Source organism: Actinomadura sp. KC345 (genome assembly GCF_004348515.1).
Lineage (GTDB): Bacteria > Actinomycetota > Actinomycetes > Streptosporangiales > Streptosporangiaceae > Spirillospora.
Window position 1 is genome coordinate 1 of record NZ_SMKH01000007.1, and the last position, 55828, is coordinate 55828.

General features: G+C 72.6%; 58 protein-coding genes and 1 riboswitch (1 of these 59 cut by a window edge). Of the genes, 32 read left to right on the forward strand and 26 right to left on the reverse strand.

Translation table 11 applies throughout. The annotated features are described in order from the left end of the window. Nucleotides 1–79 precede the first annotated feature (79 nt). On the forward strand, nt 80–445 hold the full coding sequence (locus tag E1281_RS02125) for an MTH938/NDUFAF3 family protein (RefSeq protein WP_131875396.1): 366 nt from the start codon (nt 80–82) through the stop codon (nt 443–445). A gap of 22 nt (nt 446–467) precedes the next feature. Here E1281_RS02125 and E1281_RS02130 read toward each other — a convergent pair whose 3' ends face one another. The 4 genes from E1281_RS02130 to E1281_RS02145 all read right to left on the reverse strand — a co-directional run bounded on the left by E1281_RS02130 (nt 468) and on the right by E1281_RS02145 (nt 2753). Next, nucleotides 468–857: a YccF domain-containing protein gene (locus tag E1281_RS02130; RefSeq protein ID WP_131875397.1), complete on the reverse strand. Its 390-nt coding sequence runs from the start codon at nt 855–857 to the stop codon at nt 468–470. Between the two features lie 85 nt (nt 858–942). Further along, a complete protein-coding gene (gene trxA, locus E1281_RS02135; protein ID WP_131875398.1) occupies nt 943–1257 on the reverse strand; it encodes a thioredoxin in 315 nt (104 codons plus the stop codon). Then, nucleotides 1139–1633 (reverse strand): MerR family transcriptional regulator, encoded by a 495-nt coding sequence (locus E1281_RS42485; protein ID WP_131875399.1) that lies wholly within the window; start codon nt 1631–1633, stop codon nt 1139–1141. The genes trxA and E1281_RS42485 overlap by 119 nt, the downstream gene beginning before the upstream one ends. A gap of 79 nt (nt 1634–1712) precedes the next feature. After that, the gene (locus tag E1281_RS02145) at nt 1713–2753 is read right to left on the reverse strand and encodes a nitronate monooxygenase (RefSeq protein WP_243716492.1); all 1041 of its coding nucleotides are present in this window, start codon (nt 2751–2753) and stop codon (nt 1713–1715) included. A 63-nt stretch (nt 2754–2816) separates the two neighbouring features. Between E1281_RS02145 and E1281_RS02150 the strand changes: the two genes are divergently transcribed. Beyond that, a complete protein-coding gene (locus tag E1281_RS02150) occupies nt 2817–3725 on the forward strand; it encodes an NAD(P)-dependent oxidoreductase (protein WP_131875400.1) in 909 nt (302 codons plus the stop codon). 11 nt (nt 3726–3736) lie between these two features. Here the strand turns inward: E1281_RS02150 and E1281_RS02155 are convergent, their stop codons facing one another. The 3 genes from E1281_RS02155 to E1281_RS02165 all read right to left on the reverse strand — a co-directional run bounded on the left by E1281_RS02155 (nt 3737) and on the right by E1281_RS02165 (nt 8084). Continuing rightward, nucleotides 3737–4831, reverse strand: coding sequence for an NAD(P)-dependent alcohol dehydrogenase (locus tag E1281_RS02155; protein WP_131875401.1), 1095 nt, complete (start codon nt 4829–4831; stop codon nt 3737–3739). A gap of 52 nt (nt 4832–4883) precedes the next feature. Further along, nucleotides 4884–6155, reverse strand: a complete 1272-nt coding sequence (locus E1281_RS02160; RefSeq protein ID WP_131875402.1) for a cytochrome P450 — start codon at nt 6153–6155, stop codon at nt 4884–4886. A gap of 168 nt (nt 6156–6323) precedes the next feature. Beyond that, nucleotides 6324–8084, reverse strand: a complete 1761-nt coding sequence (locus tag E1281_RS02165) for an acyl-CoA dehydrogenase family protein (protein ID WP_131875403.1) — start codon at nt 8082–8084, stop codon at nt 6324–6326. Nucleotides 8085–8174: 90 nt separating this feature from the next. Between E1281_RS02165 and E1281_RS02170 the strand changes: the two genes are divergently transcribed. Beyond that, a complete protein-coding gene (locus tag E1281_RS02170) occupies nt 8175–8942 on the forward strand; it encodes a PaaX family transcriptional regulator C-terminal domain-containing protein (RefSeq protein WP_131875404.1) in 768 nt (255 codons plus the stop codon). Between the two features lie 71 nt (nt 8943–9013). On the opposite strand, the gene E1281_RS02175 is transcribed toward E1281_RS02170, so the two are convergent. Further along, nucleotides 9014–9682 (reverse strand): lysophospholipid acyltransferase family protein, encoded by a 669-nt coding sequence (locus E1281_RS02175; protein ID WP_131875405.1) that lies wholly within the window; start codon nt 9680–9682, stop codon nt 9014–9016. A gap of 163 nt (nt 9683–9845) precedes the next feature. Between E1281_RS02175 and E1281_RS02180 the strand changes: the two genes are divergently transcribed. The 10 genes from E1281_RS02180 to E1281_RS02220 all read left to right on the forward strand — a co-directional run bounded on the left by E1281_RS02180 (nt 9846) and on the right by E1281_RS02220 (nt 23517). After that, nucleotides 9846–10829: an ABC transporter permease gene (locus E1281_RS02180; RefSeq protein WP_131875406.1), complete on the forward strand. Its 984-nt coding sequence runs from the start codon at nt 9846–9848 to the stop codon at nt 10827–10829. A 109-nt stretch (nt 10830–10938) separates the two neighbouring features. Beyond that, nucleotides 10939–11607, forward strand: a complete 669-nt coding sequence (locus tag E1281_RS42490; protein WP_131875449.1) for a TetR/AcrR family transcriptional regulator — start codon at nt 10939–10941, stop codon at nt 11605–11607. Nucleotides 11608–11627: 20 nt separating this feature from the next. Beyond that, entirely contained in the window at nt 11628–12287 is a 660-nt protein-coding gene (locus tag E1281_RS02190) for a response regulator transcription factor (RefSeq protein WP_131875407.1), read from the forward strand. A gap of 159 nt (nt 12288–12446) precedes the next feature. Further along, complete coding sequence (locus tag E1281_RS02195) at nt 12447–15140, forward strand: LuxR family transcriptional regulator (protein WP_131875408.1); 2694 nt, start codon at nt 12447–12449, stop codon at nt 15138–15140. Nucleotides 15141–15354: 214 nt separating this feature from the next. Then, nucleotides 15355–17280: a histidine kinase gene (locus tag E1281_RS02200; RefSeq protein ID WP_131875409.1), complete on the forward strand. Its 1926-nt coding sequence runs from the start codon at nt 15355–15357 to the stop codon at nt 17278–17280. A gap of 10 nt (nt 17281–17290) precedes the next feature. After that, nucleotides 17291–17419, forward strand: a complete 129-nt coding sequence (locus E1281_RS42495; RefSeq protein WP_279433580.1) for a hypothetical protein — start codon at nt 17291–17293, stop codon at nt 17417–17419. Continuing rightward, nucleotides 17416–19713: an HAD-IB family hydrolase gene (locus E1281_RS02205; protein WP_131875410.1), complete on the forward strand. Its 2298-nt coding sequence runs from the start codon at nt 17416–17418 to the stop codon at nt 19711–19713. Before E1281_RS42495 ends, E1281_RS02205 begins: the two co-directional genes overlap by 4 nt. Continuing rightward, the gene (locus E1281_RS02210) at nt 19710–21023 is read left to right on the forward strand and encodes a zinc-binding dehydrogenase (RefSeq protein ID WP_131875411.1); all 1314 of its coding nucleotides are present in this window, start codon (nt 19710–19712) and stop codon (nt 21021–21023) included. Before E1281_RS02205 ends, E1281_RS02210 begins: the two co-directional genes overlap by 4 nt. Then, on the forward strand, nt 21020–22597 hold the full coding sequence (locus tag E1281_RS02215; RefSeq protein WP_207943050.1) for a lactate racemase domain-containing protein: 1578 nt from the start codon (nt 21020–21022) through the stop codon (nt 22595–22597). The genes E1281_RS02210 and E1281_RS02215 overlap by 4 nt, the downstream gene beginning before the upstream one ends. Beyond that, a complete protein-coding gene (locus E1281_RS02220; RefSeq protein ID WP_207943051.1) occupies nt 22594–23517 on the forward strand; it encodes a lysophospholipid acyltransferase family protein in 924 nt (307 codons plus the stop codon). The genes E1281_RS02215 and E1281_RS02220 overlap by 4 nt, the downstream gene beginning before the upstream one ends. A 126-nt stretch (nt 23518–23643) precedes the next feature. Here E1281_RS02220 and E1281_RS02225 read toward each other — a convergent pair whose 3' ends face one another. The 8 genes from E1281_RS02225 to E1281_RS02260 all read right to left on the reverse strand — a co-directional run bounded on the left by E1281_RS02225 (nt 23644) and on the right by E1281_RS02260 (nt 29074). Beyond that, the gene (locus E1281_RS02225; RefSeq protein WP_131875412.1) at nt 23644–24372 is read right to left on the reverse strand and encodes a LarC family nickel insertion protein; all 729 of its coding nucleotides are present in this window, start codon (nt 24370–24372) and stop codon (nt 23644–23646) included. Then, nucleotides 24369–24986, reverse strand: a complete 618-nt coding sequence (larB, locus tag E1281_RS02230) for a nickel pincer cofactor biosynthesis protein LarB (RefSeq protein ID WP_207943052.1) — start codon at nt 24984–24986, stop codon at nt 24369–24371. Before larB ends, E1281_RS02225 begins: the two co-directional genes overlap by 4 nt. Further along, nucleotides 24983–25672 carry an AIR carboxylase family protein gene (locus E1281_RS02235; protein WP_131875414.1) on the reverse strand — a complete coding sequence of 230 codons (690 nt, stop codon included), beginning with the start codon at nt 25670–25672 and terminating at the stop codon, nt 24983–24985. The genes larB and E1281_RS02235 overlap by 4 nt, the downstream gene beginning before the upstream one ends. Further along, nucleotides 25669–26526 (reverse strand): ATP-dependent sacrificial sulfur transferase LarE, encoded by an 858-nt coding sequence (larE, locus tag E1281_RS02240; protein WP_131875415.1) that lies wholly within the window; start codon nt 26524–26526, stop codon nt 25669–25671. Before larE ends, E1281_RS02235 begins: the two co-directional genes overlap by 4 nt. A 182-nt stretch (nt 26527–26708) precedes the next feature. Further along, a complete protein-coding gene (locus tag E1281_RS02245; protein ID WP_131875416.1) occupies nt 26709–27308 on the reverse strand; it encodes a superoxide dismutase in 600 nt (199 codons plus the stop codon). A gap of 109 nt (nt 27309–27417) precedes the next feature. Then, nucleotides 27418–27711 (reverse strand): hypothetical protein, encoded by a 294-nt coding sequence (locus E1281_RS02250; RefSeq protein WP_131875417.1) that lies wholly within the window; start codon nt 27709–27711, stop codon nt 27418–27420. Nucleotides 27712–27779: 68 nt separating this feature from the next. Then, on the reverse strand, nt 27780–28511 hold the full coding sequence (locus E1281_RS02255) for a hypothetical protein (protein WP_131875418.1): 732 nt from the start codon (nt 28509–28511) through the stop codon (nt 27780–27782). A gap of 197 nt (nt 28512–28708) precedes the next feature. Then, nucleotides 28709–29074 (reverse strand): hypothetical protein, encoded by a 366-nt coding sequence (locus tag E1281_RS02260; protein ID WP_131875419.1) that lies wholly within the window; start codon nt 29072–29074, stop codon nt 28709–28711. Nucleotides 29075–29235: 161 nt separating this feature from the next. On the opposite strand from E1281_RS02260, the gene E1281_RS02265 reads away from it, so the two are divergent. Next, entirely contained in the window at nt 29236–29946 is a 711-nt protein-coding gene (locus E1281_RS02265) for a HEAT repeat domain-containing protein (RefSeq protein ID WP_165958756.1), read from the forward strand. A gap of 106 nt (nt 29947–30052) precedes the next feature. On the opposite strand, the gene E1281_RS39915 is transcribed toward E1281_RS02265, so the two are convergent. The 3 genes from E1281_RS39915 to E1281_RS02275 all read right to left on the reverse strand — a co-directional run bounded on the left by E1281_RS39915 (nt 30053) and on the right by E1281_RS02275 (nt 32459). Beyond that, nucleotides 30053–30208, reverse strand: a complete 156-nt coding sequence (locus E1281_RS39915; protein ID WP_165958757.1) for a hypothetical protein — start codon at nt 30206–30208, stop codon at nt 30053–30055. An 88-nt stretch (nt 30209–30296) separates the two neighbouring features. Beyond that, nucleotides 30297–31487, reverse strand: a complete 1191-nt coding sequence (locus tag E1281_RS02270; RefSeq protein ID WP_131875421.1) for an MFS transporter — start codon at nt 31485–31487, stop codon at nt 30297–30299. A gap of 36 nt (nt 31488–31523) precedes the next feature. Further along, nucleotides 31524–32459: an EamA family transporter gene (locus tag E1281_RS02275; RefSeq protein ID WP_131875422.1), complete on the reverse strand. Its 936-nt coding sequence runs from the start codon at nt 32457–32459 to the stop codon at nt 31524–31526. 106 nt (nt 32460–32565) lie between these two features. Between E1281_RS02275 and E1281_RS02280 the strand changes: the two genes are divergently transcribed. Beyond that, on the forward strand, nt 32566–33066 hold the full coding sequence (locus E1281_RS02280; RefSeq protein WP_131875423.1) for a MarR family transcriptional regulator: 501 nt from the start codon (nt 32566–32568) through the stop codon (nt 33064–33066). Between the two features lie 55 nt (nt 33067–33121). Here E1281_RS02280 and E1281_RS02285 read toward each other — a convergent pair whose 3' ends face one another. Next, entirely contained in the window at nt 33122–34144 is a 1023-nt protein-coding gene (locus E1281_RS02285) for a ribonucleotide-diphosphate reductase subunit beta (RefSeq protein WP_243716494.1), read from the reverse strand. 95 nt (nt 34145–34239) lie between these two features. On the opposite strand from E1281_RS02285, the gene E1281_RS02290 reads away from it, so the two are divergent. Continuing rightward, nucleotides 34240–35433, forward strand: a complete 1194-nt coding sequence (locus tag E1281_RS02290) for an RNA-guided endonuclease TnpB family protein (RefSeq protein WP_131875424.1) — start codon at nt 34240–34242, stop codon at nt 35431–35433. 39 nt (nt 35434–35472) lie between these two features. On the opposite strand, the gene E1281_RS02295 is transcribed toward E1281_RS02290, so the two are convergent. Then, nucleotides 35473–37818: a ribonucleoside-diphosphate reductase subunit alpha gene (locus tag E1281_RS02295; RefSeq protein WP_131875425.1), complete on the reverse strand. Its 2346-nt coding sequence runs from the start codon at nt 37816–37818 to the stop codon at nt 35473–35475. Nucleotides 37819–37921: 103 nt separating this feature from the next. Further along, a riboswitch (cobalamin riboswitch) is annotated at nt 37922–38145 on the reverse strand. A 173-nt stretch (nt 38146–38318) separates the two neighbouring features. Here E1281_RS02295 and E1281_RS02300 point away from each other — a divergent pair. From E1281_RS02300 to E1281_RS02320, 5 genes are all read left to right on the forward strand, one after another. Beyond that, nucleotides 38319–38897: an MFS transporter gene (locus tag E1281_RS02300; protein WP_207943054.1), complete on the forward strand. Its 579-nt coding sequence runs from the start codon at nt 38319–38321 to the stop codon at nt 38895–38897. Between the two features lie 107 nt (nt 38898–39004). Further along, nucleotides 39005–39709, forward strand: coding sequence for a YcnI family protein (locus E1281_RS02305; protein WP_131875427.1), 705 nt, complete (start codon nt 39005–39007; stop codon nt 39707–39709). Beyond that, nucleotides 39706–40317: a copper resistance CopC family protein gene (locus tag E1281_RS02310; RefSeq protein WP_243716496.1), complete on the forward strand. Its 612-nt coding sequence runs from the start codon at nt 39706–39708 to the stop codon at nt 40315–40317. Before E1281_RS02305 ends, E1281_RS02310 begins: the two co-directional genes overlap by 4 nt. 70 nt (nt 40318–40387) lie before the next feature. Continuing rightward, nucleotides 40388–42022, forward strand: coding sequence for an MMPL family transporter (locus E1281_RS02315; protein WP_131875428.1), 1635 nt, complete (start codon nt 40388–40390; stop codon nt 42020–42022). 15 nt (nt 42023–42037) lie between these two features. Further along, a complete protein-coding gene (locus E1281_RS02320; protein ID WP_131875429.1) occupies nt 42038–42619 on the forward strand; it encodes a TetR family transcriptional regulator in 582 nt (193 codons plus the stop codon). Nucleotides 42620–42643: 24 nt separating this feature from the next. Here E1281_RS02320 and E1281_RS02325 read toward each other — a convergent pair whose 3' ends face one another. Next, nucleotides 42644–43237, reverse strand: a complete 594-nt coding sequence (locus E1281_RS02325) for a TetR/AcrR family transcriptional regulator (protein WP_131875430.1) — start codon at nt 43235–43237, stop codon at nt 42644–42646. Nucleotides 43238–43278: 41 nt separating this feature from the next. Here E1281_RS02325 and E1281_RS42500 point away from each other — a divergent pair, with 41 nt between their 5' ends. From E1281_RS42500 to E1281_RS02340, 4 genes are all read left to right on the forward strand, one after another. Next, nucleotides 43279–43725 carry an SDR family NAD(P)-dependent oxidoreductase gene (locus E1281_RS42500; RefSeq protein ID WP_207943055.1) on the forward strand — a complete coding sequence of 149 codons (447 nt, stop codon included), beginning with the start codon at nt 43279–43281 and terminating at the stop codon, nt 43723–43725. Further along, nucleotides 43677–44021, forward strand: a complete 345-nt coding sequence (locus E1281_RS42505; RefSeq protein WP_279433581.1) for a hypothetical protein — start codon at nt 43677–43679, stop codon at nt 44019–44021. The genes E1281_RS42500 and E1281_RS42505 overlap by 49 nt, the downstream gene beginning before the upstream one ends. A gap of 92 nt (nt 44022–44113) precedes the next feature. Next, nucleotides 44114–44491, forward strand: a complete 378-nt coding sequence (locus tag E1281_RS02335) for a YciI family protein (RefSeq protein WP_131875431.1) — start codon at nt 44114–44116, stop codon at nt 44489–44491. After that, a complete protein-coding gene (locus E1281_RS02340; protein WP_131875432.1) occupies nt 44488–45711 on the forward strand; it encodes a DUF6596 domain-containing protein in 1224 nt (407 codons plus the stop codon). The genes E1281_RS02335 and E1281_RS02340 overlap by 4 nt, the downstream gene beginning before the upstream one ends. 7 nt (nt 45712–45718) lie before the next feature. Here E1281_RS02340 and E1281_RS02345 read toward each other — a convergent pair whose 3' ends face one another. Both E1281_RS02345 and E1281_RS02350 read right to left on the reverse strand, forming a co-directional pair. Next, nucleotides 45719–46033 carry a transcriptional regulator gene (locus E1281_RS02345; protein ID WP_131875433.1) on the reverse strand — a complete coding sequence of 105 codons (315 nt, stop codon included), beginning with the start codon at nt 46031–46033 and terminating at the stop codon, nt 45719–45721. Continuing rightward, the gene (locus E1281_RS02350; RefSeq protein ID WP_131875434.1) at nt 46033–46488 is read right to left on the reverse strand and encodes a hypothetical protein; all 456 of its coding nucleotides are present in this window, start codon (nt 46486–46488) and stop codon (nt 46033–46035) included. Before E1281_RS02350 ends, E1281_RS02345 begins: the two co-directional genes overlap by 1 nt. Before the next feature lie 158 nt (nt 46489–46646). Here E1281_RS02350 and E1281_RS02355 point away from each other — a divergent pair, with 158 nt between their 5' ends. Continuing rightward, nucleotides 46647–48446 (forward strand): asparagine synthase-related protein, encoded by a 1800-nt coding sequence (locus E1281_RS02355; protein ID WP_131875435.1) that lies wholly within the window; start codon nt 46647–46649, stop codon nt 48444–48446. Between the two features lie 29 nt (nt 48447–48475). Here the strand turns inward: E1281_RS02355 and E1281_RS39920 are convergent, their stop codons facing one another. Next, nucleotides 48476–48691, reverse strand: a complete 216-nt coding sequence (locus tag E1281_RS39920; protein ID WP_165958758.1) for an EF-hand domain-containing protein — start codon at nt 48689–48691, stop codon at nt 48476–48478. Nucleotides 48692–48875: 184 nt separating this feature from the next. On the opposite strand from E1281_RS39920, the gene E1281_RS41065 reads away from it, so the two are divergent. The 6 genes from E1281_RS41065 to E1281_RS02385 all read left to right on the forward strand — a co-directional run bounded on the left by E1281_RS41065 (nt 48876) and on the right by E1281_RS02385 (nt 54895). Further along, complete coding sequence (locus E1281_RS41065) at nt 48876–49166, forward strand: hypothetical protein (protein ID WP_207943057.1); 291 nt, start codon at nt 48876–48878, stop codon at nt 49164–49166. After that, a complete protein-coding gene (locus tag E1281_RS02365) occupies nt 49163–49474 on the forward strand; it encodes a hypothetical protein (protein WP_207943058.1) in 312 nt (103 codons plus the stop codon). Before E1281_RS41065 ends, E1281_RS02365 begins: the two co-directional genes overlap by 4 nt. Before the next feature lie 221 nt (nt 49475–49695). After that, nucleotides 49696–51378 (forward strand): AMP-binding protein, encoded by a 1683-nt coding sequence (locus E1281_RS02370; protein WP_131875437.1) that lies wholly within the window; start codon nt 49696–49698, stop codon nt 51376–51378. Continuing rightward, nucleotides 51375–53012 (forward strand): AMP-binding protein, encoded by a 1638-nt coding sequence (locus tag E1281_RS02375; RefSeq protein WP_131875438.1) that lies wholly within the window; start codon nt 51375–51377, stop codon nt 53010–53012. The genes E1281_RS02370 and E1281_RS02375 overlap by 4 nt, the downstream gene beginning before the upstream one ends. Nucleotides 53013–53126: 114 nt before the next feature. Beyond that, the gene (locus E1281_RS02380) at nt 53127–53951 is read left to right on the forward strand and encodes a helix-turn-helix transcriptional regulator (RefSeq protein WP_131875439.1); all 825 of its coding nucleotides are present in this window, start codon (nt 53127–53129) and stop codon (nt 53949–53951) included. 314 nt (nt 53952–54265) lie between these two features. Then, entirely contained in the window at nt 54266–54895 is a 630-nt protein-coding gene (locus E1281_RS02385; protein ID WP_131875440.1) for a TetR/AcrR family transcriptional regulator, read from the forward strand. Nucleotide 54896: 1 nt separating this feature from the next. On the opposite strand, the gene E1281_RS02390 is transcribed toward E1281_RS02385, so the two are convergent. After that, a protein-coding gene (locus E1281_RS02390; RefSeq protein WP_243716498.1) for an amino acid deaminase crosses the window boundary here: on the reverse strand, nt 54897–55828 show its 3' portion. It continues 325 nt past the right edge of the window; 932 of the gene's 1257 nt are visible here — the last part of the coding sequence; its start codon lies off the right edge, out of view; its stop codon occupies nt 54897–54899.

Below are 55828 nucleotides of genomic sequence, written 5' to 3' on the forward strand. Positions count from 1 at the left end.
CGTAGACGCCACCCGCGCACGCTACATCGACGTCTACGAACGCCTCACCGGCCGCCCCTGGACCTCCTGAGGAGCCCCCATGGCCGCATCACCCCGGATCACCCACATCTCTTGGGGCCGCATGGAAGTCGAGGGCCTGGCCCCCGGCAAGGATTTCAAGCTCTTCCCCGGCGGCGGCCGCCCCTGGGACTGGTCCGAGCACGGCACCCGGCACTCCCCCGGCATCCAGCCCGCCGACGTCCGGGAACTCCTCGACCACGGCAGCACGGTGATCGTGCTGAGCCGCGGCATGGAACTGCGCCTCCAGACCATGCCCGAGACCCTGGAGCTCTTGGCAGACCACGAAGTCGCCGTGCACGTGGAGGAGACGACCGCAGCCGTAGCCCTCTACAACACCCTCGCCGAGACCACCCCTGTAGGCGGCCTCTTCCACTCGACCTGCTGACCCCCGTCCGAGCAGCGGGACGTCAGAAGGACGAACGGTCTCCGCTCGGCACGATCTCCCGGCCCAGGGGCGCCAGTGACACCGGGATCAGCTTGAAGTTGGCGATGCCGAACGGGATGCCGATGATCGTGATGCAGAGCAGGGTCCCGGTGAACAGATGTCCGAGGGCGAGCCACCACCCGGCGACGATGATCCAGATGACGTTTCCCAGGAGGGAGCCCGCGCCCGCGTCCCTTCTCGGGACGGTCGTCCGGCCGAACGGCCACAGCGCGAATCCCGCGATGCGGAACGAGGCGATGCCGAACGGGATCGTGATGATGAGGATGCAGCACACGATCCCGGCGAGCACGTAGCTCACGGCCAGCCAGAATCCCGCCAGCACCAGCCACAGTAGGTTCAACAGCGTCCGCACGAAGGCCTCCCGCCGCCCAGAATAGATCGTTCGGGCGAGGCGCGTGGGACGCCGGCGGTCGGGTCATGCGGTCCGGCCGACGGTTTCAGAAGTGGCCGTCGAGGTCGGCGAGGAGGAGGCGCTTGGGCTTCGCGCCGACGATCTGCCGGACGACTTCACCGTCCCGGTAGAGGTTGAGCGTGGGGAACCCCATGACGCCGTACCGCGCCACGATCTCCGGGTGGTCGTCGCCGTTGAGCTTCGCGACCGTCAGCCGGTCGCCGTGCTCGGCCTCGATCTGCTCAAGGATCGGCGCGATCATCTTGCAGGGAGGGCACCAGTCCGCCCAGAATTCGACCAGTACCGGCTTGTCGGCGTTGAGGACCTGCTCGTCGAAGTTCTCGGTCGTCAGCGTGATCATTCGTCCCCTCCGGTGACAGCACGCAGCCCGGACAGGCCCGCGCGAGTTGACCGGCCACGTCGGCGCGACGGCGGATCAGGGTGCGTATCTCGGTGTCGATCTCGGCGAGCCTGCGCTGGTAGACCGCGACCGATTCCGGGCATGCGGCGCCGTCCTCGTGTCCCGCGCGCAGGCAGTCGACGAACGGGCGGGCGTCCTCCAGCGTGAACCCGGTCGCCAGCAGGGAACGGATCTCCGCGACGAGCCGCAGGTCGGACTCCTCGTACTGCCGGTAGCCGTTTGCCGCGCGCCGCGCCGGAAGGAGACCCTGCTCCTCGTAGTAGCGCAGCGTGCGGGTACTCACCCCCGCCCGTGCGGCCAGTTCGCCGATCCGCATCCGGCTCCTCCTCGCTCCGCGGCCGCTTGCGACGCTATCCCTTGACACCGGCGTGAAGGTCAAGCCCGCCGCCGGACGGCTACGCGGGCGGTTGCGGGGGCGCGGCACCGAAGGGGCGTCCGGCAAGGTGGGTGACGAGCTGGGCGGCAGGGGTTTCCGTGGCCGACCGGTAGGACTCGCCTGCCCACAGGTTGACGCCCTCCGGGTCGCCCTGGGCCGCCGACGCCTTGCGCAGCGGCGCGGTGACGTAGTGGACGTCGGGGTAAGCGGCCGGGGCGTGCGCAGAGTGCTCGGTGAGGAAGCGGTTGACCAGGCCGCGGGCGGGTCGTCCGCTGAACGCCCTGGTCATCGCGGTCGAGGTGAAGCGGGGGTCGGCCAGCGCCGCCTTGTGGACGGGGCTCGCGCCGCTCTCGGGGCAGCGGACGAACGCCGTACCGATCTGGGCGGCGACGGCGCCCAGATCCAGGATCTCGGCGACGCCGGACGCGGTGGCGAGGCCGCCGGCGGCGATCAGCGGTTGCGCGGTGACGGCGCGGACGTCCCGGAGCAGGCGGCGCAGCGGCACGGGCTCGTCGACCGTGTCGGCGAACGAGCCGCGATGCCCGCCGGCCTCGGACCCCTGCACGCAGAGCGCGTCGGCGGCGGACGCCCGGCGCGCCTCGCCGGCGGTGGTCACGGTGACGATCACGACGGTGCCGCGCTCCTGGAAGGCGCGGATGACGCCGTCGCCGGGGCAGCCGAAGGTGAAGCTCACGAAGGGCGGCGGGTCGGCCAGGAGGTCGGTGATCTTGGCGTCGAAGGCGTCGTCGCGGGCGGACGGGACGCCCACGGGGACGCCGAGGCGTTCGGCTTCGGGGGCCAGGCGGTCGCGGTAGGCGGCGACGGCGGCCGGGTCGATGTCGTCCAGCGACGGCATGAAGAGGTTCATCCCGAACGGGCGCGACGTCAGCCGCCGCGTCGCGGCGATGTCGGCGCGCATGGCCTCGACGGTCTTGTAGCCGGCGGCGAGGAAGCCGAGGCCGCCCGCGTCCGACACGGCGGCGGCCAGCTCCGGCGTGGAGGGCCCGCCCGCCATCGGCGCCTGCACGATCGGGAGTTCAGGCCACATGGCGCTGCTCACCGGGGGTCACCATCGGCTCCGTCATGGTCGGCACGATAATCCAGTGAACGGAAAGGGGACGGCATGCGGGTGTTGCTGCACTACGACATGGACCATGAGGAGGCCGGCCTGGACATCGTGAGCTGTTCGGAGCAGGACGACGAACGGTTCGCGGAGCTGCTCCCGGACACCGAGGTCCTCTGGCATGTGCTGCGTCCCCTCACCGCCGAGGACATGGACCGGGCGCCGAAGCTGCGGCTGGTCCAGAAGCTCGGCACGGGCGTGAACACGATCGATCTGGGCGCCGCCGAGGAGCGCGGGATCGCGGTGGCGAACATGCCCGGCCAGAACGCGCAGGCCGTCGCGGAGACGAGCCTGCTGCTGATGCTGGCGGCGTTGCGGAGGGTCGTCCCGTTCGACGCGCGGACGCGGCGCGGCGAGGGTTGGCCCGCCGACCGCTCGCTGGTCGGCGGGGAGCTGGCGGGACGGACGGTCGGCCTCCTCGGCGGCGGCCGGATCGCGGGGCTGCTGCGCGGGATGCTGGAGGCGGTCGGCGCGACCGTGCGGTACACGTCCCGGACCGCGCGGCCCGGCGACCCCGCCTGGCGGGAGCTGGACGCGCTGCTGCGGGAGAGCGACATCGTGTCGGTGCACGTCCCGCTGACGGACGAGACCCACCACCTGCTCGACGCGGAGCGGCTCGCGCTGCTCCCGGAGGGCGCGATCGTGGTGAACACGGCGCGCGGCGCGGTCATCGACGAGTCGGCGCTGGTGGCGGCGCTGGAGTCGGGGCGCCTGGGCGGCGCGGGGCTGGACGTCTTCGAGGAGGAGCCGGTGGACGCGGGCAACCCGCTGCTCGCCCTCGACAGCGTCGCGGTGATGCCGCACGTGGCGTGGCTGACCGGCGAGACCTGGGACCGGTACTTCGCGGTCGCGGCGGAGAACTGCCGCCGCCTCATGCGCGGCGACGACCTCCTCCACCGCGTCGTCTAAGGGCGCGGCGTCTACGGGATCAGCACCGGTTTGACGACCTTGCCGGACTGGGTGTCCGCCTCCGCCTGGTTGATCTGGTCGAGCGGATAGGACGTGATCAGCCGGTCGAAGGGGAACCGGCCCTGCCGCCACAGCTCGATCATCCTCGGGATGAACGTCTGCGGGACGGCGTCGCCCTCGATGATGCCCTTGACCGTCCGCCCCATGAGCAGGAGGTTCGCGTCGAGCGTGTACTCGGCGGCGCCGACGCCGACGAGCCCGCAGACGCCGGTGGTGCGCAGGGACGCGACGGCCGTCGCGACGACCTCCGGGACGGCGGTGGAGTCGAACGAGTACTGGACCCCCTCGCCGCCGGAGATCGCCCGGATCTGACCGGCGATGTCGTCGTCCGCGCCGTTCAGCACGTGGGTGGCGCCGAGGTCGCGGGCCAGGTCGAGCCGCGACTCGTGCAGGTCGACGGCGACGATCGTGGTCGCGCCCGCGACGCGCGCGGCCATCACGGCGGACAGGCCGACCGCGCCCGCGCCGAAGATCGCGATGCTGTCGCCGGCGCCGACGCCGAGCGAGATCAGCACGGACGCGGCGCCGGTCTGGACGCCGCAGCCGAGCGGTCCGAGCTGCTCGATCGGGACGTCCCGGTCCACCGGGACGACGTTGTGGACGGTGCCGATCGCGTGGCCGGCGAACGACGACTGCCCGAACCAGCGGGTGTGGACGGCCTCGCCGTCGCCGGTCGTGGCGCGCGGCGTCCCGTCGAGCGGCATGGCGAGCATGTTGAGCGCCATCATCTGCGGGCAGGCGCCGGGGACGCCCGCACGGCAGTTCTCGCAGATCCCGCACGAGTCGAACGACATGACCACATGGTCGCCCCCGGTGACGCCGGTGACGCCGGGGCCGACCGCCTCGACCACGCCGGAGCCCTCGTGGCCGAGGACGACCGGCTTGGCGACCAGGTCGCCCGGGACCCGTCCGAGCAGGTCGGTGTGGCACATGCCGGCGCCCGCGACCCGCACCAGGATCTCGCCGGGGCCGGGGTCCGCCAGGTCGAGCGGCTCGATCATGTAGGGCGCGTCTGCGGCGCGCAGCACCGCGGCGTTGGTCTGCACCGGCTTCTCCTCAATCCAGGTGTTCCAGGGCGTCGGCGGGTCCGGGGCCCGGTCAGGTCAGGGAGTAGCGGATCGGCAGGCGCTTGAGGCCGCCGACGAACGTGGTGGCGGTGTTCTCCGGTGTCCCGGCGAGCTCGACCGAGCCGAGCCGGGGCAGCAGTTCCTCGAAGAACGCGCGGACCTCGATGCGCGCCAGCGCCGCGCCCAGGCAGTAGTGGACGCCGAAGCCGAACGCCAGGTGCTTGTTCGGGTCGCGTCCGACGTCGAACCCGAACGGGTCGTCGAAGACGTCCTCGTCGCGGTTGGCCGACGGGTAGGACAGCAGCACCGCGTCGCCCTCGCGGATCGTGACGCCGCGCAGCTCGTAGTCCTCGGTGGCGGTGCGCATGAACTCCTTGACGGGCGTGACCCAGCGGATCATCTCGTCCACGGCGAACGGCATCAGCTCCGGCTTCGCGCGGAGCCGGTCGAGCTGGCCGGGGTGCTCGATGAGGGCGCGCAGGCCGCCGGAGATCGTCGCGCTGGTCGTGTCGTGCCCGGCGGTCGCGATGATGACGTAGTAGGAGGCCGTGTCGAAGTCGTTCAGCGGCTCGCCGACCCCACCCATTACGCCACCCGAACCCACCTTGGCGTTGGCGATCGCGGACGCGAGGTCGTCGGTGGGGTTCTTGCGGCGCGACTCCGTCAGCTCCTGGAAGTAGGCGAAGAAGTCGAGCAGGACCTGGAGCTTCTCCTCGTTGGTCGCGCCGCGCTGGAACTCGTCGTCATCGCCGCCGAACAGCTCCTGGGTGAGCTTCAGCATGCGGTCGAAGTCGCTCTCGGGAAGGCCGAGCAGCGAGAGGATCACGTAGAGGGGGAAGTGGACGGCGACCTCCTGCGCGAAGTCGCATTCGCCGCCGAGATCGACCATCCGGTCGACGTACCGCTTCGCCAGCTCCTTGACGCGCGGTTCGAGGGCCCGCATCGCGCGGGGCCGGAACCAGTCGGCGCCGATCGCCCGGATGACCCGGTGGTCGGGATCGTCCATGTGGATCAGCGTGCGCAGCGCGATGCCCTGCTCGGCCCGCTGCCGGTTCAGCTCGTCGAACTCCGCGGTCCCGAGCAGCGGTCGCGGTGCGTTGAGGAACCTCTCGTGGTTGCGCTCGATCTCCAGGACGTCCTCGTGCTTGGTGATCGCCCAGAAGGGGGTGTAGTCGGGAGCGGCCACAGGGTGCACCGGCGACTCGCGGCGCAGCAGCGCGAGCGACTCGTGCAGGCGGCGGTCGTCGGCGTAGGCCTTCGGGTCGGCGAGGGCAAGGCCCGCCTCGTTCACGGTCAGCGGCATCGCTGGGGCTCCTCCGTCACGCGTCCCCAGGAACCTACGGGACCGAATTTAGTTCGGTCAACGACCCACGAACGTCGACCGGGTCGCCATCTCGTTGACTTGCGGCGTGTCGTTGTTTTCGACGCGCTTATAACAACAACACGCCGCAAGTCAACGCACCCCGGTGGACTAGCTGGCGATGAAGGCGCCGTCCATGAGGTCTTTGAAGCGCTCTAGGTCCGCCGCCGGGGTGTCTATGCCGCGCAGCGGGCCGGTGCCCGCTAGATGGGTCCGGGCGTAGAGGCGCGCGACGAGCGCCTTGCGATCGGCGCCCGAATCCGCACGCTCCCATCCGGCCTGTTCCAGCAGCAGGGCCGCCGCGTAGACGTCGGCCATGTACTGGGCCAGCGGGTAGAGCCTCGCTTCGGCGACGGTCCTGTCCAGGCCGCGCCACGCTTCTATGGCCTGCCGGAGATGCCCGATGCGCTCGCTCACCAGGCCGGCCGTGGCGTCGTCGCCCGCGGGAGCCCGCCGGACGGCCTCGGTGAGCCGGTCGAGGAACGGCTCGTGCGCGTCCTGCCGCTCGATGGCGCGGCGCACGTCCAGGCACAGGACGTTGTCGCCGCCCTCCCAGATGGGGTTGACCTGCGCGTCCCGGAGGATCCGCGCGACCGGCCACTGCTCGATGTAGCCGTTCCCGCCGTGGATCTCGATGGCGTCGCTCGCGGCCGTCACGCCCAGCCGCGCCGCCCTCAGCTTGATCAGTGCCGCGCCGACGCGCAGCCGCGGACGTCCCAGATAGCCGTCGAACACGAGCGCCTGGGCGGCCTCGGTCTCCACGATCAGTTCGGCGAGCTTCCTGCGCATCAGCGGATGCTCGGCCAGCGGGGCGCCGAACGCCTCGCGCGCCGTCGCGTAGCAGAGCGACTCGACCAGCGCCCGCCGCGCGCACCCGAGGCCCATCATCGAGATGCCGAGGCGGGCGCCGTTCGTCAGCTCCATCATCCGGGCGAGGCCCCTGCCGTCGCCGCCCTGTCCGGCGCTCGACGACGGGGCCAGCAGGAACGCCTCCGCGTCGGTGAACTCGATCTCCGCCGACGCCACGGACCGGGTGCCGAGCTTGTCCTTGAGCCGCCGGATCCTGACTCCGTTGCGCGTCCCGTCACGCCGCTCCTTGAGGACGAGGAACGGCGCGATCCCCCGCACCCCGTCGGCGGCGCCCTCCGACTTGGCCAGCACCACGAACGCCGACCCGTTCGCGTTGGACGCGAACCACTTGAACCCGTTGAGCCGCCACGCATCCCCCTCCCTGGACGCGGTCGACTCCAGCGCGCCCAGGTCGGACCCGCCCGAGCGCTCGGTGAGCAGCTGCGCCGCCTCGCCGGACATCTCCCCCGCCGCGAACAGCTCCCGCACCCGCGCCTTCACGTCCTCGGGGGCGAACATCTCCGTCAGGCCCACGACCATGTCGCCGCCGGTGCCGAGCGCGCACGCCATGCCGATGTCGGCCTGGTCCAGCAGGTAGCTCCAGGCCACGCCCATCGCGGCCGGGTCGGCGCCGTTCCGCTTCGCCTCCGCGGCGAAGTCCGGCCGTGTGAAGGACGTCGCCACGATGTCCCTCCTCGCCGCCTCGAACGACGGCGGCATGACGACCTCGCTGATGTCGCGTCCCCACCGGTCGTACTTCTCCAGCCGCGGCGGGTTCCGGTCGGTCTCCTCGGCCCGCTCCGCGACCGGGCCGCCCATCAGCGCGCCCATCTCCCGCAGCCGCGGCTCGGCCCAGCCGAACCCGTCCCCGAGGTGGCGGCGCATCAGGAACCCCAGCGTGGGATCGCAGTCGTACCAGTTGAGGCCCACGGCCCCCTGGTAGCGCTCGGTCGCGTACCGGCGGGCCTTGTCCGCGCCGCCGAACGGGAGCCGGTCGAACGGCTCGGTCAGATAGGACGCCATACCTGGGATATTACGCTTCTATTTCACATGATGGAAGACTGTAATCCCCTCTCGGTGCCCCTCTCGAACCCCGGTAAGGTCACAGCAGACATGGATGCGGCACACACGGACACGGGCGCGGCCGGCACCGGCGATCTGGAGATCCGCCCGCTCACGGCGCGTTCGGTGGTCCTGAGCACGTTGCTGGGCGTCCACCCGCCCCGGCTCCCGGCCCGCTACCTCGTCCGCGTCGGCGACCTGTTCGGCATCGCCGAGGGGACGATCCGGGTCGCGCTCTCCCGCATGGTCGCCGCGGGGGACCTCGTCCAGGCAGGCGGCACGTACGCGCTCACCGAACGCCTCCTCGAACGCCAGGCCCGCCAGGACGAGAGCCGCCTCCCCCCGCCCCTTCCCTGGGACGGCGCCTGGGAGATCGCCGTGATCACCGCGGAACGCCGTCCCGCCGCCGACCGCGCCGCCCTCCGGCACGCGATGTCCGTCCTCCGCCTGGCCGAACTCCGCGAAGGCACCTGGCTGCGTCCCGCCAACCTGACCCGTCGCCGCCCCGACATCGTCGCCCGCCAGTGCACGTTCATCTCCGGGCACCCGGAAGGCGACCCCGCCGCCCTGGCCGCCGTCCTCTGGGACCTCGACGCCTGGACGACCAAGGCGCACGCCCTCCGATCGGCGCTGACCGAGGCCGCCACGATCGCCGAACGCTTCACGCTGGCCGCAGCCGTCCTACGCCACCTGCTGAACGACCCGCTCCTCCCCGCGGCCCTCCTCCCGCCCGACTGGCCGGGCCCGGACCTCCGCACCCTCTACGAGCGTTTCGAATCCGACTTCGCGAAGCTCCTCGCCGCCCACGTTCCCACCTGAGCCGGGGCACCCGGGCCGCGTGAACGCCCCGGCGGGGGGACGTGGTCAGGCCGGGAGCGGGCGGCCGGCGGTCACTCCTCGTCGGCGCGGGGGTTGTAGGCGTCGACCCCTTCGCGGTCCGAGAGTTTGCAGATGGCGTCCATGACCTCGTCGGTGATGACGCGGCGGGCGCGGCCGGGCGGGAGGTCGCGGTAGCGGGTGAAGTCCATCGGCTCGCCGATGCGGATCGTGGGACGGACGCTGAGCCGCGGCCGCCACGTGCCGAGCGGGATGATGTGGTCGGTGTCCCCGATGGCGACGGGGACGACCTTGGCGCCGGAGGCCATGGCCAGCCAGGCGACCCCCGTGCGGCCCCGGTAGATGCGGCCGTCCGGGGAACGGCTCCCCTCCGGGTAGATGGCGACGCCGCCGCCGGCGTGCAGGACTTCCGCGATCTGCTCCAGAGCGCGGACGGCGGCACGGGTGGGGCCGCGCCTGACCGGGACGTTCCCCAGCGCGAAGAGGCCCCACCGGATCAGCCGTCCGAACCGGCCGGGCAGTTCGAAGTACTCCGACCTGGCGAGGTAGACGAGGCGGCGGCGGACGACCGGCGACAGCGCGAAGCTGTCGGCGAACGACAGGTGGTTGCTCGCCAGGATGAACGGACCCTCGGCCGGGATGTTGGCCTTGCCCTCCACCTTGGGGCGCAGCAGAAGCCGTAGCACGGTCCCGGCCGTGAGCGAGAAGACACCGTAGATCACGCAGCCTCCTGCAGTCGGTAGCGCACCCGAATCTAAGGAGCCTCCGGCCGGGCGGAATCCGCCATGTGACGGGCGTCATGGTTCCGGGTCTGGTAATTAATCGAACGAGCGATCATTTTTTGGGTCTGAGAGCTGATGCGCAGGACGAGTCGAGGAGGCAACGATGCAGGAGAAGGCGAAGCCCATCGCCGTGATGGTGGTGGTGGCGCTGCTCGGGCTGGTGTTCGCGGGATCGTTCCTGGGCGCGCTGCACCATGTCGAGCCGCACGGCGTCCCCGTCGCGGTGGTCGGTCCGGAGAACGCGGTGGACCGGCTCGGCACGCAGATGGACAAGCGCGCGGAGGGCGCGTTCGACCTCACCGCGTACGAGAACGAGGAGAAGGCGCAGGAGGCGCTGCTCGACCGGGACGTGGACGCGGTCTTCGTCCCCGGCCCGGGCGGGGCCGACCTGATCGTCGCGGGCGCGACGGGGAAGATCCAGAGCGCGGTGCTGACCCAGGCGTTCCAGGGGGCCGGGCAGGCCACCGGGCAGCCGGTCACGGTCACGGACGTCCGGCCGCTTCCGGCCGACGACGGCAACGGGGTGTCCGCGATGTTCCTCGTGATCACCACGGTGATCCCGGCGGTGATCCTGGCGGTCATGCTCGCGTTCGCCGTGCCGGAGGCCGGCGCCGGGCGGCGGATCGGGCTGCTGGCCGCGGGTTCGGTCGTGCTGGGCGGGGTCAACGCCTGGGTCGCCGCGGGGCTGACCGGCGCGCTCGCCGGGGCGCCCTGGGAGCTGTGGGGGCTCGCCGCCCTGCTGGTGTTCGCGGTGAGCTCGTTCACGGCGGGCGCGCTGCGCGTCGGGGGCCCGCCCGCGGCGGGGCTGACCGTGCTGCTGCTGATCCCGATCGGGGTCCCGGCGAGCGGCGGCCCGATCGGCCCGCGGTTCATCCCAGAGTGGTACGCGGCGTTCGGTGAGTGGCTGCCGGTGTCGGCCGCGATCAGCGCGGTGCGCAACACCGTCTACTTCGACGGCAGCGCGACCGGCGGGCCGCTGCTCGTGCTGACGCTGTGGGTCGTGGCGGGCCTGGCGCTCGTGCTGGTCCCCAAGAAGGCGCGGCAGCGCGGCCACGCGGCCGTCCCCGAGCCGGCCGCCGGTTCGTGAGGAGCGGCCGGGAAGGACGGGTCCGCCGGAGCGTCCGGCGGGCCCGTCCGGCACGCTTCTCCTGTGAGATGGCCACTGGGACGAGCCCACGAGGAGGTAAGAGGTGTCCATGAAGTCGGGGGGCCCGGTCCGGCGGCGTCCCGGACGCCCGCCCAAGGCGGAGGCCGGGGACACCAAGGCCGCGCTCGTCGAGGCGGCGCTGCGGCTCTTCGCGCAGAAGGGGTACACCGGCACCTCGATCCGCGCGATCGCCCGCGAGGTCGGTCTCAGCGAGAGCGTCCTTTACGCGCATTTCACCAGCAAGCAGGACATCTTCGATGCGGCCGTGGCCACGCTGGGGCCGCAGGGCCTGGTCTCCGGGCGGGAGAGCCTGGACCCGGGACTGGTCGACGACGACCCGGCCGCGTACCTGCGCGCGCTGGTCGAGCACGTCCTCGACGCCTGGGATTCGCCGAGCGGGCGGCTGTTCATCAGCCTGATGGTCCGGGACGGCCTGGTCCACAGCGTCGCCATGGGCGACACGATCGCGCGGTCGATGGGCGAGATGGCCCCGCTGTTCCAGCACTGGGTCGACACCGGCCGGATCCCGCCGGATCTCGGCCGTCCCGCCGATCTGGCCTGGGCGCTGTTCGGGCCGATCGGCCAAGCACGGTTACTGTGGTTGCACGCCGATGCCGCGCCCGAAGAACGGCAGGAGGCCAGGGGCAGGGCGCTGCGACACACCGAACTGTTCATCAGGGCTGTCTTCCGCGAGCAGCGGAAGTCCCCGGACGGGTGATCTGGAGGACGTGATCAGCGATGGCGGGCCTGGACGGTGACGCGCCCCCGGGGCCGGTCGAGACCGTGCCCGGGGCGATCCGGATCCTGCTGGCCGAGGACGTCGCGCTGCTGCGCGGCGCGCTGACCGGCCTCCTGGACCTGGAGCCCGACCTGGAGGTCGTGGCGGAGATCGAGAGCGGGGACGCGATCGTCCAGGCGGCGCTGCGGCACCGGCCGGACGTCGCCGTCCTGGACGTCGACCTGCCCGGCGTGGACGGCGTCACCGCCGCAGCCGAACTGCACGAACGCCTTCCGGAGTGCCGGGTGCTCATCCTCACCGGGCTCGCGCGTCCCGGCGATCTTCGGCGGGCGCTCGACGCGCACGCGCACGGCTTCGTCCTCAAGGACGTGCCGCCCGAGGAGCTGGCCGCCGCGATCCGCCGGGTCGCGGCCGGCGAGCAGGTCGTCGACCCGCAGCTCGCGCTGGTGGCGCTGCGCCAGCCGGAGAGCCCCCTCACGCCGCGGGAGGCGCAGGTCCTGCGGCTGGCCGCGGAGGGCGCCGACGTGGACGACATCGCGCTGGCGCTCAACCTGACGGTCGGCACCGTCCGCAACTACCTGGCGAGCTGCATCACCAAGCTCAACGCCCGCAACCGGATCGACGCCGTCCGCATCGCCCGCGACTTCGGCTGGGTGTAGGAACCGACCCGGCACGGGCCGGACGAAGGTGGGGATGTGAGGAAAGCCTGGGTTTAGGGGCGGTATGAGAAACGCATGGCCGCACCCACGGGCGATTCATATCGGGATCGGTGAATACCGCACTGGCCAGGGCTGACGTGCGGTGACACGCTCCGAGGCATGGTGCGGCAGGCGTTGTACGGGCGTGGGGCCGAGGTCGCCGAGATCGACCGGCTCGTGGGACGTGCGCGGGGCGGCGCGGGCGGCGGAGTCCTGATTCTGCGCGGGGAGGCCGGCATCGGCAAGACCGCGCTGCTCGACCACGCGCACGAGGTCGCGGACGGGATGCGCGTTCTGCGCGGGAGCGGGATAGAGGCGGAGGCCGAGGTCCCGTTCGCGGCGCTGCATCTTCTGCTCGGCGACCGTGTGCTCGGCGACCGTGCGGACCGGTTCGAGCGGCTTCCCGCCCCGCAGGCGGCGGCGCTGAGGGCGGCGCTCGGGCTGGCCCGGCCCCGCGCGGAGGACAGGCTTCTCGTCGGGCTGGCGCTGCTGACGCTGCTCGGCGGCCCCGGGGCGGACACGCCGGTCCTGTGCCTGGTGGACGACGCGCAGTGGCTCGACCGGGAGTCCGCGGACGCGCTGCTGTTCGCCGCCCGCCGGGTCGCCGCACGGAACGTCGTCTTCCTGATCGCGGTCCGGGACGACATCGCGCCCCGGGACGACGCCACAGCCTGGTCCAGGGCGGGCCTTCCCGAACGTCGCCTGACCGGCCTCGACGCCGAGGACGCGCGGCTGCTGCTGGACGAGCGCGCACCCCACGTCCCCGCCGGACGGCGTGACCGCGTCGTCGAGCAGGCGCGCGGCAACCCCCTCGCCCTCATCGAGTTCGCCGGCGCGGGGGCCGGACGTCCCGCCCAGGTCCCGGTGGAGTTCGAGCGGGCCGTCCGCGACCTGCCCGAGCCGGCGCGGGTGCTGCTCGCCGTCGTGGCCGCGGACGACACCGGGGAGCCGGGCGTCGCGGTGCGGGCGGCGCGGAGCCTGGGCGTGCCGTTCGACGCGCTGGAGGCGGCCGAGAGCGCCGGTCTGGTGGCCGTCACCCGCGCCGCGATCGGCTTCCGGCATCCGCTGGCGCGGGCCGCCGCGTACCAGGGCGTCCCGGTCACGCGGCGGATCGCCGTCCACCGCGCGCTCGCCGAGGTGCACGCGCACGCGGGCGACGCGGACCTGCGGGTCCGGCACCTGGCCGCCGCGGCCCTCGGGACGGACGAGGCGGTCGCCGCCGAGCTGGAGGCGGCCGCGGGCGACATCCGGGACAAGGACGGCCCCCCGGCCGCGGCCTTCGCCTACGAGCGCGCCGCCCGGCTCGCGGGGGACCCGGAGGTCCGGGCCCGGCGGCTGGCGTCGGCGGCCGAGGGGGAGCTGGCCGGGGGACGTCCCGACCGGGCGCGTGCGCTGGCCGACGAGGCGGTACGGGCGGACTCCGGTCAGGAGACGGCGGCGCGCGCCGATCTGGTGCGGGCCGGTATCGAGCTGGAGCACGGCGTTCCGCAGGCGGCCGGGAGGCTGCTGCTCGACCGGGCCGGAAGCTGCGACGATCCGGCGATTCACACCCGGATGCTCGAAGAGGCCGTCGTCCACGCCTGGTCGTGCGGGGATCGGGAGACGGCCGTCCAGGCGAGGGACCGGCATGAGGGGTGGCGGGAGTCGGCGGTCATGCGCGGGCTGTCGGCGGCGCTCGACGGTGATCTCGCGGACGCCGGGCGCCTTCTCGGCGACATGGGCGGAGAGGCGGACGAGCGGCTGCGGCTGCTGGGCGCCGAGGTCGCGCTGCTGGCAGGCGACGACGCGGCCGCCGGGGAGATGTCCGCGCGACTGGTCGGGCGGTGCCGCGAACGCGGGCTGCTCTCGCTCGTGCCGCGCGGACTCGGGGTCCAGGCGTGGTCGCGGCTGTTCCACGGCGCGCATGACGACGCCCGTGCGCTGACCCGCGAGGCGCTGGAGATCGCCGAGGAGGCGGGGCAGCACCGACAGGCCGCCGCGCTGCGGGCGATCCAGGCGCGGCAGGCGGCGGTCGAGGGGGACGAGGTCCGCTGCCGCGCCCTGTCCGCCGACGGGCGGGCAGGGGACGCCCTCGGGCTGCTCGCTCTCGGTCTGGGACGCCCCGAGGACGCCTTGGAGCATTTGCAGGACACGCACAGGCATGAAGGACACGACGCGCAGCGGGTGGCGGCGTCCGGTCCGCTGGCGATCCTCGCGCTCGCGGACACCGTGGAGGCCGCCGTGGCGTCGGGGCGGCCCGGAGCGGGCGAGGAGCCGATGGCGCGGCTGGCGGCGTTCGCCCGCAACGCGCGGCAGCCGTGGGCGGACGGCGTCGCCTCGCGCTGCCGGGCGCTGCTCACCGGCGACGCGGGCGAGGAGGCGGAGCGGCATTTCGCGCTCGCGCTCGCCTCCCACCGGCTGGGCGGACGGCCGTTCGAGCGTGCCCGCACGGAGCTGCTGTACGGCGAGTGGCTGCGCAGGTCGCGGCGCCGCGCACAGGCGAGGGTCCGGCTCGGCGCCGCACTGGAGATCTTCGAGCGGCTGGGCGCGGTGCCGTGGGCGGAGCGGGCCCGCGGGGAACTGCGCGCCGCCGGGCAGGGGGTGCGGTCCGGCGGGGACGATCCGCCGGGTCGATTGACCGCGCAGGAGATGCAGGTGGTGCGGCTGGCGATGACCGGCGCGACCAACCGGCAGATCGCGGCCCGGCTGCGGCTGAGCCACCGGACGGTCGCGTACCACCTGTACAAGGCGTTCCCGAAGCTCGGTGTCGCCTCACGCGCCGAGCTGCACCGGTGCGTCCCGGCCCTGGAGGCCGGCGCGGACCGTCCCGCCTGACGCGTCCCGCCCGGCCCGTCCGCCCGGCCGGCGAGTCCTGGCGTCCGCGCCACAAAAAACATTCGGTCGATTACTTGTCTTGATCGTATGCCCCCGCCGTTTCATCATCCGAGGAGGCGGCGTTGGGGGGCCGGTGAACATAGCGCGATGGAACGAAGCCGTACGGCGGCGAGAGGAGCCGGCGGGCCGAGGGGGCCTCGCCGGCAGGACGCCGTTGTTCGCCAGGGTCATCACCGGCATGTACCTGGTGCTGATCCTGCAGACCCGGCTGCTGAAGCAGGCGGAGACCGGCCCGTCGCACATGCTGCTGTCGGCGACGATCGTGATCATCGGCATCTTCGGGGTGCAGTGGCTGCTCGTCCTGTACGGGCCGCGCTCGCAGCACCCCCGGCGCTGGGTGATCGTGACACATCTCACCGTGCAGACCGCGCTGGCGCTGCTGCCGCTCGCCGTGTTCGGCACGCACTGGTACCCCGTCGTGGGCGGGTTCCTCGCCGGCGCGATGCTGCTCCTGCTGCGTCCGCCGCTGTCGTGGTTCATGGTGGGGCTCGTCCTGGCCGCTGAGGGTGTGCTGCGGTACTACCAGGGCTGGTCCGCGCAGGACGTGTCGTTCTGCGTGATGGCGACGATGAACGTCGGGCTGTCGATGTACGCGCTGACACGGCTGTCCGGGTTCGTCCGGGAGCTGCACGCCACCCGGGCGCAGTTCGCGGCGGCCGCGGCGGCGCGGGAGCGGCTGGAGGCGGCGGGCAGCCTGCGCGCGGTGCTGGGGGCCGCGCTCACCCGGATCGAGACCGTGAGCCGCCGCGCCCGCGACCGGCTCCCGGTCGACGCCGCCGCGGCGCGCACCGATCTGGACGAGGTCGCGCGGACCTCGCGGCGCGCCGCCACGGACGTCCGGTCGATCGTCGGCGCGCTCCAGGGCCCGTCCCCGCGGGGGCACCGGCCGGGACGCGTGACGCAGTCGCGCCTCGCCTGGACGATCCTCCTCTTCGTCACCGTGGGTTTCGCCTGGCAGCAGGTCATGTACGTCCACAACGGGCCGGACGGGTCCTGGCGGATGACCGCGGCGGCGGCCGTCGTGGCGGCCGCGATCTCGGCGCTGCAGCTGCGGCACTCCTCGACCGTGCTGCGCGGACGGCGGCCGAGGGGCGGGCGGTGGACGCTCTCCGCGCAGGTCCTGTTGATCTTCGTGCCGTACGCGCTGCTCGGCCCGGAGTGGGCGACGATGGCGTGCCTGGCGACCGGATCGGTGCTGCTGGTGTCGCGCGGGCGGTGGGCGTGGATCCTGTTCTCGCTGACGATCACGGCGTGGTGCGTTCCGGCGCTGTGGGCGTGGCAGGGGGCGCTGTTCTACCTCTACACGTCCGCCATCTCGGTGCAGATCGGCGTGGTCGTGTACGCGCTGTTCCGGCTTCCGCAGCTCGCCCGCGAGGTCGATGTCGCGCGCGAGCGGCTGGCGCGGATGGCGGCGCTGCACGAGCGGCTGCGGATCTCCCGCGACGTCCACGACCTGCTCGGGCTCGGGCTGTCGACGATCACCGTCAAGGCGGAGCTGGCGCGGCGGCTCGTCACCGCCGACCCGGCGCGGGCCAGGGCGGAACTGGACGAGCTCGCGGCGCTGGCCCAGCGGTCGAGGGCGGAGGCCAGCACGGTCGCCGAGGAGGACCGGGCGCTGTCGCTGCGGGACGAGGCGGTGTCGGCCCGCGCCGCGCTGGCGGCCGCCGGCGCCGAGGTCCGGCTACACCTGCCCGGCCTCGCCGACCTGCCGCCGTCGTCCCCGGCCGACGGGGCGCTGGCGGCCGTGCTGCGAGAATCCGTCACCAACGTCCTGCGGCACGCGCATCCGGAGCGGTGCGACATCTCGGTCACCGTCCACCGCGGGATCGTGCGGCTCACGGTCGGCAACGACGGCGTCATCCCGCCGTCCTACACCGGGTCCGATCCGGGCACCGGCAAGGGGCTGTCGAACCTGACCGTCCGCACCGGCGCGCTCGGCGGCTCCCTCTCGGCGGGCACGGACGGCCACGGCGGGTTCACGCTCATCGCGGAGATCCCCCTCATCACGGTCGCCCCCGGCGCGGGCGCGGGGGAAGAGCCCCGTCAGATGACGGATTCGCCCCTTCCCTTCGGTGCCTAGCGTTCCGGGCATGACGCAGGATCACCGCATTCCCCCGTCGGTCTCCTTCCAGGCCACCGCCGCGCCCCAGGCGTCCACCGGCGACCTGCCCTCCGTCGAAGCCTGGGGTGCCGCCGGGCACCGGAAGCGTGCCGCATGAGCGGGGGGAGCCTGGGTCTCGCCGGGCGCACCGTCCTGCTGACCGGCGTCACCGGGTTCATCGGGCAGGCCCTCCTTGAGCGCCTTCTGTCCGGGTATCCCGACACCCGGATCGTGGCGATCCTGCGGGGACGGCCGGGCGTGACCGCGGAGCAGCGGCTGGACGAGGTGGTCGGCAAGCCGGTGTTCGCGCCGTGGCGGGAGCGGGTCGGCGAGGACGAGGCCCGCGCGATCGTGCGGGACCGGGTACGGGTCGTCGAGTCCGACATCACCGAGTCCGTGCCCGACCTGCCGGACGACGTGGACGTGGCCATCCACGGCGCGTCCATCGTGTCGTTCGACCCGCCGATCGACGAGGCGTTCGCCACCAACGTCGTCGGCACGACCAACCTGTACGAGGCGGTCCGGCGCGCCGCGGAGGGCTCCGGGAAGTCGCCGCACATCGTGCACGTCTCCACCGCCTACGTCGCGGGCTCGCGGAAGGGGATCGTCCCCGAGACGACCCTGGACCACGCGATCGACTGGCCCACCGAGCTGGAGTACGCGGGCGAGGCGCGCCGGTCCGTCGAGCGCGACTCGCGGCGGCCCGAGGTCCTCGGGCGGCTGCGCGCCGCCGCGCTCAAGGAGCAGGGCAAGGCCGGCCCGACCGCCGTGGCGGCCGACACCGAGCGCCGCCGCCGCGAGGAGGTCGACAGCAGGCTGACCGACTACGGGCGCGAGCGCGCCCGGAGCCTCGGCTGGCCCGACGTCTACACGTTCACCAAGGCCCTCGGGGAACGCGCCGCCGAGGAGACCGCCCGCGAGTTGCCGCTGTCGATCGTCCGCCCGGCGATCGTGGAGAGCGCGCTGCGGCACCCGTACCCCGGCTGGATCGACGGCTTCAAGATGGCCGACCCGCTGATCCTCGCCTACGGGCAGGGGATGCTGCGGGCGCTCGCCGGCATCCCGGACGGGATCGTCGACATCATCCCCGTGGACATGGTGGTGAACGCGCTGATCGCCGCCGCCGCGGCGCCGCCCGAGCCCGGCGAACCCGCCTACTACCACGTCGGGTCCGGCGCCCGGAATCCGCTCACGCTGCAGCGGCTGGTCGAACTCGTCCAGGAGTACTTCACCGAGCATCCGCTGCCCGGGAGCGACGGGCGCGGCGCGATCCGCCCCCGCGACGTGACGCTGCTCAGCGACGGCCGCGCCGAGAAGATGCTGGGCACGGCGGAGCGCGCGATGGACGTCGCCGAACGCGCGCTGATGATGCTGCCCAGCGGGGAGCGTACCCGCGGCTGGCAGCGCAACCTGCACAAGCAGGGGCGCGAGGTCCGGATGCTGCGCCGCTACCGCGACCTGTACGGGGCGTACGGCGCGGCCGAGGTCGTCTACGCCGACTCCGGGACGCTAGCGCTCGACCGTTCGCTGCCGGACGGCGAGGGCTGCGACTCCGCGGTCATCGACTGGGCGCACTACCTCCGCGACGTGCACTGCCCCGCGGTGACGGCCGCGTTCCGGCTCGCTCCGCCGCACCACCCGGAGCCGCGCCCGGCGGTGACGTCGCGCCCGGCTCCGCCTCCGGCGCGGTTCGAGGAGCGGCGGGACGTCGCGGCCGTGTTCGACCTCGACGGCACGATCGTCGCGTCCGACGTGGTCGAGGCGCACCTGTGGGCGCGGCTGCTGGACGTCCCCGTCCGGACCTGGCCGGGGACGCTGCTGCCCGTCCTGAAGTCGGCGCCCAAGTACATGCGCATGGAGCACCGTGACCGCGGGGAGTTCCTGCGCGAGTTCGTCCGCCGGTACGAGGGCGCGAACGAGGAGCAGCTGCGGGCGCTGGCCCGGGAGCGGCTCGCGGACGTGCTGCTGCGCCGGGCCTGGCCGCAGGCGATCCGCCGGATCCGCGGCCACCGCGCCGCCGGGCACCGGACCGTCCTGCTCACCGGGACCGTGGACGTGTTCGTCGAGCCGCTCCGCACGCTGTTCGACGACGTCCTGGCCGCCCGGCTCCGCGTCGTCGACGGGCACTACACCGGGCACTTCGAACGGCCCCCGCTCATCGGGGAGGCGCGTGCCGCCTGGCTGCGCTCCTGGGCCCGCGCGGAGGGCGTCGACCTGGCCGGGAGCTGGGCGTACGGGGACCACTACTCCGACCGCCCCGTCCTGGAGCAGGTCGGCAACCCGGTCGCCGTCAATCCCGACCCCCGGCTGTACCGGCACGCCAAGCGGCAGCGCTGGACGATCGCGGACTGGGACGGCGACACCGGCGCCGTGTCCACCCTGCTCGACGCGGCCTTGGAGGAGGCGCGATGATCCTGGCGCTGGAGTACCATCGCTCGCCCGCCCGCTACCTCGCCGCCGCGCGCCTGCCCGGACGGCTCCGCCCGGCCGCCGTCCCCTCGCTCGCCCCGCTGCGACTGTCGCACCGCCAGCCGCCCGGGAAGCCGGGGCCCGGATGGGTGCGGCTGAAGACCGTGCTGTCGGGGATCTGCGGATCCGACCTCGCGATGGCCGCCGGGAAGGTGTCCCCGTACCTGGGGCCGCTCACGTCGATGCCGTTCGTGCCCGGCCACGAGATCCTCGCGGAACTGCTCGACGACACCGACGGCATGCCCGCCGGGACGCGCGTGGTCATCGACCCGGTGCTGCCGTGCCGGGCGCGCGGGACGGGTCCCTGCCCGCCCTGCGCCGACGGCCACGAGAACCGGTGCGACCACGTGAACGCCGGACGGATCTCCTCGGGACTGCAGACCGGGTTCTGCTCCGACACCGGGGGCGGCTGGTCGGAACGCCTCGTCGCGCACCGCAGCCAGCTGCACCGGGTGCCGGAGTCGCTGCCGTCCGAACGGGCCGTGCTGGCGGAGCCGCTCGCGTGCGCCGTGCGGTCCGTCCGGCGCATCGACGTCCCCCGCGGCACGTCGATCGTCGTGGTCGGCGCCGGGACGGTCGGGCTGCTGACCGTCCTCGCGCTGCGCGAGCTGACCGCCGCCGGGCCGATCACCGTCATCGCCCGGCACGCCGGGCAGCGGCGGCGCGCCCGCGAGCTGGGCGCGACCGAGACGATCGACCCCTCGGCGGCGCTGCGCGGGCTGCGGCGCATCACCGGCGGGTCCCTCGTCCGTCCCGAACTCGGCCCCGGCTACCTGCTCGGCGGCGCCGACATCGTCGTCGAGTGCACCGGCGGCGAGGGCCTCGACACCGCGCTGCGGCTCGTCCGCGCGGGCGGGACGGTGCTGCTGTCGGGCATGCCGTCCAAGCCCGTCGACCTGACGCCCGCCTGGTTCCGGGAGCTGAACATCGTCGGCTCCTACGCCAGCCGCGGCGCGGACGACTTCCAGGCCGCGATCGACCTGGCCGCGCACGACGGCCTCGAAGGCTTCGTCGACAGCATCTACCCCCTCACCCGCTGGCGGGACGCGCTGTCGCACGCGCTGTCCGCCGGACGTTCGGGCAGCGTCAAGATCGCCTTCGCTCCCCACAACGGCACGTCCATGCACGACGGCACGGCCTCGCGGGACATCACGGCCCCCAAGAACGGCGGCGCCCCCGCGCTGAGCGGCGGCACGCCTCCGCTCAACGGCGACAGCACCGACCACCTCGATCGCGAAGGAGCCGATGGATGAGCAGACCGGGACTCGTGCTGGAGGTGGACGAGCGGACCCCCCCGATCCTCGTCCACGAAGGGGAGGGGTTCCGGCTGGAGCGGTTCCCGCTCGGCACCCGCGTGATCTACCCGCCGGACTCGCTGCCCGGCATCCGCGACGTGAACGGCCGGATCCGCGAGGCGCTGCTGCACCCCCTCGGCAGCGAGCCGCTGCCGGAACTGCTGCACTCGGGCATGCGGCTGACGATCGTGTTCGACGACCTGTCGCTGCCGCTGCCGCCGATGCGGGCGCCCGACGTCCGGCAGCGGGTGATCGAGCAGGTCCTCGAGATGGCCGCGGCCGCCGGCGTCGACGACGTCGAGCTCATCGCCGGGAACGCCCTGCACCGCCGGATGACGCCCGCGGAGATCAAGCACATCGTCGGGGAGCGGGTCTTCGACTCCTTCTGGCCCGACAAGCTCCGCAACCACGACGCCGAGGACCGCGACGACCTCAAGGCGCTCGGGCAGACCCGGCACGGCGAGGACGTCGAGATCAACAAGCGGGCCGCCGAGAGCGACCTGCTGGTGTACGTGAACATCAACCTGGTGGCGATGAACGGCGGCGCGAAGTCCGTCGCGGTGGGGCTCGCCTCGTACAAGAGCCTGCGCCACCACCACAACGTCCACACGCTGCGGGAGTCGCGCTCGTTCAACGACCCGCCGAACTCGGCGATGCACCACTCCTACGACCGGATGCACAAGCTGCTGTCGGAGTCGGTGCGGGTCTTCCACATCGAGTGCACCCTCAACAACGACCAGTTCCCGTCGCCGTTCGAGTTCCTGAACAAGCGCGAGTGGGAGTGGACGCTGAAGGACCAGGCGAAGTTCCTCGCCGCCAAGCGCGCCAACGACATCGCCCCGGCCGGCGCGCGGCACCGCGTGTGGCAGAACATGCGGGCGCCGTACGGGGTCACGGGCGTGCACGCGGGCGCCACCGACGAGGTCCACGAGCGGACGCTCGCGGCGGTGCACCGCCAGCAGATGACCGAGGTGCACGGCCAGTCGGACGTGCTGATGCTGGGCCTGCCGTACCTGTGCCCCTACAACGTCAACTCGGTGATGAACCCGATCCTCGTGTACAGCCTGGGGCTCGGCTACTACTTCAACATGTACCGGAACAAGCCCCTGGTACGCGAGGGCGGCGCCCTCATCATGTACCACCCGATGAAGTCGGAGTTCCATCCGCTGCACCACCCCAGCTACATCGACTTCTACGAGGAGGTGCTGACGCAGACGACGGACCCGGCGACGATCGAGACGAAGTTCGAGGAGCAGTACGCCACCGACCCCTGGTACGTCCACCTGTACCGGAACTCGTACGCCTACCACGGCGTCCACCCGTTCTACATGTGGTACTGGGGCGCGCACGCGCTCTCCCACCTGGGCGACGTCATCTGCGTGGGGGCCGACCGCAAGGTCGCGTCTCGGCTCGGGTTCCGCGCGGCCAGCAGCCTCGCCGACGCGCTGGAGATGGCGGGCGAGTCGGTCGGCCGCAGCCCCAGCCTCACCTACCTCCACACCCCGCCGATGACGCTGGCGGACGTCCGATGAGCGGGGGGCGCATGAAGCTGGTCCAGGAGGTCCGGCTGCTGCGGCGCGGGCGCGACTGGCGCGGCCGCGCCCCCGCGCCGCGCTCCGCCCAGCCGTGGACGGAAGGCCCGCCCGCACGGTCCTTCCCCACCGAGTGGGCACGGACACCGCTCGCCGCGGCCGCCCGGACGGTCGTGTTCGACGGCATGCTGAGAACCGTCACGTGGAACCAGACGCGACCCGAGATTCACGGCCTGGACCTCCTCGAAGGCGTGAAGGGCCCGGCGGTGTTCGTCGCGAACCACGCAAGCCACCTCGACACGCCGCTCATCCTCGGGTCGCTGCCCGCCCAGGTGCGTCACCGTGTCGCGGTCGCCGCGGCGGCCGACTACTTCTTCGACGCCCGCTGGCGCGCGATCGCCACCGCGCTCACGTTCAACGCGTTCCCGATCGAGCGGCGCGGCGTCGAACGCTCCCTGGAGCTCGCCTCCGAGCTCATCGAGGACGGCTGGAGCCTGCTCATCTACCCGGAGGGGACCCGGTCGCCGGACGGCTGGGCCCGCCGCTTCCGGATGGGCGCCGCGCTGCTGTGCCGCGAGAACGGCATCCCGGCCGTCCCGCTGGTGCTGCGCGGCACGTACCAGGCGATGCCGCGCGGCGGGTTCTGGCCGAAGAAGGGCCGTCCCGTCGTGTCGGTGCGCTACGGCCGGCCGCTCCACCCCGACCCGGAGGAGTCGACGGGCACGTTCAACGCCCGGCTGGAGGACGAGGTCGGCCGCCTGTGGGTCGAGCACGACGAGGGCTGGTGGGCGTCCATGCACTCCCCCGACCGCCGCCGCGCCCCGCGCGGCCCGGAGGCGTCCGAGTGGCGCCGCAAGTGGGAGTCGACCCGCCCGACGTCACCGTCGACCCGCCACCACCGCATCTGGCGCCGCCGCTGACGGCCGGCTCCCCGTAGGAACGCGGGCGCCGCCGGCCAACGAAGCCCGGCGGCGCCCGCCCCGTTGACTTGCGGCGAGTTGTTGTCATGGCGGGCCGGATAACAACAACTCGCCGCAAGTCAACGTCTAGGGGGTCTCGCCCAGGACCGCCTGGGTGACGTTGGGGAAGTCGCCGAAGATCTTCGTGCCCGCGCCGAAGCCGTTGCCGGTCACCGTCATCGCGGGCATCGGGCCGAACTCGGCGGCGAGCGTGACCAGCAGCGCGGTCCCGGTGGGGGTGGCCATCTCGGCGTCGATGTCGTGGCCGTGGATCGGCGCGCGGGCGCGGGCCAGGAGTTCGACGACCGCCGGGCCCGGGTTGGGGATCAGGCCGTGGCGGCACCGGATGAAGCCGCGCCCGACCGGGATCGGGGCGGCGCGCACCTCGTCCACGCCGAGGGTCTCCAGGGCGGCGCACGTCCCGACGATGTCGACGATCGCGTCGTGGCCGCCGACCTCGTGGAAGTGCACGTCCTCCGGCGGCGTGCCGTGCACGGCTCCCTCGGCCTCGGCGAGCGTCCGGAACACGGCGAGCGCCCGGTCGCGGACGCGGCCCGGCAGCGGGGCCGAGCCGACGACGTCCTCGATGACGGCGTGCGTCCGGGACACGGCGTCGTCCTCCACGCCGACGACGGCGCGGGTGGCGGCGATGCCGCGCCGCGACACGCGCTCGGTGTCCAGGGACCAGCCGGGGACGTCCAGGCCCTTGAGCATGGCGCGCACCTCGTCGAGGTCGGCGCCCGCGTCGAGGAGGGAACCGAGGGCCATGTCGCCGGCCACGCCGGCGAAGCAGTTGAAATAGGCGATGTTCTTCACGTGAGCAACCTCCGCGCTAGTACTGCGGCCCCCAGCCCGTCGTCGATTCCGGTGACGGCCAGGCCCGGTGCGCCCGAGGCCAGCAACGCGGCCAGGGCCGCGAGACCGCCGTCCGAGCTGCCGTAGCCGACGCTGGTCGGCACGGCCACCACGGGACGGGACGACACCTTGGCCACGACCGAGGGCAGCGCGCCGTCCATCCCGGCGACGACGATGAGGAGCCGCGCCCGGTCGAGTTCCTCCCGGACGGCGAGGAGGCGGTGCAGGCCCGCGACGCCGACGTCCGCGGTCAGCGTTGCGGCCAGGCCGAACGTGGTCGCCGCGACCAGCGCCTCCTCCGCCACCGGCAGGTCGGCCGTCCCCGCCGAGACGACGGCGACCGGCAGCGGCACCTGGGAACAGGGGCGGGGACGCGGCGGGGCCAGCACCACGAGCCCGGACCGTTCGTGGCGGACGGCGTCGGGGGCGGCCTCGCGCGCCGCCTCGTACTGGTGCCGGGACGCCCGCCGGAGGAAGGCCGCCTCGGCGTCGCGGGCGAGCAGTTCCTTGACGCGCTCGCGTATCCGCTCCGGGCCGAGGTCCCCGGCGTGGGCGGCGGCGATCGGGCGGCTCACTCGTGCCCCCGGGAGTTGATCAGGTGGGCGGCGTATCCGGCGCCGTACCCGTTGTCGATGTTGACCGTGACGACCCCGGGCGAGCACGCGTTCAGCGCGGACAGCAGCGCGGCCTTGCCCGGCAGTTCACCGCTCGCCGAGGTCGGCAGTGCGATGACCATGCGGTCGACCAGGCCGGACACCAGGGTGGGCAGGGCCCCGCCGGTCCCGTCCGCGACGATGAGCACCTCGGGGCCGTCCTGCTCGCGAAGCCAGCCGGGCAGGGCGGCGGGATCGTGGACGGGCGCGTCATAGCGCCGCACGACCCGGCTCCCCATCGCCTCCGCCACCAGTGCGGCCTCCTCGGCGGCGGGCTCGTCCTCGGGCCGCCCGCACACGACCTCGACCCGTCCGATGCCGCGTCCCGCGACCGGGGACAGGACGGCCAGCCGAGCGCGCTCGTGGACCACCGCCCCGGAGAAGGCCGCGCGGAGCGCCCGCAGGGTCTCGGCGGACGCGCGGGTCGCGAGCACGTTGACAGCGCCCGCGCCGGTCAGGCTCTCGGCGATCGCGACGACCTCGGCCGTCGTCTTGCCCTCGCAGAACACCGCCTCGGGATGGCCGCGGCGGTGCCCTCGCCCGATGTCGACCCGGGCGAAGCCCAGTTCATCGATCGCATCCGTACCGGTCGTTGGGGGGCCGGTCATGAAGCGGCCGCCCGCACGCGGGGAAGTCCGAGGACGGCGTTGTGGCTGCCCTGCCGGTAGGGCTCCAGGTCGAGGGTCACGTAGCGGAAACCGGCGTCCTTGAGGAGGGCTGCGATCTCGGACGCCCGGCCGGCGGCACGCGCGATGTCCGCGGCCTCCACCTCGATGCGGGCCAGGTCTCCGCCCTGGTCGCGGACGCGGAACCGTCCGCCGAACCCGGCGCGGCGGAGTGCGTCCTCGGCGTCCTCGATCCGCCGGAGTGCCTCCCGGGTGACGGGCACACCGTAAGCGAGGCGCGACGACAGGCAGGCCGAGGCCGGTTTGTCGGACGTAGGCAGCCCCAACCCACGTGCGGCGTCCCGCACATCGTCCTTGCTGAGGCCCGCGTCCACCATCGGGAACTTCGCGCCCATCCGGCGGGCGGCGCTCTGACCGGGCCGGTGGTCGCCCAGGTCGTCGGTGTTCACGCCGAGCAGGACGGGCCAGTCCCCCGCCTCGGCCGCCACCGCGTTCAGCACCGAGACGAGGGCCTCCTTGCAGAACCGGCAGCGGTCGGCGCCGTTGGCCGCGTACCGCTCGTCGTCCAGCTCGCCGGTCGTCACCACCCGGTGGCGGATCCCCAGCCGCGCGGCCTGGGCGCGGGCGTCCGCCAGCTCCGACCGGGCCAGCGACGCCGAGTCGGCGGTGACCGCGACGGCCCGCTCCCCCAGCTCCCGGTGCGCCAAGTAGGCCAGGAGCGAGCTGTCCACACCACCCGAGTAGGCGACCACGGCACCCGGCAGCGAGGCCAGCGCCTCGCGCAACGCCGCGACCTTCGGCGTGTCCGGGAGCCGCGAAACGGGCCTGTCGGCCATGGGGATCTCCTTCGGCGTAGTCCTCCGCCTGGTGACGCTAGGCGCGAAGCCCCCACACCGAATCCGTCATCCGACGGGCGACTTGAAGCACGACACAGCACGGCGCCCGCCAGGCCGCGAGGAAAGGTTCTGAGCACGATCCCGGCCTGGCGGGCGCCGTGGGTCCAGCCGCCCGCCTCCCGTCAGCCGCGAGCCGCGTCGAAGCGGGCCTTGACGTCCGTCCAGTCGACGAGCGACCAGAGCTTCTCGACGTAATCCGGGCGGACGTTGCGGTATTGCAGGTAGTAGGCGTGCTCCCAGGCGTCGAAGACCAGCAGCGGCGTCGTGTTCATCCCGACGTTGCCGTGGTGGTCGTAGACCTGTTCGACCACGAGCCGCCGCCCCAGCGGCTCCCACGCGAGCACGCCCCAACCGGAGCCCTGCACGGTGGACGTCGCGGCCGTGAGCTGCTTCCGGAACGCCTCGAACGAGCCGAAGTGCTCGTCGATCGCCGCCGCCAGTTCCCCGTCGGGACGGTCGCCGCCGTCCGGCGACAGGTTGTCCCAGAAGATCGAGTGCAGGACGTGCCCGGACAGGTTGAACGCGAACGTCTTCTCCAGGCCGACCAGCCCGCCGAACTGCTCCTTGTCCCGCGCCTCGGCGAGCTTCTCCAGCGTGTCGTTGGCGCCCTTGACGTACGCCGCGTGGTGCTTCGAATGGTGCAGCTCCAAGATCTCCCCGGTGATGGCGGGCTCCAGAGCGGCGTAGTCGTAGGGCAGGTCGGGAAGCACGTAGTCAGCCATAGGGCCACTATTGCAAAGAACTCGCAGTTACGTCCAACATGCAACTTCATCCGTTCGGCAGAACGAAGGGCCCGCTCCACAGAGGAGCGGGCCCGTCGCGGACACTCGTTCAGTGGCGGCGGCCGCCACGCAGCCGGGCCATCAGGCTGCGGGCCTTCTCCTGGTTGCGCGGATCGTTCACGAACCGCTCCGCCCGTGCACGCGCCTTCTGCGCCTGCGGGCTCCGCGCGGCCTGCTCGGCCTTGGCCCGCGCCTTCTGCGCCTGGGGACTGCGAGCGAACTGCTCGGCCTTCCCCCGCGCCTTCTGCGCCTGCGGACTCCGCGCGGCCTGCTCGGCCTTGGCCCGCGCCTTCTGCGCCTGAGGCCCCCGCGCGAACCGCATGATCCGATCTATCAACGCCATAGTGATTCCTCCCCTAGGCCCAACGACCACCCACCCCGGAAAGTTCAGAGCCCGCGGGGAGCCGTGGGTCAGCAGAAGCGGCCGTCGGCCACCTCGGCGGCGGTCTGGAAACCTCTCCCGCACTCCGGGCACGCGGTGGTCCCGAACAGGTGGAGCAGCTGATTCATGATCTTCGACCGCCCGGCGGCCTCGGCCGCGAGGTAGAGGCGCCGAGCCAGCGGTTCGAGATCGTCCGGAGCCGCCGGCACCACCGCACTCGTCGCCTCGACTCCGCTGACGTAGACGTAGAACGACGGCTCATCGAGGATGACGTGCATGCACTCATCGCAATCCTCGCAATAGAGTTCGAACTCGCCGGAGGCGAGAGCGGTGAGCCGCTCGCTCCAGACGGGCACGTCCTCGAAGGCCAGGATGGACTGGAGCAGGTCGAGGAAGGAGTACTCCCCGACCTCGCCGCCGACCGCCTCCAGGGTCACCTCGGCCAGCCGCAGCAGCTCCGTGATCTCGGCCGCGTGCTCGGCGCGGACGTCCCCCAGCCCGTGGTCCTGGTCCGCACCGGCCACGATGCTCCCGGACAGCGACAGGGGCCACAGGCGGTCGGCCGGCGCCCACTCCCGCGCGAACTCCGTCAGCCTGGGCAGCGCGGCGAAGCTCGCCGAGTAGACCGTCCCCTGATGGCAGATGGCCGACGACAGCTCCGTCCACACCTCGGCCCCGTCGTCCGGGACGAGCCGGTCGAGCATTCCGGGCACGTCGTCCGCCCGTCCGTAGGCGTGCCTCAGTTGCGTCCAGTCAGTCATGACCGGAACCTAGCCCTTCAGTGCCCGGCGCGGCCCCGAGAAGTTCAAGCCCGGCGGTGTGCGCCGGGCTTGACGTTCCACCGGACATACGGGCCCGCATGTCCGGTGCGTGAGGAGGGCGGACGCCCTCCTACTCGCTTGTGATCCTCAGGCTTACCCGAGCGACGCGATAAGCATCGCGCGGTGGCCTGCGGAGATCACCTCGCCGCCTCCACGGAGGTCTCCCCCAGGTCCCGGAAGCCACCCGGAAAGCCCCAGCCGCGTCCGCGGTTCCGCTCGACCAAGACGGTCCAGAGGTCGCCGTACTCGTCCGAAACCGAGGCGTTCGCATCGGCGACCAGATTCTCGCCCCAGCGGCCCAACTCGTTGCGGCCGCGCTGGATGCGCGTCTCGCCCGGCAGCTTCTTGCACGGGTTGACCGGACGGCCATCGATCACCTTGAAGGGGATCGCGGCCGCAGCCTGCCGAGCCGCCCAGTCGATGTCGGCCGGGTCCGTCTCGGGGTCCGCCCAGCCCAGGCGGACACCAGATGTCAGCACCTTCGGTGCCGTGTACTCGATCATTTCGGTTCTCCTTGTTTGTTCCGACTTGATCGGTAGGGCGGTTGTTTCCGCTCCGCACGGACACAGTACGGGAATCCGCACCGTCGCCAGTTCGCCGCGACGTTTCACGCAGTGGTCCGACCGCGCTGCGGAGCCGGAGCGTTCGCGGCAGGATGGCGGGCATGTCGCTTCTCGCCCAGTTGATCCACCTGCTTCCGGGAGAGAATCCGGACGAGGACCGGGATCTCGATGACGAGTTCGACAGGATCACCGAGTTGACCGGCGCGCTGATCCACGGCGCCGATCTCACGCTGGTCCCCGAACTGGAGGGGCACCTGGAGACCTTCCTGGAGCGGGAGGACTTCTACGGGCGCGACGTGATCGGGGAGGTTCTGGCGGGCATCGCGGGCGCGGACGCGCTCCCGGTACTCCTACGCGCCTCGGCCCGGGACCTGGGCGACGACCAGGACACCTTCGGGATGATCATCTGCGATCTGCTGGAGCAGGACCCCGCGCGGGCGCGTCCGGCAGTGCTCGACCTGGTCGGCGCCGACGACGGCGAGCTGCGCGCCACCGGCGTCTGGGCCCTGGACTTCATCCTCTCCGATGAGGATCTTCCCCGGGTGACGGCCGCGCTCGGCGATCCGGACCCCGGCGTCCGGTCCGCGGCGGCGGGCCCCGCCGGCCGGCTCGCCCGGCGGTTCCCGGAGGCCATGGACGCGATGGCCGCCGCGCTGAAGGACCGCGACCCGCAGGTCCGGATATCAGTGCTCTCCTCACTCGGCTATACCAAGTCCGCCGCCGCGGTCCCGCACGTCACACGGCTCCGCGACGACCCCGACCACCGGGTGCGGGAGTGGGCCGCCATCGCCCTGAACCAGCTCCCCGGATAGCGCGGACCGCTCGCGCAGCAGCAGAGCCGCGGAGCCCCGGCACGGGAAGACCCCGTCCCGGGGAGTGGGACGGGGTCTCTCGCCGTCTGCGGGGGACCGCCGGGAATCAGTAGCGGCGGCCTCCACCGCGGAACTTGGAGAGCAGGCCGCGGGCCTTGGCCTGGGTGCGCGGGTCCCGGGCCATCCGCTGCGCCCTGGCCCTCGCCTTCTGCCCCTGCGGACTCCGGAGAAATTTCTTTATCCGGTCGACGATGGAAGCCATCTTCTTCCTCCTCGGCCTAGCGTTTGACAGTTCAACGCCTGCCCACTCAGGAAAGTTCGGAACGTGGCTCCGCGGGTAGGCCCGGGTGTCACGTCCTCCGGGCGGTTCGGACGGCCAGGAAGGTCAGGGCGGTGAAGATCGCGGCCAACCACAGGACGGCGGTGGTGGAGGCGGCGTCGACCACGAGGCCGCCCAGCAGGGCGCCCACGGCGATGGCCAGGTTGAACAGGACGGTGTTGAGGGCGGTGGCGGCTTCGGCGTGGTCCGGGGCGGCCTTGAAGATCCACATCTGGACGCCCACGGGCACGCCGCCGAAGGCCAGGCCCCACAGGACCAGGAAGGCGATGCCGGTGGCCTGGGTGGCGCCGGCCAGAGGGAACAGCACCAGGACGAGGGTCAGCGCGACGCTGACGGCGACGATGGTGGCGCGGACGTTGCGTCCGGCGGCGGCTCCCGCGGCGAAGGTGCCGACGATGCCCGCGGCGCCGAACACCAGCAGGAGGGGGCCGATCAGGTCCTCGCTGATGCCGGAGACGTCCTGGAGGATGGGGCTGATGAAGGTGTAGGCCGCCATGTGCCCGGTGACCAGCAGGAACGTGGTCATCGTGGCGGCGCGGACGACCGGGTTGCCGAACAGCCCGAACAGGGCCCCGAGCCGGATGGAGCCGGAGGCGGGGATGCTCGGCAGCAGCGCGAACAGCGCGGTGACGGCCAGGAGGCCGAGCCCCGCCAGCGTGAGGAACGCGATGCGCCAGTCGGTGAGCCCGCCGATGAGGGTGCCCGCCGGGACGCCCAGGACGTTGGCCGCGGTGGCGCCGCCGAAGGCGATCGAGGTGGCGCGGGGCACGTGGCCGTCCGGGACGAGGCGGACGGCGATCCCCGCCGCCAGCGCCCAGAAACCGCCGATGCTCACGCCCACCAGGAACCGCGAGGCCAGCAGGATCGGGAAGTTCGGGGCCAGGAAGGACAGCACGTTGGCCGCCACCATCAGCGTGATCAGGGCGAGCAGGACCACGCGGCGGTCCAGGCGTCCGATCACCACCGGGACCAGCAGCGCGCTGGCGGCGGCGACCAGGCCGGGCACGGTGACCATCAGCCCCGCGGCGCCCTCGGAGACCCCGAGGTCACCGCCGACGGAGGTGAGCAGGCCGACGGGCAGCTGTTCGGCCGTGACGACGAGGAACGTCCCGACCGCGACCGCCACGACGGCCAGCCAGCGCTTGAAGGGCAGGTGTTCGGAGTCGGGCTTCGCGGGTGCGGGGGCGTCGATATGACTCATGGTTCTCGGGTCCTTCGAGTCGACGGGCCGGGGGTCTCAGGCGGCCAGGTCCGCGGACGCCGGCCGGTGCCGCGGGGGGCGCACGGTGGGACCGGGCGGCGTCGGGGACTTCGCGGAGGTCTGGCCGAGCAGCGTGCCGCCGAGCGCGATGACCATGCCGAGAAGCTGGAGCGGGGAGAGCGCCTGGCCGAGGGCGGCCCAGCCGATGACGGCCGCGGACAGCGGGCTCAGCAGGGCGAGGAACGCGACCGAGGTGGCGGGCAGGCGGGAGATGCCGCGGAACCAGATCCAGTATGCGACGGCGGTGCCGGCGACGCCGAGGTAGAGGTAGCCGGCGACGGCCTGTCCGTCGAGCGCGGGCGGCGCGCCCTCGATCAGCAGGGCCACGGGCAGGAGCAGCAGGCCGCCGGCGGTGAGCTGCCAGCCGGTGAAGGTCAGCGCGCCTGTCCCGTCCGGCCGTCCCCAGCGCTTGGTGAGGACCGTCCCGGCGGACATGGACGCGGCCCCGGCCAGCCCGGCGATGATCCCGACGGTGTCGAGGGCCGCGCCGGCGCGCAGCACCACCAGGCTCACCCCGAGCACCCCGGCGAACCCGGCCAGGATCTTCCGGCTCGTGGGCCGCTCGGACAGCAGCATGGCCGCGAAGCCGAGCGCGAACAGCGGGCCCGCCGCGCCGAGGACGGCGGCGACACCGCCCGGGAGCCGGTAGGCGGCCAGGAAGAGCAGCGGGAAGAACGCGCCGATGTTCAGGGCGCCAAGGACCGCGGCCCGCCCGATCCACGCGCCTCGGGGCAGGGTCCGGGTGATGGCCAGCAGCACCAAGCCGGCGGGCAGTGCCCGCAGCAGCGCGGTCAGCAGAGGGCGGTCGGGCGGGAGGAACTCGGTGGTGACGGCGTAGGTCGATCCCCAGACGAGAGGGGTGTACGCGGTGAGCGCGATCGTCCCGGAGGCGTGCTGCGCGGTACTGGACATCCTGCTACCTTCCCGTTCATAATTTCAATGTTGAGATAATCCCTCCGGGTGAGCTTCAATGTCAAGTAGATGAACGTTAAGATTTATACCGTGAAGAGGGTCGACGATGAGTGACGCGGTGGACCAGATCCTGGAGCAGTGGAAGCGGGAGCGGCCCGACGTGGCCGCCTGGCCGATGGGGATCATCGGGCGGATCTCCCGGCTGTCGCTGCTGCTGGACCGCGAGCTGCGGGAGTTCTTCGGCGCGCACGGGCTGGAGAAGTGGGAGTTCGACGTGCTGGCCACGCTCCGCCGGTCGGGACCGCCCTACGAGCTGACGGCCGGCGCCCTGAACAGGTCCGCCATGGTCACCTCCGGCGCGATCACCAACCGGATCGACCGGCTCGCGGCCAGGGGGCTCGTCGAGCGGATCCGGGACGAGGGCGACCGGCGGTCGGTGCGGGTCCGGCTGACCGATCAGGGCTGGGCGCTGATCGAGGAGGTGCTCCCGCTCCACACGGCGAACGAGGCGCGCCTTCTGGAGTCGCTCGGCCCGCAGGAACGGGAGCAGTTGGCGGATGCTCTACGGGGGCTACTGGAAGTACTCGGCGATACATCGCTGAAGTAAGGGGCCTGGCCCGTCCCAGGACGTTCCCGGAACGGGCCGTGCGCGGGCGGTCCTGTCAGAACGCCTCGTCGAAGGCGACGTCGCCTTCCACGCCCCTCTGGTAGGCCGACACCCGGCGTTCGAAGAAGTTGGAGAGTTCCTGGACGTCCTGCAACTCCATGAACGCGAACGGGTTCGCCGTGCCGTAGCGGATGGGGAGGCCAAGGCGAGCCAAGCGCTGGTCGGCGACGTATTCGAGGTAGGCGCGCATGTCGTCGGCGCTCATGCCGGGCAGGCCGTCCCCGCACAGGTCGTGCGCGAAGGCGAGTTCCGCTTGGACGGCCTCTTCCATCATCTGGACGACCTGGTCCGTCAGGTCGGCGTCGAACAGTTCGGGCTCTTCGGCCCGGACGGTGTCCACGACGGAGAACGCGAACTCCATGTGCATGGACTCGTCCCGGAAGACCCAGTTGGTTCCGGAGGCGAGGCCGTTCAGGAGGCCGCGGGACCGCAGCCAGTAGACGTAGGCGAAGGCGCCGTAAAAGAACAGGCCCTCGATGCACGCCGCGAAGCAGATGAGGTTCAGCAGGAAGGCGCGCCGGTCGGCGGCGGTGCGCAGTTCGTCCAGGGAGCCGAGTGAGTCGATCCAGCGGAAGCAGAACTCGGCCTTCGAGCGGATGGACGGGATGTGCTCGATGGCCGCGAACGCCTTCACCCGCTCGTCCTGGTCGGGCAGGTAGGTGTCCAGGAGGGTCAGGTAGAACTGGACGTGGACGGCCTCCTCGAAGAGCTGCCGCGACAGGTAGAGGCGGGCCTCCGGGGCGTTCACGTGCTTGTAGAGGTTGAGCACCAGGTTGTTGGCCACGATGGAGTCGCCGGTGGCGAAGAAGGCGACCAGGCGGTTGACGAGGTGCAGTTCGGCGGGTGTGAGACGGGCCAGGTCCACGAGGTCGGACGCGAGATCCACCTCCTCGACCGTCCACGTGTTGCGGATCGCGGCGCGGTAGCGCTCGTAGAAGTCGGGGTAGCGCATGGGCCGCAGGGTCAGGTCCATACCGGGATCGAGCAGCATGCCGCGGCCTTCCGTTCGCGCGCTCACCGTGCTTCTGGGGCGGAGGCCCCGTCCTTCAGGGCGGGGAGGAAGACCCTCCATCTGGTCATGTTCTGTCGGACCCTTCCGTTAGCGTCGTGTGCGTGTCCCGTTACCGTTTGCTGTTGACGCCTGTCCAGGAGGCGGGGCTGCTGGAGCATTGCGGGCACGCCCGGTTCGTGTGGAACCTCGCCGTTGAGCAGCAGTCCTGGTGGACGCCCCGTCGCGGCCCGGCGCCGGGGTTCGCCGTCCAGTGCCGCCAGCTCACCGAGGCCCGCGCAGCGTTCGAGTGGCTTCGCGGCGGGTCGGTGACCGTGCAACAGCAGGCGTTGAAGGACTTCGCGAAGGCCATGGCGAACTTCTTCGCCGGGACGCACCGCCGCCCGACGTGGCGCAAGGCCGGACGGCACGAGGGGTTCCGGATCGTCGCGGTCAAACCCGGCGACGTGCGGCGCCTGTCCCGCCGGACCGGCGAGGTGAAGATCGCGAAGGTGGGGTGGGTGCGGTTCCGCTGGTCGCGCCCCGTCCCCGGCGGCGTCAAGTCGTTCCGGGTCACCCGCGACCGGGCCGGGCGCTGGCACGTCGCGTTCGCCGCGATCCCCGACCCCATCCCCGCACCCGGCAACGGTGCGGCCGTGGGTGTCGACCGTGGCCTCACCGTGAGCGCGGCGCTGTCGAACGGGGAACTCCTGCACGCGCCCGGCCTCACCGACCGGGAAGGTCAACGCCTCCTGCGCCTGCAGCGCCGCCTGGCCCGCGCGAAGAAGGGGTCGAACCGCCGCGCCCGCATCAAGACCGCCATCGCCCGCCTCAAGGCACGCGAGAGCGACCGGCGCCGCGACTGGGTGGAGAAGACCACCACCCGCCTGGCCGCCGAGTTCGACCTGATCGCGGTCGAGGACCTGAACGTGCGGGGCATGACCCGCTCCGCTAAAGGCACCATCGACGTCCCCGGCGTCAACGTCGCGCAGAAGGCCGGGCTGAACCGGGGCATCCTCGCCAACGGGTGGAGTGCCCTCGTCCGGCGGCTGGAGCACGAGGCACCCGGCCGCGTCATCGAGGTCGACCCGCGTCACACGTCGCAGACCTGCCATGCCTGCGGGCACCGCGCCCCGGACAACCGCGAGAGCCAAGCGGTGTTCCGATGCGCTGCCTGCGGACACGCGGCCAACGCCGACGTCAACGCCGCGAACAACATCCGAGACACCGCCGTGGGACGCACGGTGGCCGCGCGGGGAGGCACGCCGCTGGGCGGGCCGATGAACCGCGAACCTCAACCCGACCCCCTCTCAGCGTAGGAACGGTTGGAATCCCCCGCCTTCAGACGGGGGAGGACGTCAATGGCACGCCTCGCAGGTCTCGGGGTTCTCCAGCGAGCAGGTGGCCGCGGCGACCGTCGTCTGCGCGATGCGCGTCGCCGGGCGGGACCGCAGGTAGTAGGTCGTCTTGAGGCCGCGCCGCCACGCGTAGGCGTACATCGAGGAGAGCTTGCCGATCGTCGGCGTCTCCATGAACAGGTTCAGCGAATGGGACTGGTCGATGTACGGGGTGCGGGCGGCGGCGAGGTCGATCAGGGACTTCTGCGGCAGTTCCCAGGCCGTCCGGTAGAGGGTCCGCATCTCGTCCGGGAGGTCGACGAGGCCCTGCACGGAGCCGTTCGCCTTCTTGATCGCCTCCCGGACCGCCGGGGTCCAGAGACCGAGCGACTTCAGGTCGTCCACCAGGTAGGCGTTGATCTGGAGGAACTCGCCGGACAGCGTCTCGCGCTTGAACAGGTTGGACACCTGCGGCTCGACGCACTCGTAGCAGCCGGCGATGGAGGCGATCGTGGCCGTCGGCGCGATGGCGATGAGGAGGGAGTTGCGGAGGCCGACGTCGGCGACGCGCTTCCGGAGGCTCTCCCACTCGGCGGGACGGGTGGGCGTCGCGTCCGGGAAGTGGTCCGGATGGAGCCGGCCGCGGGCCGTGCGGGTCCGGTCGTAGGCGGGCAGCGGGCCGTGCGCGGCGGCCAGGTCGGCGGACGCGCCGTAGGCGGCCAGCGCGATCTCCTCGGAGATGCGCGCCGAAAGGTCACGGGCCTCCGGGGAGTCGAACGGGAGGCGGAGCGTGAAGAACACGTCCGCGAGACCCATCACGCCCAGGCCGATCGGCCGCCACTTGCCGTTCGCCGCCTCCGCCTCGGGGGTCGGGTAGTAGCCCCGGTCGATGGTGCGGTCCAGGAACCGGACGGCGGTGCGGACGGTGGCGCGGAGCCGTTCCCAGTCCACACCGGACGGGCCGACGTGCGCGGCCAGGTTCACCGAACCCAGGTTGCACACGGCCGCCTCGCCGTCGTTCGTCACCTCCAGGATCTCCGTGCAGAGGTTGGAGAGGTGCACCGTCTGGCCCGGCTCGGCGGTCTGGTTGCAGGCGCGGTTGGCGGCGTCCTTGAACGTCATCCATCCGTTCCCGGTCTCCGCAAGGGTTCGCATCATCCGCCCGTACAGCTTGCGGGCCGGGATCTGCCGGACGTAGCGGCCCTCCTTCTCGGCCGTCCGGTACGCCTCGTCGAAGGCGTCGCCCCACAGGTCGGCCAGTTCGGGGACCTTCTTGGGGTCGAACAGCGACCAGGTCGCGTCGTCCTCGACGCGGCGCATGAACTCGTCCGGGATCCAGTTCGCCAGGTTGAGGTTGTGGGTGCGGCGCGCGTCCTCGCCCGTGTTGTCGCGCAGCTCCAGGAACTCCTCGACGTCGGCGTGCCACGGCTCCAGGTACACGCATGCCGCGCCCTTGCGGCGCCCGCCCTGGTTGACGGCGGCGACGGACGCGTCGAGCGTGCGCAGCCACGGGACGATCCCGTTCGAGTGCCCGTTGGTGCCGCGGATCAGCGAGCCCCGCGACCGCACCTTCGTCCAGGAGATCCCGATGCCGCCCGCGTACTTGCTGAGCCGCGCCACCTGCCCGTACCGCTCGTAGATCGACTCCAGCTCGTCCCGGGGCGAGTCGAGCAGGAAGCACGACGAGAGCTGGGGACGGCGGGCGGCCGAGTTGAACAGGGTCGGCGAGCTGGGGAGGTAGGAAAGCGTGCTGAGCAGGCCGTACAGCTCGGCCGCATCGTCCACCGAATCGGCGCTCCCCGAGGGGGGACGACCCCCCGCACCCCCCGGATCGACTTCGTCGGGGTAGGAGAGCCCGCACGCGACGCGCAGGAGGAAGTGCTGCGGACGTTCGAGGACGAGGCGGGTCCGCGGATGCCTCAGCAGGTACCGGTCGTAGAGGGTCCGGAGGCCGAAGTACTCGAAGCGGTCGTCGGCCGATTCGTCGATGAGGGCGTCGAGCGCGGGCGCGTTGGCGGCGACGAACGCGGCCGGGGCATCGGCCAGCAGCCCCGCCCGGTGCGCGGCGGCGACCGATTCGGCGAACGTCCGGACTCCGGCGGCACGCGCCTCCTCCCGGATCCGGGTACCGAGCAGCCGTGCGGCGACCCGGGAGTAGCCGGGCTCGGCGGCCACCAGCGCGCCGGCCTCCCCGATCGCGAGGTCCCGCAGCGCCGCCGCGTCCGTCCCGTCCCCGGCCCGGACGGCGGCCAGCACCCGTCCCGCCTCGACGTCCGGTATCCCGCCGCAGGCGGCCTCCACCTCGGCGGTGAACTCGGCGATCGGCGCCGCCGCGGGTGCCGGCGGCGCGGCCAGGTCCTGTGTCACGTGCTCTCTCCCCTCGCAAGCCGCCTCGCGGAGGCATGCGAACGGGACGCGAGCCGCCCCGCCGGGGCATGCCGCGATCCGTCCCGAGGCCCACCCGCGAAGCCTGGACGAACAGCGTGCGGGCAGGTCTTCGGACTCGCGGGCGCCGCGCCTCTGGACGAGGCGCGCCCTACTGGCCGTCGCTTCCCGGGCCCGCAGGCCCAGTGCTTCATGACGGCGGTCGTTCCCGCTCACCGCTGCGGGGCAGTCCCGGACTCGCACCGGGTTCCCTCTTGCGCCGCCCCCGCCGCGAAACGGCGGGGGCGGACCAGCACGGGATTGAACCCTACATCTAGTTCACGATCTTTGTGCAACCCCAAGATGTTGGGCGCGTCGGAGGGGATTCCCGGGGTCGGCTGCGGGCCTGGCGGACCGGGTGGGAGGATGGTGGGGCCATGTCCCCGCATGTCCCGCAAGCTGCGTCCCGAACCGCACGCGCGGTGGTGTTCGCCACCGTGTGCGTGACGCTTGCGATCGCCGGGCACGTGCTGGCGGCGGGAACGGTTCCGGCCTGGGCCGCGGTGGCGGGATTCTGCGCCGTGCTGGGCGTGACGCTCATGCTGGCGGGCCACGAACGCTCGCTGGCGACGATCCTGGGCGGTCTCCTCGGCGGGCAGTTCGCGCTGCACACCCTGTTCACGGCCGCGTCCGACCCCGTGTACCACCAGCTTCACGGAGCGGCGCACGGCGGCGTGCACGGCGCCGCCGTGCCGGGCGGCGCCGACGTCCTGCTCCCGGTCGCGCACGGCTCGGGCGGGACGGCGATGACGCTCGCGCACACCGTGGCCGCGCTGGTCGCGGCATGGTGGCTGCGGCGCGGCGAGCGGTCCACGTGGGCGCTGGCCCGGCGCGTCGCCGCCGCGGCGGACCGTCCGGTCCGGCTGCTGATCGCCCTCCTCACCGTCGAACCCGCGGCCCCTCCGCGGCGTACCCCGGTGGTGACGGCGGCCGGCGCCGTCATGGCCGTCGGCCGCGTGCTCCGGCACCAGGTCGTCCGGCGGGGTCCCCCGCCGCGTTCGAGGGCGCTCGCCCGCAGCTGAGCGAGCGCCGTACGTCACCGGACGCCGGTCTCCCGGCGCTTCCGGGCCACCGGGCGCCGCTCCCCGGCGCCTCCGGTTCTCCCGTACGACTCGAACGGAGTTCTGTCATGTCCTTCGCACCGCATGCCCGCAGGGCCGGCGCCGTCGCGTCCCTGTCGGCCCTGGCCGTGGCCGTGCCGGCCACGGCCGCGTCCGCGCACGTCACCGCCAACCCCGACTCCGCCGAGCAGGGCTCGTACGCCAAGGTGGCGTTCCGGGTGCCGAACGAGCGCGACAACGCGTCCACGGTCAAGGTCGTGGTCCACCTGCCCGCCGAGCACCCGCTGTCGTCGGTGTCGGTCCGCCCCACCCCCGGCTGGAAGGTGAAGGTGGAGAAGTCCAAGCTCCCGGAGCCGATCAAGGCGCACGGCGCCACGCTCACCGAGGCCGTCAGCACGATCACCTGGTCCGGCGGCGAGATCGAGCCCGGCCAGTTCCAGGAGTTCGACGTCTCGATGGGGCGGCTGCCGACGGACACCGGCCAGATGATCTTCAAGGCCGACCAGACGTACTCGAACGACGAGGTCGTCAAGTGGGAGGAACCCCCGGTCGAGGGCGGAGCCGAGCCCGAGCATCCCGCGCCGGTCCTCAAGCTCCTCCCGGAAGGCGGCACGGAAACGGCCGGGCTGACCGCCCAGAAGAAGCCCGCCGAACCCGCGGCGGCGTCCGATGACGGGACGGCCCGGCTGCTCGGCGGCCTCGGCATCGCCGCCGGCGTGATCGGCGCCGGCATCGGCGGCCTCGGCCTGACGCGCGCCCGGAGCCGGTCATGAGCCGCCCGGTCATGAGCCGCCCGGTCATGGGGCCGCTCGTGCGGGCCGCGCGGATCGCCGCGGCGGGCGCCGCCGCGGTGCTGATGGTGCTGGCGACGTCCGCGACCCCGGCGGCGGCGCACGACACGCTGACGGGTTCCAGCCCCAAGAAGGACGCGACGGTCGAGGCGCCGTCCGAGATCGTCCTGACGTTCTCGGGCTCGGTGCGGCTGCCGCGCGTGATCGTCACGGACGCGTCGGGGAAGGAGTACCAGGCCGGGGAGCCCGAGGCGGTCGACAACGAGGTCACGGCCGCGCTCGGCAGTGCGCCGTCCAACGGCGAGTACACGGTGGCATGGCGGGTCGTGTCCTCGGACGGCCACCCGATCCAGGGCACCTACACGTTCACCGTGAAGGGCTCACCGGCGGGATCGCCCGGCGATGCGTCCAGCGCGCCGTCCAGCGCCGCCGCGCCCCCGGCCCCGGAGCCGTCCGCGACGAACGCCGTGGGCACCGAGGAGTCGGGCGGGTCGTCGGGCTGGCTGTGGATCGGCCTGATCGCGCTCGTCATCGCGGCGGCCGCCGGCGCGGTCGCCTGGTTCCGCCGCTCGCCGGCCTCGGGGGACTGACCGGCAGGCGACACCTGCGTGCACGCCTCGCAGCCCTTCCCTCCGGGGAAGGGCTGCACTCTTTTCAGCGGTGTCGGTCGAGGGCGCCGGTGAACTGCTCGGAGTGGTCGCCGCCGCGATCGTCCTGCTGGTCACCCTGGGATCGCTCGTCGCCGCCGGGCTGCCGCTGCTGACGGCCGCCGCCGGGATCGCCATCGGCGTCTCGGCCGTCACCGCCGCCGGCGCCTTCGTCGAGCTGAACTCCGACACCCCGGCGCTCGCGCTCATGCTCGGCCTCGCCGTCGCGATCGACTACGCGCTGTTCATCATCTCCCGCTACCGGCAGGAGGTCGCGGGCGGGCGGGAACCCGTGGACGCGGCCGGGCAGGCGGCGGGCACCGCCGGATCCGCCGTCGTCTTCGCGGGCCTGACGGTCGTGATCGCGCTGGCGGGCCTGGCCGTCGTGGACATCCCCATCCTCACCCAGCTCGGCCTCGCCGCCGCGTTCACCGTGACCGTCGCGGTCCTCGTCGCCCTCACGCTGCTGCCCGCCCTGCTCGCCTTCGCCGGACACCGCGCCCTGGCCCGCGGACGTTCCACATCCTCCGGCGGACGCCGCTGGGGACGGTTCGTCACGTCCCGTCCGCTCCCGGTGGCGCTCCTGGCCGCCGCCGGGCTGCTCGTCGCGGCCACGCCCGCGCTCGACCTGCGGCTCGGGCTGCCCGACGACGGCGCCGCCCCGGCCGGGACGACCCAGCGGGCGGCCTACGACCTGCTCGCGGACGGATTCGGACCCGGCGTCAACGGCCCGCTGACCCTCGTCGTGCAGGCTCCACGCGACACGAAGGCCGCCGCGGACCGTGTCGCGAAGGACGTCACGTCGCTGACCGGCGTCGCCTCCGTCGAGACCCCGGTGGTGAACGCGGCCGGTGACACCGCGCTCGTCGGCGTCGTTCCCGCCGCCGGACCGACCGGCGAGGCCACCGAGGACCTCATCCACACCATCCGCGACCGGTTCGGTTCCCACGGCGGGACCACGGTCGCCGTCACCGGGCAGACGGCGATCGACATCGACACGTCCGAGAAGCTCGCGGGCGCGCTCGTCCCCTATCTGGCGGTCGTCGTCGGCCTCGCGTTCCTGCTGCTGACGCTGGTGTTCCGCTCGATCCTGGTGCCGCTGAAGGCGACGCTCGGCTTCCTGCTCAGCGTCGCCGCCACGTTCGGCGCGGTCGTGGCCGTGTTCCAGTGGGGCTGGCTGAACGGCCTTCTCGGCGTCCACTCGTCCGGCGTCATCGTCCATCTGCTGCCGGTCATGCTGATCGGCATGGTGTTCGGGCTGGCGATGGACTACCAGGTCTTCCTCGTCACCCGGATGCGCGAGGAGCACGTCCGCGGCGCGTCCCCGACCGACGCCGCCGTCACCGGCCTGGCCCACGGCGCCCGCGTCGTCACCGCCGCCGCCGTCATCATGATCAGCGTCTTCTCGGGGTTCATGCTGTCGGACACGCCCATGGTGCAGTCGTTCGGCTTCGCGCTGGCCGTCGCGGTGTTCTTCGACGCGTTCCTCGTCCGGATGACGATCGTCCCCGCGGTGATGGCGCTGCTCGGCCGCGCAGGATGGTGGCTGCCCGCCCGCCTGGACGGCGCCCTCCCCCACGTCGACGTGGAAGGCGAACGCCTCCACGCGGAACCGGCGATTGTAGGCTCCACGTCCAGGACGGAGTGACGAAGGGCTGGGGTGATGGCGCCGAAGCCGGGCTTGCGGGAGCTGAAGAAGGCGAGGACGCGCGCCGCGATCCAGCGGGAGGCGCTGCGGCTGTTCGGCGAGCGCGGCTACGAGGCGACGACCGTCGAACAGGTCGCGCAGGCGGCGGAGGTCGCGCACACCACCGTCTTCCGCTACTTCCCCACCAAGGAGGACCTCGTCATCACCGACGAGGCCGACCCGGAGTTCTTCGAGGCGCTGCGCAACCAGCCGCCGGAGCTGACCCCGATCCAGACCCTGCGCACCGCCGTCCGCACGATGCTCGTCACCCTGTCCTCCGACGACCTCGCCGCCGGACGTGAGCGGACCGTCCTCATCCTGTCGGTCCCCGCTCTGCGCGGCGCCGCCTTCGGCAACTACATCGAGACCATGCGGACGGTGACCGCGATCCTCGCCGAACGCGCCGGGGTCGGCCCGGACGACGTCGCCGTCCGCACCCTCACCGGTGCGGCCTTCGGCGTCATGCTCGACATCATGCTCCGCTGGAAGGACGACCCGTCCTTGGACCTCGCCCAAGCCTTGGACGAGGCGCTGTCCACCCTCGACCCCACCGGCTAAGGCCCCGCGAAGCCCCCGTGGGGTTCAGGGGGCGAAGGCGCGGAGGGTCGCCTCTACCAGCGCGTCGGCATAGTCCGGGGTGAGCGGTCCCGCCCGGTGGAGCCAGCGCAGGTTGAGCGGGGCATAGAGCACCTCCAGGACGAGGTCGAGGTCGGCGTCCGCAGCGAGCTGCCCCGCTCGCTGGGCGCTGCGCAGCCTCTCCTTCTTGGCCTCGTCCACGGGGCCGGCCAGCTTCTCGCGGTACTGGGCCGCGAGAGCGGGGTCGGCGATGACCTCCATGGTGAGCGCTCTGATGGGCGCCTCGAACGCCGGGTCGGTGAACTCCGCGACGGTCGCCCGCATGACGGTCTTGAGGTCGGCCTCAAGGTCGCCGGTGTCGGGCAGCCGCATGCCCGCGTCCGTCTCGCTGAGCTCCAGGAACGACTCGACGATCACCGCGCCCTTGGACGGCCACCAGCGGTAGATCGTCTGCTTGCCCACGCCCGCACGGGCGGCGATGGCCTCGATCGACACCTTGGCGTACCCGAGTTCGGAGACCAGTTCACGGGCGGCGCCGAGGACGGCCCGCCGGGATCGCTCGCTCCGCCGGGCGGGGTTCGGCTTTCCGGGGTGGGACACGTCCGGAAGCGTAGCATCTGAACGAGACGAGACGGTCCGTCTTGACGATCGACCGGCGCGTCCCCGTACTCCTCATTAACAAGACGAACCGTCTCGTCTCACCGCACCCGGACGGCCTCGTACGGCTGACCCTCGACGTCACCGACCGGGAGGCCGTCCGGAAGGTGGTCGATCAGGCCGCGGCGGCGTTCGGACGGCTCGACGTCGTCGTCAACAACGCGGGGGCGATGCTGCTCGGCATGGTCGAGGAGGCGGGCGAGGAGCAGATCCGCGCCCAGTTCGACGTCAACTTCTTCGGCGCGGTCTGGGTGACACAGGCGGTGACGCCGCATCTGCGCGCCCAAGGGTCCGGCCACATCCTGCAGGTCACCTCGAGGGGACCGGCGGCGGCGTCGCCTCCACCGGGTTCTACGGCGCGAGCAAGTCGGCGCTCGACTCGCTGGGCCAGGCGCTGGCGATGGAGATGGCCCCGTTCGGGGTCAAGGTGACGATCGTGCAGCCCGGCGGATACGGCACGGACCTGTTCACGCGGGGCACCACGATGACGGAGCCCCGCCCGGAGTACGACACGCTGCGCGCACGGTTGGCCGAGATATGGGGCGAGGACGCAGGCCCGCGCCCGAGCACCGCGGCACCGGTGATCATGGAGTTGGCCGGCCTGGCGGAGCCGCCGCTGCGGCTGATCGTCGGCGGCGCCTCCTACGACATGGTGCGGCAGCTGGAAGAGGCCCGGACCGCCGAGTACCGGGCGTGGGAGCACCTCAGCCGGAAGGCGCCGGGCTGATTCCGCAGGAATTTCGCCGGGGGTGTCTGTCCGGCCCCGTCGATCTCGTCATCACTACAAGACATCACCACGTGAAGGGGAAGGCTACGGACATGCGCTACATGCTGCTGTTCCACTACACCGAAGAGACCGACGAGTCGCTCGGGGCCGAGACGATGGCCGCCGGCAGGAACGCGTTCGACGCCTACGCCGCGACGCTGGAGCAGGCCGGGATCCTGGTGAGCGGCCAGGTCCTCCAGCCGTCGGCCGCCTCGACCACGCTCACGCTCGCCGGCGGGGAGCCGCGGATCCAGGACGGCCCGTTCGCCGACACCAAGGAGCAGCTCGGCGGTGTGATGATCATCGACGTCCCGGACCTCGACGCCGCACTGGAGTGGGCGCGGCAGGCGCCGCCGGCCTCGTGGGGCACGGTCGAGGTCCGGCCCGGCGCCGTGCACACCGAGGCCGGGGCGTGGGTTCCGTCGTCGTGACCGGTGAGACCGCCGCCGGCGTCGCCGAGCGCACCGCGCGGGCGTCGTACGGCCGGCTGGTCGCGCTCCTCGCCGCGCCGACGGGCGACCTCCAGCTCGCCGAGGACACCCTGGCGCAGGCGTTCGAGCAGGCGCTGGCCACGTGGCCGCGCGACGGCGTCCCGGCCAACCCGGAGGGCTGGCTGCTCACGGTCGCACGGAACCGGCAGCGGGACGTCTGGAAGTCCGCCGGGCACCGCCGCCACGCTCCCCTGGAGGCCGCCGCCGGCGTCGAACCCGTGCTGGGCGGACCCGCGCTGGACGAGGCCGACCCGGACGAGATCCCCGACCGGCGGCTGGCCCTGCTCTTCGTGTGCGCGCACCCGGCGATCGCCGCGAACGTCCGCACGCCGCTGATGCTGCAGGTCGTCCTCGGCTTCGAGTCCGCCCAGATCGCGCGGGCGTTCGCCGTGCCCGACGGGGCGATGTCGCAACGGCTGGTGCGGGCCAAGCGGCGCATCCGGGACGCCCGGATCCCGTTCGCCGTCCCGGGGCGGCAGGCGATGCCGGAACGGCTGCCGCCGGTGCTCGAAGCGGTGTACGGCTGCTACACGCTGGCGTGGCCGGACCGCGGCGACAGCGGTTCGCTCGCCGGTGAGGCGCGGTACCTGGCCGTCACCCTGGCCACGCTGCTCCGCGACCAGGCGGAGCCGTGGGGCCTGGCCGCCCTGCTCACCCTGGCGTCGGCGCGGGCGAGGGCGCCCGGTCTGCCGTTCCTGCCGCTGGACGAGCAGGATCCGTCCGGCTGGGACCGCCGCCTCATCGAGGAGGGCGAGTCCTACCTCCACAAGGCCGAACGGCCAGGCCAGGCGCCCGGACGGTTCCAGCTGGAGGCGGCGATCCAGGCCGTCCACTGCGACCGTGCCCGCACCGGCGAAACGGACTGGACGTCGCTCCGCACCCTCTACGCCGCGTTGGTCGCCGTCGCCCCGAGCCTCGGGAGCCACGTGGCGAACGCGGCCGTCGTCGGGCGGACCGGGTCACCGGAACGCGGGCTCGGACTGCTCGACGCGCTACCGCCGGAACGGGAACGGTTCCAGCCGTACCACGCGACCCGCGGCGACCTGCTGGCACGGCTGGGCCGGCCGGACGACGCGGCGGCCGCCTACACCGAAGCGGCGGCGCTCACCGACGACCCGGCGGCGCGAAGGTTCCTCGAACGGCGCGCCGGAAGGGCGTAGCCGGGCCTCATACACCGGCGGGCGGCTGCGGGGTCCGCGCCGCCGCGACGATCTGCTCCAGGGCGGCGGCGTGGCGCTGGAACGCTTCGCGCCCCTGGAGCGTGAGCTGCACGTGCGTCCGCCGGACGGCCCCGTCCCGCCTCTTGCGGACGGTGACGTAGCCGGCGTTCGCGAGCGCCGTGATCTGCTTCGACAGGGCCGAGTCGCTGGTCCCGATGCTGTCGCGGATGAAGCCGAACTCCGCCCAGCCCGCGGGGGCCAGCAGCGCGACGATCGACAACCGCGCCGGCACGTGCAGGAACTCGTCGAATCGCGCGTCCATCAGCCGCTGCGGACGATCGAACCGAACAGGCGGCGGACGGGCACCGCTACGGCAAGGGCCGTGAGCGCGAGCGCGGCGCCCGTGATCGTGTGCTGGACGGGCAGGTCGAACGCGAACGCACCCAGCGCGCTGGCGATGCTGTAGGCGATGAACGCGCCGATGAGGATCACGCCCATCGCCACTTGGAACATCACCTCCGGGACGGTGGGCTTCCTCTGGACGGGAGCGCGACGCCGCTGCACGAGCGCCGACGCCACCAGGATCCCCTCACCCACGAGGAAGACCACGATCTGCCAGGGCTGCGGGAAGTCGAGCGACGCCACGGCGACGAACAGGCCGAGCGCCGAGAGCAACATGTACGAGCGGGCGAAACTGTGCCGGACGTACTCGTCCCGCGTCCGCTCCTGAAGCCGGTGGATGTCATCGAGCGAACTACGTGCTTCCTCGGGGTTCACGCACACCTCCTACTTTCCTATGGAGAAAGTAGCATGCACTTTCCTCACAGGAAAGTAGCGGGGCCGGGCGGCCGGGGAGCGCGCCCTATGGTCGTTCGGTGTTCATGGGGCGTTCGCCGGGCGGTGGTTGGGTGGCGTGCATGCGTGCTTGTTTAGTCGTGTCCGCGCGGGAGCGCGGTGAGCGGATCGCGGACGGGGTGCTCGCGGCTGCTCGGCGGGCCATCGAGGAGGCCGTGCCCGCGCCCGCCGACCGGTGGCGTACCGCGGAGTGGGTCTCGCCGGACGGCGCCACCGCGATGCTGGTGTGGTCCAACGAACCGGTCGAGGAGCCGTTCCCCGAACCGATCCTCACGTCCGGCGGCCGCGCCCTGGCCTACTGCGGCTACCTGGGCGGCAAGGGGGACGCCGACCTGCTGCTGGGCGCCGCCGCGCTCGGGGACGGCCTGGACGACATCGGCGGCTGCTTCTCGGTGTTCCGGGCCGGGGAGGACGGGTTCGAGGCCGCCACGTCCGTCACGCGGGCGTGCCCCGTCTACCACGCCGAGGCGGGCGGGCTGCGGTTCGCGGCGTCCCGTGCCCTGCTGGCGCACCTCGCGGCGCGGGCGGCGGCGACCGGGCTGGCCCGCCCGGCGCCCGCCTACGACCTGATGGCGCTCCAGTCGATCGTGCGGCACGGGTTCTTCGTCTCGGACGAGACGCCGTTCGAGGGCGTGCGGGCGGTCCCGAACGCGGCCGCGTACGTCGCGCGGCACGGCCGGGCCGCCGAGGTCGTCGTGCGGCCGCTGCCCGAGCAGGGACCCGAGCCGGGCGGCCGCAAGGAGGCACGCGCACGGGTGGAGCCGCTGGCCGAGGCGCTGCTGGCGGCCGTCGAGCCGTTCCGGCGGCACGACCGGCCGATGCGGCTGGCGCTGTCCGGCGGACGCGACAGCCGGCTGATCGCCGCCGCCTGCCACGCCGCCGGGGTCCCGTTCTTCGGCGCCACCCACGGCCTGGCCGGCAGCCCCGACGTGGTCCTGGCGCAGCGGGTGGCCGAGGTGCTGGGCGTGGAGTGCCGGGTCACGGTCGACAGGCAGGAGGCCGGCGCGGTCGTCGTCCGCCACCCGGTGCGGCGCGCCCACGCGCTGGTCCGCATGTGCGAGGGCATGAACTCGGCGTACGAGGGCGTGAACCGGTGGGCGGCCTACGATCCGGAGCCGCGCAGTTCCGGCTCCGGCGGGGAGCGGCTGCGCGGCGGCTTCCTGGCCGATCAGGGCGACCTGACGCGGGACGGCGTCCACCGGCGGCTCAAGACCATCTTCCTGGCCCAGCGCGAGTTCCTCAGCGCGGAGGCCAACGCCTACGCCGAGAGCTACTACGACGAGTGGGCCGCCCGCTACGAGCGCGACGGCGTCGACGTGCTCGACAAGCTGCACATGTTCTACAAGACCGGCCGCTGGCTGGCGGGCTCGCACACCGCGACCCTCATGAACTGGGCTTACTACCACCCGTTCCTCGACAACCGGGTGGCGCGCGCCGCTCTGGCGCTGCCCGTGGAGTGGCGGCTGAGCGAGGAGCCGGTCGCGCTGGTGCTGAACATGTTCGCACCGCGGCTGCGCGACGTGCCGTTCGACGGCAAGCGGTGGCGGTTCGAGCGGGAGCGGGCCCGCTCGCTCCGCGAGTGGCCGGGCTGGCGGCGCCGCGCCACGCCGCCGAGCACGGGCGCCGCCGGGTTCAACTGGCGCAAGTCGTACGGGTCGGAGCTGGCCGGGGTGTTCCGCGAGCACATCCTGGACGCGCCGGCCGAGCTGTTCTCCATCGTCGACCGCGGCGCGGTCGAGCGGCGGCTCGCCGAGGTGCCGCCGCGCCGCCCCGGGCAGAGCTGGCACCTGCTCTCGCTGAGCGTCCTGCTGTCGGGCGCCTGGCGCGAGCCCGAGCCGGTCGACCTGCCGGACGTCGCGGTGCCCATCCCCGCCTCGTGATCCCCCGGCCGGGGCCGGTCCGGCCGGGGTCAGCGGTCCCAGGCGACGAGGAACTCCGCCTGGGAGATGCGGCCGTCGGCGTCGCCGTCGCGCCCGTCCGCCACCCGGAAGATCGAGTCGAGTTCCGCCGGGGTGACCTCCTCGCCGCGCGCCTTCATGGCGGCGGTGAACTCCTCACGGGTGATGTAGCCGTCGCCGTCGGCGTCGAACTCCTTGAACGTGGCGGTCGGGTCCAGGTCGGCCATGGCAAAACCTTTCGATCCACACATTCCAGACAAACAACATCGAAGCATGACCGTGTGTCCCGGCGTGCCGGATTGCTCGATACCGCGCACCACGGCCGGCGGCCGGACGGTGGTGCTTCCCCTACCCCGCGGGTGGTGCTGGACCGTTGGTGAGGGGCCGCGGGCCGCTCGTAGCGTCGCCGTCATGAGCGAATCCACCGGCAGCACGGGAACCGGCACCACGAGACGGACGGCTCTGCGGGGCCTGGGGCTGGCGGCGGGCGGCGCCGCGCCGGCGACCGGGCTCGGGACCGCGGAGGCGGCGGCGGACACCCGGCGCAGGACCACCACCTACGTGCTGGTGCACGGCACTCACAGCGCCGGCGCATTCTGGACGCCGATCACGCGGGAACTGGCCCTGCGCGGCCACCGCGTCGTCCCGGTGGACCAGCCGTGGCACGGCGCGGAGGCGTTCGTGCCCGCGTCGTACCAGTGATCTGCGCGGACTACCCCGACGCGGCCTTCCGCCGCGTGCTCGCCGACCTGCAGAGCGACGAGTCCGTCGCCGTCTACGCGGGCCGGGCCGCGGGCCGGGCGAGCAGGTGGGGGCGCATCCCCCGCACCTACCTGTGGTTCGGCAGGGACCTGACGATCGCCGCCCCGCTCCAGGACAGGATGGTCGAAGAGGCCGACGCGCTCACCCCCCGCAACCGCTTCCGCGTGCACGACTTTCCCAAGGCGTCGCACATCGGCCCCCTGGATCCCGCGCCTGTCGCGGAGATCCTGGACGGCCTCGCGGCGTGATCCGTCGCCCCGAGACGCGGGAGGACGGCTCACATCCCGGCGGGAGCTGGTCAGCCGCACATGGCACCGCTGCTCCGGTCGGCGTTCGTCGCTAACGGGGAGGACGACGGACGGGCTTCGCCGGGTTCCCGGACGGGTACCCCCGTTCGGGGGTGGCGTGCGTCACGCGGCGTGGCGACGATCCTCCGTACCGGTTGTCCGTGCGGCTTCGAGGAGAGACCATGCCCGCTGTCGAGTTCCGTGCGGCGCGCGACTTCCTGCTCGCGCATCGCGATGACTACGCGACCGCGTACGAGAAGTTCCGCTGGCCGGTGCTGACCGGCTTCAACTGGGCGCTGGACTGGTTCGACAGGATCGCCGAGAGCAACGACTCCCCCGCGCTGTGGATCGTGGAGGAGGACGGCTCGGAGGCGAAGTACTCGTTCTCGCAGATGTCGCGGCGGTCGAACCAGGTGGCGAACCTGCTGCGGCGGTCGGGGGTGCGGCGCGGCGACCGGATCATCCTGATGCTCGGCAACCAGGTCGAACTCTGGGAGACGGTCCTGGCCGCGATGAAGATCGGCGCGGTCCTGATCCCGTGCACGCCGCTGCTCGGCACGGCCGACCTCCAGGACCGGCTGACGCGCGGCGACGCCCGGCACGTGGTGGCCGGCTCCGACCACACCGGCAAGTTCGACGGCGTGGAGGGCGAGTACACGAAGATCGCCGTGGGCGACCCGGTGGACGGATGGGTGCGCTACCAGGAGGCGTACGAGGAGGCGGACCAGTTCACGCCGTACGGCCTCACCATGTCGCAGGACACGCTGCTGCTGTACTTCACGTCCGGGACGACGGCGAAGCCGAAGCTCGTCGAGCACACGCACGCCACGTACCCGGCCGGTCACCTGTCCACGATGTACTGGATCGGGCTGCGGCCCGGGGACGTCCACCTGAACATCTCGTCGCCGGGATGGGCGAAGCACGCGTGGAGCAACATCTTCGCGCCGTGGGACGCCGAGGCGTGCGTGTTCATCTTCAACTACACGCGGTTCGACGCCGACCGGCTGCTCGACACGATCGAACGCTGCGGCATCACGAGCTTCTGCGCGCCGCCCACGGTGTGGCGGATGCTGATCCAGTCCGACCTGGGACGGCTCGCGACGCCGCCCCGGGAGGTCGTCGCGGCCGGTGAGCCGCTGAACCCGGAGGTGATCGAGCGGGTTCGGGACGCGTGGAACCTGACGATCCGGGACGGGTTCGGGCAGACCGAGACGACCGTCCAGATCGCCAACACGCCGGGCCAGCCGGTCAAGCCGGGGTCGATGGGACGCGCCGTGCCCGGCTACAAGGTGGCGCTGATCGACCCGCTCACCGGGCGGCCCGGCGACGAGGGCGAGATCTGCCTCGAACTGGAGGACCGCCCGCTCGGCCTGATGGTCGGCTACCACGGCGACGAGGCGCGCACCGAGGAGGCGATGGCGGGCGGCTACTACCACACCGGCGACATCGGCTCCCGGGACGAGGACGGATACATCACCTACGTCGGGCGGGCCGATGACGTCTTCAAGGCGTCCGACTACAAGATCTCGCCGTTCGAGCTGGAGAGCGTGCTGATCGAGCACGAGGCCGTCGCGGAGGCCGCGGTCGTGCCCTCGCCCGACCCGGTCCGGGCGGCCGTGCCGAAGGCGTACGTGACGCTCGCCGCCGGCTGGGAGCCGGACGCGCAGACGGCCAGGGCGATCTTCGAGCACAGCCGGGCGCAGCTGTCCCCGTACAAGCGGGTCCGGCTGCTGGAGTTCGGCGAGCTGCCCAAGACGATCTCCGGCAAGATCCGCCGGGTCGAGCTGCGGACCAGCGAGTTCGACAAGCACCCGGGCGCGGACGACCGGCCCCCGGGCGAGTTCCGCGAGGAGGACCTGCGATGACGCTCTCCTACGCGTCCGGTGTCTCCGCCACCCCGCTGCTCGGCGACACGATCGGCGCGAACCTCGACAGAACGGTCGCCGCCTTCCCCGAACGCGACGCGCTCGTCGAGACCGCCTCCGGCCGCCGCTGGACCTACGAGCGCTTCTCCGACGACGTCGACGCCGTCGCGCTCGGCCTGCGCGGACTCGGCGTCGTCAAGGGCGACCGGGTCGGGATCTGGGCGCCCAACTGCGCCGAGTGGATGCTCGTCCAGTACGCCACCGCCAAGCTCGGCGCGATCCTCGTCAACATCAACCCCGCGTACCGCGTCCACGAGCTGGAGTTCGTCCTCAACCAGGCGGGCGTCAGGACGCTGGTCTCGGCGAAGGCGTTCAGGACGTCCGACTACGCGGCCATGATCGAGGAGGTCCGGCCGGCGTGCGACGCGCTCCGGGACGTCGTGCTGATCGGCGGCCCGGAGTGGGACGCGCTCGTGGAGTCGGGCCGCGCGGGCGACCCGTCCGCGCTCATCGAGATCGGCCGGACGCTCAGCACCGACGACCCGATCAACATCCAGTACACGTCCGGGACGACGGGCTTCCCCAAGGGCGCGACGCTGTCGCACCACAACATCCTCAACAACGGCTACTTCGTCGGTGAACTCTGCGGCTACGACGAAGAGGACCGCGTGTGCGTGCCGGTGCCCTTCTACCACTGCTTCGGCATGGTGATGGGCAACCTGGCGGCGACCAGCCACGGCGCGTGCGTCGTGATCCCGGCGCCGGCGTTCGACCCGAAGGCGACACTGGAGGCGGTCGCGGCCGAGCGCTGCACGTCGCTGTACGGGGTGCCGACGATGTTCATCGCCGTCCTCGGCGACCCGGCGCTCGACGGCCTGGACCTGTCCGCCCTCCGCACCGGCATCATGGCCGGGTCGCCGTGCCCGGTCGAGGTGATGAAGCAGGTCATCGAGCGGCTCGGCATGAGCGAGGTCGCGATCTGCTACGGCATGACGGAGACGTCACCGGTGTCGACGCAGACCCGCGCGGGCGACTCCCTCGACCGCCGCGTCTCCACGGTCGGGACCGTCCTCCCGCACCTGGAGGTCAAGGTCATCGACCCGGCGACCGGCGTCACCGTCCCGCGCGGCGAGCCCGGCGAGTTCTGCACGCGCGGCTACTCGGTGATGCTCGGCTACTGGGAGGAGCCGGACAGGACGGCCGAGGCCGTGGACGCGGCCCGCTGGATGCACACCGGCGACCTCGCGGTGATGGACGACGACGGCTACGTCACCATCACCGGCCGGATCAAGGACATGGTCATCCGGGGCGGCGAGAACATCTACCCGCGCGAGATCGAGGAGTTCCTCTACGGCCATCCGGACATCGTCGACGCGCAGGTCATCGGCGTCCCGGACGAGAAGTACGGCGAGGAGCTGATGGCGTGGGTACGGCTGCGCGAGGGCGCGCCGGACCTGACCGCCGGCGATCTGCGCTCGTTCTGCGAGGGCAGGCTCGCCCACTTCAAGATCCCCCGCTACGTGCACGTCGTGGACGAGTTCCCGATGACGGTCACCGGCAAGGTCCGCAAGGTGCAGATGCGCACCGAGGCCGTGGACATCCTGGGCCTGGACGAGTCCGCCACCGACGCCTGAACACGTTCACTTGCGGCGTGTTGTTGTTCTGAAGGCCCGCATAACAACAACACGCCGCAAGTCGACGGGCGGGCGGGCTTTCGTGACCGGGCTCGGGCGGGGCATGCTCTGAGCATGGGCGATGACGCGGGTGCCGTCCGGTCGGCCGTGCTGACGCTGCAGCGCACGACGGGGTTGCCGATGGTCTTCGGCGGCGCCGTGTCCGGCCGCCAGGACCGCCTGCGCATCACCGAACTGGTCGGCAACACCACCGACTCGCTGGACGGCCTCGTCGTCCGCCACGGCAACGGGCTCGGCGGCAAGGCGATGGCCATGGCGCGCCCCCTGTGGGTGAGCAACTATCCGTGCTCGGCTTCGATCAGCCACGACTACGACAAGCCCGTCGGCCGCGAGGGGCTGCTGTCGATCGTCGCGGTCCCGATCGTCGTGCGGCGGCGGGTGCGCGGTGTCCTGTACGGGGCGCTGCGGGAGCCGCTGTCGCTCGCGGACCGCGTCGTGGGCGCCGCCGTCGAGACCGCCCGCGACCTCGAGCAGGATCTCGCCGTCCAGGACAGGGCGGACGAGGCGCTCGCCCGCACGCGTCCCAGCACGTCCACGGCCCGCTGGGAAGAGGTCAGGGCCGTGCACGCCGAGCTGCGGGCTCTGGCGGAGGAGGTCCGCGACCTGCCGACCCGTGACCGGCTCCGCGAGGCGTCGCTGCGCCTGGCCGCCGCCGGGCTGGACGAGCCCGACGCGTCCCCGCGCCCCGTACTCTCGCCGCGCGAGCTGGACGTCCTGTCATACGTCGCGATCGGCTGCACCAACGCGGAGGCCGCCGAACGCCTCGGCCTGCTGCCCGAGACCGTGAAGAGCTACCTGCGCTCGGCGATGCGCAAACTCGACAGCCACACCCGCCTGGAAGCGGTCACCACCGCCCGCCGCGCGGGCCTGCTGCCGTGAGGGCAGGCCGATAGGGCCGGGCAGGGCACCACGGGGCCGCGCGGTGCTTCCGGCCGGATCGGGCCCGGCGACGGGGTCAGCTGCGCGTGGCGTACTTCGTCCAGGACAGATCGGCCCCCGTGGCGCACTGGCTGGACGGAACGGTCACCACGCGCCGGCTGCGCCGGGCCGTGATCGCACGGACGCCCGCCCCGTTCCAGGACAAGGGCGACCGGTCCCCGATATGCACTGAAACCGTAACAGCTCGGCGAACAACATTGTTCGCCGTTAATCGATTTCATCATGCGGCCAGAGCCCGTTGATAGCTTGTACGGGTGGACTCCGACGGCTTCACCTCCCTGCCGCGCGGGCGCCATCACCTCACCCGCGAACAGGTCGCGGCCTCCCAGCGGGACCGCCTGCTCCAGGGCATGACGCAGGCGGTGGGGGAGAAGGGATACGCCCGCACCTCCGTCGCGGACGTGCTCAAGCGAGCGCACGTGTCCCGCGAGACGTTCTACGAGCACTTCGCCGACAAGCAGGCGTGCTTCCTGGCGGCCTACGAGGCGGCCGCCGCGCGCTTCCTGGGCGCGGTCAACGACGCGCTCGCGGCCCGCGACCAGCCCCTGATGCTGAGGCTTGAGGGCGCGCTGTGCGCCTACCTGCGGGAACTGGCGGCCGACGGGGGCGCGGCGCGCACGTTCCTGCTGGAGATCTACGCGGCGGGACCCGCCGCGACGTCGCTGCGGTACACGGCGCAGCGCGGGTTCGAAGAGATCATCGACGGGCTGCTGTCCGAGGACGAGCGGTTCCGCGCGCTGCCCGATCCCCAGTTCGCGTGCCGGATGCTCCTCGGCGGGGTGGCGTCGCTGGTGACCGGGAAGGTCGCGATGGGGCAGCACGCCGCGCTCCCCAAGCTGTGCGCGCCGATCCTCGCGCACTTCAGGTCGCTGCTCGACCACTGATTCAGAACCACGTCCGGATGTAGTCGACGACCGTGGGGTGCCCGGCGCCGGCGTCGTCGACGACCGGGATCATCGTCCACTTGTCGAGCGCCGTGCAGGGGTGGGAGAGGCCGAGCCTGACCACGTCGCCGATCTCGGGGGTGCCGTCCACCAGGTAGGCGTGCTGGTCGTTGAGGGCGGTGATCCGCGCCCCGTCCACCGGTCCGGGCCCCTTGCCCCGGACGACCTGCGGTTCGGGCAGGCCCTGGTCGAACGGCAGGTCGCGCCTGCCCGCGTCCAGGATCGCCAGGCCGGCCTCCGGGCGGGACACCACACGCGCCCAGGCGTGCATGGCGGAGCGCAGCCGCGAGCCGGCGCCGCCCGCGCCTCGCGCGAACGGGGAGATGCCGCGGTAGAAGCCGTCGTCGTGGACGATGTACGCGCCCGACCGCAGCAGGACCCGGCCGCCGAGGCCGCCGAGGACCTCCGCCACCTGGTCGAAGAACGCGCTGCCGCCCGCCGACACGACCGGCTCGCCGACCTCGAACTCGAGACCCTCGTACAGGTTCCCGAGCCTGCGCAGGTAGGCGTCCACCGCGCCGCGCCCCTCCTCGGACGCGTCGTGGGCGAGAGCGCCCTCGTACCCGGCGATCCCGGCGAGGCGGAGCGTCGGGGCCCTCCGGACGGCGTCGGCGATCGTCCGGGCGTCGCCGTCGTCGCGGACGCCGGTGCGCCCGCCGGGGCCGCCGAGTTCGACGCAGACGTCGACCTGGCGCTGGGCGCGGGCCAGGCGCAGGGCGTCGTCCATGAGCTCGACGGTGCGCACCGAGTCGACCCAGCTCAGGAACTCGAACTCGGGGTTCCACTCCAGCTCGGCCGCCAGCCAGGCGAGGCCGGCGGGGTCGATGAGGGTGTTGGCGAGCAGGACGTGGCGGACGCCGAACGCGCGGGCGA

Excerpts from the sequence above, each read along its gene's own strand:
- E1281_RS02125 (WP_131875396.1), top strand. The coding sequence starts at position 80 with ATGGCCGCATCACCCCGGATCACCCACATCTCTTGGGGCCGCATGGAA.
- trxA (WP_131875398.1), bottom strand. The coding sequence starts at position 1,257 with ATGATCACGCTGACGACCGAGAACTTCGACGAGCAGGTCCTCAACGCC.
- E1281_RS42485 (WP_131875399.1), bottom strand. The coding sequence starts at position 1,633 with ATGCGGATCGGCGAACTGGCCGCACGGGCGGGGGTGAGTACCCGCACG.
- E1281_RS02150 (WP_131875400.1), top strand. The coding sequence starts at position 2,817 with ATGCGGGTGTTGCTGCACTACGACATGGACCATGAGGAGGCCGGCCTG.
- E1281_RS02160 (WP_131875402.1), bottom strand. The coding sequence starts at position 6,155 with ATGCCGCTGACCGTGAACGAGGCGGGCCTTGCCCTCGCCGACCCGAAG.
- E1281_RS02165 (WP_131875403.1), bottom strand. The coding sequence starts at position 8,084 with ATGGCGTCCTATCTGACCGAGCCGTTCGACCGGCTCCCGTTCGGCGGC.
- E1281_RS02170 (WP_131875404.1), top strand. The coding sequence starts at position 8,175 with ATGGATGCGGCACACACGGACACGGGCGCGGCCGGCACCGGCGATCTG.
- E1281_RS02180 (WP_131875406.1), top strand. The coding sequence starts at position 9,846 with ATGCAGGAGAAGGCGAAGCCCATCGCCGTGATGGTGGTGGTGGCGCTG.
- E1281_RS42490 (WP_131875449.1), top strand. The coding sequence starts at position 10,939 with ATGAAGTCGGGGGGCCCGGTCCGGCGGCGTCCCGGACGCCCGCCCAAG.
- E1281_RS02190 (WP_131875407.1), top strand. The coding sequence starts at position 11,628 with ATGGCGGGCCTGGACGGTGACGCGCCCCCGGGGCCGGTCGAGACCGTG.
- E1281_RS02195 (WP_131875408.1), top strand. The coding sequence starts at position 12,447 with ATGGTGCGGCAGGCGTTGTACGGGCGTGGGGCCGAGGTCGCCGAGATC.
- E1281_RS42495 (WP_279433580.1), top strand. The coding sequence starts at position 17,291 with ATGACGCAGGATCACCGCATTCCCCCGTCGGTCTCCTTCCAGGCCACC.
- E1281_RS02205 (WP_131875410.1), top strand. The coding sequence starts at position 17,416 with ATGAGCGGGGGGAGCCTGGGTCTCGCCGGGCGCACCGTCCTGCTGACC.
- E1281_RS02210 (WP_131875411.1), top strand. The coding sequence starts at position 19,710 with ATGATCCTGGCGCTGGAGTACCATCGCTCGCCCGCCCGCTACCTCGCC.
- E1281_RS02215 (WP_207943050.1), top strand. The coding sequence starts at position 21,020 with ATGAGCAGACCGGGACTCGTGCTGGAGGTGGACGAGCGGACCCCCCCG.
- E1281_RS02220 (WP_207943051.1), top strand. The coding sequence starts at position 22,594 with ATGAGCGGGGGGCGCATGAAGCTGGTCCAGGAGGTCCGGCTGCTGCGG.
- E1281_RS02235 (WP_131875414.1), bottom strand. The coding sequence starts at position 25,672 with ATGACCGGCCCCCCAACGACCGGTACGGATGCGATCGATGAACTGGGC.
- larE (WP_131875415.1), bottom strand. The coding sequence starts at position 26,526 with ATGGCCGACAGGCCCGTTTCGCGGCTCCCGGACACGCCGAAGGTCGCG.
- E1281_RS02245 (WP_131875416.1), bottom strand. The coding sequence starts at position 27,308 with ATGGCTGACTACGTGCTTCCCGACCTGCCCTACGACTACGCCGCTCTG.
- E1281_RS02250 (WP_131875417.1), bottom strand. The coding sequence starts at position 27,711 with ATGGCGTTGATAGATCGGATCATGCGGTTCGCGCGGGGGCCTCAGGCG.
- E1281_RS02255 (WP_131875418.1), bottom strand. The coding sequence starts at position 28,511 with ATGACTGACTGGACGCAACTGAGGCACGCCTACGGACGGGCGGACGAC.
- E1281_RS02260 (WP_131875419.1), bottom strand. The coding sequence starts at position 29,074 with ATGATCGAGTACACGGCACCGAAGGTGCTGACATCTGGTGTCCGCCTG.
- E1281_RS02265 (WP_165958756.1), top strand. The coding sequence starts at position 29,236 with ATGTCGCTTCTCGCCCAGTTGATCCACCTGCTTCCGGGAGAGAATCCG.
- E1281_RS39915 (WP_165958757.1), bottom strand. The coding sequence starts at position 30,208 with ATGGCTTCCATCGTCGACCGGATAAAGAAATTTCTCCGGAGTCCGCAG.
- E1281_RS02270 (WP_131875421.1), bottom strand. The coding sequence starts at position 31,487 with ATGAGTCATATCGACGCCCCCGCACCCGCGAAGCCCGACTCCGAACAC.
- E1281_RS02275 (WP_131875422.1), bottom strand. The coding sequence starts at position 32,459 with ATGTCCAGTACCGCGCAGCACGCCTCCGGGACGATCGCGCTCACCGCG.
- E1281_RS02280 (WP_131875423.1), top strand. The coding sequence starts at position 32,566 with ATGAGTGACGCGGTGGACCAGATCCTGGAGCAGTGGAAGCGGGAGCGG.
- E1281_RS02305 (WP_131875427.1), top strand. The coding sequence starts at position 39,005 with ATGTCCTTCGCACCGCATGCCCGCAGGGCCGGCGCCGTCGCGTCCCTG.
- E1281_RS02310 (WP_243716496.1), top strand. The coding sequence starts at position 39,706 with ATGAGCCGCCCGGTCATGAGCCGCCCGGTCATGGGGCCGCTCGTGCGG.
- E1281_RS02320 (WP_131875429.1), top strand. The coding sequence starts at position 42,038 with ATGGCGCCGAAGCCGGGCTTGCGGGAGCTGAAGAAGGCGAGGACGCGC.
- E1281_RS02335 (WP_131875431.1), top strand. The coding sequence starts at position 44,114 with ATGCGCTACATGCTGCTGTTCCACTACACCGAAGAGACCGACGAGTCG.
- E1281_RS02345 (WP_131875433.1), bottom strand. The coding sequence starts at position 46,033 with ATGGACGCGCGATTCGACGAGTTCCTGCACGTGCCGGCGCGGTTGTCG.
- E1281_RS39920 (WP_165958758.1), bottom strand. The coding sequence starts at position 48,691 with ATGGCCGACCTGGACCCGACCGCCACGTTCAAGGAGTTCGACGCCGAC.
- E1281_RS41065 (WP_207943057.1), top strand. The coding sequence starts at position 48,876 with ATGAGCGAATCCACCGGCAGCACGGGAACCGGCACCACGAGACGGACG.
- E1281_RS02370 (WP_131875437.1), top strand. The coding sequence starts at position 49,696 with ATGCCCGCTGTCGAGTTCCGTGCGGCGCGCGACTTCCTGCTCGCGCAT.
- E1281_RS02375 (WP_131875438.1), top strand. The coding sequence starts at position 51,375 with ATGACGCTCTCCTACGCGTCCGGTGTCTCCGCCACCCCGCTGCTCGGC.
- E1281_RS02380 (WP_131875439.1), top strand. The coding sequence starts at position 53,127 with ATGGGCGATGACGCGGGTGCCGTCCGGTCGGCCGTGCTGACGCTGCAG.